Origin of the sequence: Sinorhizobium chiapasense (assembly GCF_045277575.1) — a bacterium.
Taxonomy (GTDB): Bacteria; Pseudomonadota; Alphaproteobacteria; order Rhizobiales; family Rhizobiaceae; genus Ensifer; species Ensifer chiapasense_A.
Map to the genome: position 1 here is coordinate 629111 of NZ_CP144206.1, position 56705 is coordinate 685815.

55 protein-coding genes (1 of these 55 cut by a window edge) are annotated in these 56705 nt (G+C 62.6%); 33 read left to right on the plus strand and 22 right to left on the minus strand.

What is annotated here, in order from left to right; genetic code table 11:
* The 7 genes from QM996_RS21725 to QM996_RS21755 all read left to right on the plus strand — a co-directional run.
* Positions 1-963, plus strand: partial view of an aldehyde dehydrogenase family protein gene (locus QM996_RS21725; RefSeq protein ID WP_334198122.1) — the final stretch only. It extends 1422 nt beyond the left edge of the window; only the last 963 of its 2385 coding nucleotides appear in the window; its start codon lies off the left edge, out of view; it ends in the stop codon at positions 961-963.
* A 133-nt stretch (positions 964-1096) separates the two neighbouring features.
* On the plus strand, positions 1097-1552 hold the full coding sequence (locus QM996_RS21730; protein ID WP_334198123.1) for an RbsD/FucU family protein: 456 nt from the start codon (positions 1097-1099) through the stop codon (positions 1550-1552).
* A gap of 105 nt (positions 1553-1657) precedes the next feature.
* Positions 1658-2590 carry a ribokinase gene (gene rbsK, locus QM996_RS21735; RefSeq protein WP_334198124.1) on the plus strand — a complete coding sequence of 311 codons (933 nt, stop codon included), beginning with the start codon at positions 1658-1660 and terminating at the stop codon, positions 2588-2590.
* Positions 2587-3462: a carbohydrate ABC transporter permease gene (locus tag QM996_RS21740; RefSeq protein WP_334198125.1), complete on the plus strand. Its 876-nt coding sequence runs from the start codon at positions 2587-2589 to the stop codon at positions 3460-3462. The genes rbsK and QM996_RS21740 overlap by 4 nt, the downstream gene beginning before the upstream one ends.
* Positions 3459-4487 carry a carbohydrate ABC transporter permease gene (locus QM996_RS21745; RefSeq protein WP_334198126.1) on the plus strand — a complete coding sequence of 343 codons (1029 nt, stop codon included), beginning with the start codon at positions 3459-3461 and terminating at the stop codon, positions 4485-4487. Before QM996_RS21740 ends, QM996_RS21745 begins: the two co-directional genes overlap by 4 nt.
* 39 nt (positions 4488-4526) lie before the next feature.
* Positions 4527-5981: an ABC transporter substrate-binding protein gene (locus QM996_RS21750; protein WP_334198127.1), complete on the plus strand. Its 1455-nt coding sequence runs from the start codon at positions 4527-4529 to the stop codon at positions 5979-5981.
* A gap of 84 nt (positions 5982-6065) precedes the next feature.
* The gene (locus QM996_RS21755; protein ID WP_334198128.1) at positions 6066-7157 is read left to right on the plus strand and encodes an ABC transporter ATP-binding protein; all 1092 of its coding nucleotides are present in this window, start codon (positions 6066-6068) and stop codon (positions 7155-7157) included.
* Positions 7158-7201: 44 nt separating this feature from the next.
* Here QM996_RS21755 and QM996_RS21760 read toward each other — a convergent pair whose 3' ends face one another.
* The 5 genes from QM996_RS21760 to QM996_RS21780 form a co-directional block, all read right to left on the minus strand.
* Positions 7202-7708: a GAF domain-containing protein gene (locus tag QM996_RS21760; RefSeq protein WP_334198129.1), complete on the minus strand. Its 507-nt coding sequence runs from the start codon at positions 7706-7708 to the stop codon at positions 7202-7204.
* 75 nt (positions 7709-7783) lie between these two features.
* Complete coding sequence (locus QM996_RS21765; protein ID WP_334198130.1) at positions 7784-8524, minus strand: ABC transporter ATP-binding protein; 741 nt, start codon at positions 8522-8524, stop codon at positions 7784-7786.
* A complete protein-coding gene (locus QM996_RS21770; RefSeq protein ID WP_334198131.1) occupies positions 8521-9354 on the minus strand; it encodes an ABC transporter ATP-binding protein in 834 nt (277 codons plus the stop codon). Before QM996_RS21770 ends, QM996_RS21765 begins: the two co-directional genes overlap by 4 nt.
* Positions 9354-10259, minus strand: a complete 906-nt coding sequence (locus QM996_RS21775) for an ABC transporter permease (RefSeq protein ID WP_334198132.1) — start codon at positions 10257-10259, stop codon at positions 9354-9356. The genes QM996_RS21770 and QM996_RS21775 overlap by 1 nt, the downstream gene beginning before the upstream one ends.
* A 126-nt stretch (positions 10260-10385) precedes the next feature.
* On the minus strand, positions 10386-11375 hold the full coding sequence (locus tag QM996_RS21780; RefSeq protein WP_334198756.1) for an ABC transporter permease: 990 nt from the start codon (positions 11373-11375) through the stop codon (positions 10386-10388).
* Positions 11376-11679: 304 nt separating this feature from the next.
* Between QM996_RS21780 and QM996_RS21785 the strand changes: the two genes are divergently transcribed.
* The 3 genes from QM996_RS21785 (at position 11680) to QM996_RS21795 (ending at position 14522) form a co-directional block, all read left to right on the plus strand.
* Positions 11680-12360, plus strand: coding sequence for a helix-turn-helix domain-containing protein (locus QM996_RS21785; RefSeq protein ID WP_334198133.1), 681 nt, complete (start codon positions 11680-11682; stop codon positions 12358-12360).
* 10 nt (positions 12361-12370) lie between these two features.
* Entirely contained in the window at positions 12371-13960 is a 1590-nt protein-coding gene (locus QM996_RS21790) for an ABC transporter substrate-binding protein (protein WP_334198134.1), read from the plus strand.
* A gap of 133 nt (positions 13961-14093) precedes the next feature.
* On the plus strand, positions 14094-14522 hold the full coding sequence (locus tag QM996_RS21795) for an OsmC family protein (protein WP_334198135.1): 429 nt from the start codon (positions 14094-14096) through the stop codon (positions 14520-14522).
* A gap of 69 nt (positions 14523-14591) precedes the next feature.
* Here QM996_RS21795 and QM996_RS21800 read toward each other — a convergent pair whose 3' ends face one another.
* From QM996_RS21800 to QM996_RS21815, 4 genes are all read right to left on the minus strand, one after another.
* Positions 14592-15887, minus strand: a complete 1296-nt coding sequence (locus QM996_RS21800; RefSeq protein WP_334198136.1) for an MFS transporter — start codon at positions 15885-15887, stop codon at positions 14592-14594.
* 114 nt (positions 15888-16001) lie between these two features.
* A complete protein-coding gene (locus QM996_RS21805; protein WP_334198137.1) occupies positions 16002-16397 on the minus strand; it encodes a MarR family winged helix-turn-helix transcriptional regulator in 396 nt (131 codons plus the stop codon).
* A 110-nt stretch (positions 16398-16507) separates the two neighbouring features.
* The gene (locus QM996_RS21810; protein WP_334198138.1) at positions 16508-17029 is read right to left on the minus strand and encodes a carboxymuconolactone decarboxylase family protein; all 522 of its coding nucleotides are present in this window, start codon (positions 17027-17029) and stop codon (positions 16508-16510) included.
* Positions 17030-17083: 54 nt separating this feature from the next.
* Complete coding sequence (locus QM996_RS21815; protein ID WP_043613515.1) at positions 17084-17509, minus strand: Lrp/AsnC family transcriptional regulator; 426 nt, start codon at positions 17507-17509, stop codon at positions 17084-17086.
* Between the two features lie 92 nt (positions 17510-17601).
* Between QM996_RS21815 and ocd the strand changes: the two genes are divergently transcribed.
* From ocd to QM996_RS21855, 8 genes are all read left to right on the plus strand, one after another.
* The gene (ocd, locus tag QM996_RS21820; RefSeq protein ID WP_334198757.1) at positions 17602-18684 is read left to right on the plus strand and encodes an ornithine cyclodeaminase; all 1083 of its coding nucleotides are present in this window, start codon (positions 17602-17604) and stop codon (positions 18682-18684) included.
* Position 18685: 1 nt separating this feature from the next.
* Entirely contained in the window at positions 18686-19657 is a 972-nt protein-coding gene (ctlX, locus tag QM996_RS21825; RefSeq protein WP_334198139.1) for a citrulline utilization hydrolase CtlX, read from the plus strand.
* A 31-nt stretch (positions 19658-19688) separates the two neighbouring features.
* Positions 19689-20492, plus strand: a complete 804-nt coding sequence (locus QM996_RS21830; RefSeq protein WP_173518633.1) for a dimethylarginine dimethylaminohydrolase family protein — start codon at positions 19689-19691, stop codon at positions 20490-20492.
* A 28-nt stretch (positions 20493-20520) separates the two neighbouring features.
* On the plus strand, positions 20521-21321 hold the full coding sequence (locus QM996_RS21835) for a transporter substrate-binding domain-containing protein (RefSeq protein ID WP_334198140.1): 801 nt from the start codon (positions 20521-20523) through the stop codon (positions 21319-21321).
* 271 nt (positions 21322-21592) lie between these two features.
* A complete protein-coding gene (locus QM996_RS21840; protein ID WP_334198141.1) occupies positions 21593-22306 on the plus strand; it encodes an ABC transporter permease in 714 nt (237 codons plus the stop codon).
* Positions 22306-23007, plus strand: coding sequence for an ABC transporter permease (locus tag QM996_RS21845; RefSeq protein WP_334198142.1), 702 nt, complete (start codon positions 22306-22308; stop codon positions 23005-23007). Before QM996_RS21840 ends, QM996_RS21845 begins: the two co-directional genes overlap by 1 nt.
* A 36-nt stretch (positions 23008-23043) precedes the next feature.
* A complete protein-coding gene (locus tag QM996_RS21850) occupies positions 23044-23808 on the plus strand; it encodes an ABC transporter ATP-binding protein (RefSeq protein WP_334198143.1) in 765 nt (254 codons plus the stop codon).
* A 10-nt stretch (positions 23809-23818) separates the two neighbouring features.
* Positions 23819-24970 carry a M20 aminoacylase family protein gene (locus QM996_RS21855; protein ID WP_334198144.1) on the plus strand — a complete coding sequence of 384 codons (1152 nt, stop codon included), beginning with the start codon at positions 23819-23821 and terminating at the stop codon, positions 24968-24970.
* A 20-nt stretch (positions 24971-24990) separates the two neighbouring features.
* Here the strand turns inward: QM996_RS21855 and QM996_RS21860 are convergent, their stop codons facing one another.
* Together QM996_RS21860 and QM996_RS21865 are read right to left on the minus strand one after the other, a co-directional pair.
* Positions 24991-26367, minus strand: a complete 1377-nt coding sequence (locus QM996_RS21860; protein WP_334198145.1) for an FAD-containing oxidoreductase — start codon at positions 26365-26367, stop codon at positions 24991-24993.
* A complete protein-coding gene (locus QM996_RS21865) occupies positions 26364-26831 on the minus strand; it encodes a DUF4126 domain-containing protein (protein ID WP_334198146.1) in 468 nt (155 codons plus the stop codon). Before QM996_RS21865 ends, QM996_RS21860 begins: the two co-directional genes overlap by 4 nt.
* 328 nt (positions 26832-27159) lie before the next feature.
* Between QM996_RS21865 and osmF the strand changes: the two genes are divergently transcribed.
* The 9 genes from osmF (at position 27160) to QM996_RS21910 (ending at position 36719) form a co-directional block, all read left to right on the plus strand.
* Positions 27160-28071, plus strand: a complete 912-nt coding sequence (gene osmF / locus QM996_RS21870; RefSeq protein ID WP_173518625.1) for a glycine betaine ABC transporter substrate-binding protein OsmF — start codon at positions 27160-27162, stop codon at positions 28069-28071.
* A 97-nt stretch (positions 28072-28168) separates the two neighbouring features.
* The gene (locus QM996_RS21875) at positions 28169-29338 is read left to right on the plus strand and encodes an ABC transporter permease (RefSeq protein WP_334198147.1); all 1170 of its coding nucleotides are present in this window, start codon (positions 28169-28171) and stop codon (positions 29336-29338) included.
* Positions 29335-30273 carry an ABC transporter ATP-binding protein gene (locus tag QM996_RS21880; protein ID WP_334198148.1) on the plus strand — a complete coding sequence of 313 codons (939 nt, stop codon included), beginning with the start codon at positions 29335-29337 and terminating at the stop codon, positions 30271-30273. The genes QM996_RS21875 and QM996_RS21880 overlap by 4 nt, the downstream gene beginning before the upstream one ends.
* On the plus strand, positions 30273-31010 hold the full coding sequence (locus tag QM996_RS21885) for an ABC transporter permease (RefSeq protein ID WP_334198149.1): 738 nt from the start codon (positions 30273-30275) through the stop codon (positions 31008-31010). The genes QM996_RS21880 and QM996_RS21885 overlap by 1 nt, the downstream gene beginning before the upstream one ends.
* A 297-nt stretch (positions 31011-31307) precedes the next feature.
* The gene (locus QM996_RS21890; RefSeq protein WP_334198150.1) at positions 31308-32465 is read left to right on the plus strand and encodes a Gfo/Idh/MocA family protein; all 1158 of its coding nucleotides are present in this window, start codon (positions 31308-31310) and stop codon (positions 32463-32465) included.
* A 13-nt stretch (positions 32466-32478) separates the two neighbouring features.
* Positions 32479-33363, plus strand: coding sequence for a carbohydrate ABC transporter permease (locus tag QM996_RS21895; RefSeq protein ID WP_334198151.1), 885 nt, complete (start codon positions 32479-32481; stop codon positions 33361-33363).
* Positions 33360-34217, plus strand: a complete 858-nt coding sequence (locus QM996_RS21900) for a carbohydrate ABC transporter permease (protein ID WP_334198152.1) — start codon at positions 33360-33362, stop codon at positions 34215-34217. Before QM996_RS21895 ends, QM996_RS21900 begins: the two co-directional genes overlap by 4 nt.
* 37 nt (positions 34218-34254) lie before the next feature.
* Complete coding sequence (locus tag QM996_RS21905) at positions 34255-35484, plus strand: ABC transporter substrate-binding protein (protein ID WP_334198153.1); 1230 nt, start codon at positions 34255-34257, stop codon at positions 35482-35484.
* A gap of 101 nt (positions 35485-35585) precedes the next feature.
* The gene (locus QM996_RS21910) at positions 35586-36719 is read left to right on the plus strand and encodes an ABC transporter ATP-binding protein (protein WP_334198154.1); all 1134 of its coding nucleotides are present in this window, start codon (positions 35586-35588) and stop codon (positions 36717-36719) included.
* Between the two features lie 124 nt (positions 36720-36843).
* On the opposite strand, the gene QM996_RS21915 is transcribed toward QM996_RS21910, so the two are convergent.
* Complete coding sequence (locus QM996_RS21915; protein ID WP_334198155.1) at positions 36844-38319, minus strand: M81 family metallopeptidase; 1476 nt, start codon at positions 38317-38319, stop codon at positions 36844-36846.
* 29 nt (positions 38320-38348) lie between these two features.
* The gene (locus QM996_RS21920; protein WP_334198156.1) at positions 38349-38840 is read right to left on the minus strand and encodes a hypothetical protein; all 492 of its coding nucleotides are present in this window, start codon (positions 38838-38840) and stop codon (positions 38349-38351) included.
* A 114-nt stretch (positions 38841-38954) separates the two neighbouring features.
* Here QM996_RS21920 and QM996_RS21925 point away from each other — a divergent pair, with 114 nt between their 5' ends.
* The 6 genes from QM996_RS21925 (at position 38955) to QM996_RS21950 (ending at position 45886) form a co-directional block, all read left to right on the plus strand.
* The gene (locus QM996_RS21925; protein ID WP_334198758.1) at positions 38955-39344 is read left to right on the plus strand and encodes a RidA family protein; all 390 of its coding nucleotides are present in this window, start codon (positions 38955-38957) and stop codon (positions 39342-39344) included.
* An 87-nt stretch (positions 39345-39431) separates the two neighbouring features.
* Positions 39432-40295, plus strand: coding sequence for a MurR/RpiR family transcriptional regulator (locus QM996_RS21930; RefSeq protein WP_334198157.1), 864 nt, complete (start codon positions 39432-39434; stop codon positions 40293-40295).
* A 21-nt stretch (positions 40296-40316) separates the two neighbouring features.
* Positions 40317-41093 (plus strand): SDR family oxidoreductase, encoded by a 777-nt coding sequence (locus QM996_RS21935; protein WP_334198158.1) that lies wholly within the window; start codon positions 40317-40319, stop codon positions 41091-41093.
* Between the two features lie 22 nt (positions 41094-41115).
* On the plus strand, positions 41116-43035 hold the full coding sequence (locus QM996_RS21940) for a beta-N-acetylhexosaminidase (protein WP_334198159.1): 1920 nt from the start codon (positions 41116-41118) through the stop codon (positions 43033-43035).
* 11 nt (positions 43036-43046) lie between these two features.
* A complete protein-coding gene (locus tag QM996_RS21945) occupies positions 43047-44489 on the plus strand; it encodes a M81 family metallopeptidase (RefSeq protein WP_334198160.1) in 1443 nt (480 codons plus the stop codon).
* Between the two features lie 185 nt (positions 44490-44674).
* Positions 44675-45886 (plus strand): MFS transporter, encoded by a 1212-nt coding sequence (locus QM996_RS21950; protein ID WP_334198161.1) that lies wholly within the window; start codon positions 44675-44677, stop codon positions 45884-45886.
* An 85-nt stretch (positions 45887-45971) separates the two neighbouring features.
* Here the strand turns inward: QM996_RS21950 and hutU are convergent, their stop codons facing one another.
* From hutU to phnE (QM996_RS21995), 9 genes are all read right to left on the minus strand, one after another.
* Positions 45972-47645 (minus strand): urocanate hydratase, encoded by a 1674-nt coding sequence (hutU, locus tag QM996_RS21955; RefSeq protein ID WP_334198759.1) that lies wholly within the window; start codon positions 47643-47645, stop codon positions 45972-45974.
* A 2-nt stretch (positions 47646-47647) separates the two neighbouring features.
* Positions 47648-48466: an N-formylglutamate deformylase gene (gene hutG / locus QM996_RS21960; protein ID WP_334198162.1), complete on the minus strand. Its 819-nt coding sequence runs from the start codon at positions 48464-48466 to the stop codon at positions 47648-47650.
* Position 48467: 1 nt separating this feature from the next.
* Positions 48468-50003: a histidine ammonia-lyase gene (gene hutH, locus QM996_RS21965; RefSeq protein WP_334198163.1), complete on the minus strand. Its 1536-nt coding sequence runs from the start codon at positions 50001-50003 to the stop codon at positions 48468-48470.
* A complete protein-coding gene (gene hutI, locus QM996_RS21970) occupies positions 50000-51244 on the minus strand; it encodes an imidazolonepropionase (protein ID WP_334198164.1) in 1245 nt (414 codons plus the stop codon). The genes hutH and hutI overlap by 4 nt, the downstream gene beginning before the upstream one ends.
* 296 nt (positions 51245-51540) lie before the next feature.
* Entirely contained in the window at positions 51541-52125 is a 585-nt protein-coding gene (gene phnN, locus QM996_RS21975) for a phosphonate metabolism protein/1,5-bisphosphokinase (PRPP-forming) PhnN (protein ID WP_334198165.1), read from the minus strand.
* Entirely contained in the window at positions 52122-53261 is a 1140-nt protein-coding gene (locus QM996_RS21980; protein ID WP_334198166.1) for an alpha-D-ribose 1-methylphosphonate 5-triphosphate diphosphatase, read from the minus strand. Before QM996_RS21980 ends, phnN begins: the two co-directional genes overlap by 4 nt.
* 1 nt (position 53262) lies before the next feature.
* The gene (locus QM996_RS21985; RefSeq protein ID WP_334198167.1) at positions 53263-53970 is read right to left on the minus strand and encodes a DUF1045 domain-containing protein; all 708 of its coding nucleotides are present in this window, start codon (positions 53968-53970) and stop codon (positions 53263-53265) included.
* A 127-nt stretch (positions 53971-54097) separates the two neighbouring features.
* Positions 54098-55615 carry a phosphonate ABC transporter, permease protein PhnE gene (phnE, locus tag QM996_RS21990; RefSeq protein WP_334198168.1) on the minus strand — a complete coding sequence of 506 codons (1518 nt, stop codon included), beginning with the start codon at positions 55613-55615 and terminating at the stop codon, positions 54098-54100.
* A gap of 9 nt (positions 55616-55624) precedes the next feature.
* Complete coding sequence (gene phnE / locus QM996_RS21995; RefSeq protein ID WP_334198169.1) at positions 55625-56587, minus strand: phosphonate ABC transporter, permease protein PhnE; 963 nt, start codon at positions 56585-56587, stop codon at positions 55625-55627.
* Positions 56588-56705: the final 118 nt, after the last annotated feature.

Below are 56705 nucleotides of genomic sequence, written 5' to 3' on the forward strand. Positions count from 1 at the left end.
GGTGGTCGCGAAGGTTGTTACGAATATCTGAAGCCGAAGGCATGGCTTGGCCGCAAGCTCAGGGCGGCCGTCGCCGAACCCGCGCTGAAACCCGTCGTTGGCGATTTCGCCCTGCCGACGGTCGATCGCACCGCCAAGCTCTTCATCGGCGGAAAGCAGGCGCGGCCGGATGGAAATTATAACCGCAACGTACTCTCGCCCAAGGGCAAGGTGCTCGGCGAAGTCGGCGAGGGTAATCGCAAGGATATCCGCAACGCCGTCGTCGCGGCGCAAGCCGCCTCCGCCTGGTCTTCGGCAACCACGCATAACCGCGCACAGATCCTCTATTACATCGCCGAAAACCTCAGCGGTCGCGCCGATGAGTTCGCCGATCGCATCGCGGCCATGACCGGTGCGTCGATCGCCAATGCCAAGGCGGAGGTCGAGGCCTCGATCGCGCGCCTCTTCACCTACGGTGCCTGGGCGGACAAGTACGAAGGCGCTGTGCACCAGCCGCCGCTTCGCGGCGTCGCGCTCGCTATGCCCGAGGCGATTGGTGTCGTTGGCGTCATCTGCCCGCCCGAAGCGCCGCTTCTCGGCATGATCAGCCTGGTCGCGCCGCTGATTGCCACTGGCAACCGCGTCGTCGTGGTGCCGAGCGAGCCGCATCCGCTGGCGGCAACCGATTTCTACACGGTGCTCGAAACGTCCGACGTTCCGGCCGGCGTCGTCAACATCGTCACAGGTTCGGCGATCGAGCTGGCAAAGACTCTTGCAAGCCACAACGATGTGGATGCGCTGTGGGCCTTTGGCTCGCCCGAGCTCTCGACGCTGGTCGAGAAGCTCTCGGTCGGCAACCTGAAGCGCACTTTCGTCGACTACGGCAAGGCGATGAACTGGCTCGATCGCGACGCGGCGGAGGGCGCGGCCTATCTTCGCCGTGCGACCGACGTCAAGAACATCTGGATCCCCTACGGCGAGTAGGGGTCAGCTATTGCGCGGGCGGGGGGAACCGGTCAGCGCATGGAGGAAATGAACAATTGGGGAGACGCGTTCGCCCGCGAAGAGTAGCGCATAGAGCGCGACGGCACTGGTCGCGCGCAGGAGGAGGACTGTAATGCTGAAGAATATCGATCCGGCGCTGAACGCCGACGTGCTGCACGCGCTGCGGTCCATGGGACACGGCGACACGCTGGTCATTTCCGACACCAATTTTCCGTCCGACGCCATCGCCCGAAAGACGACACTCGGCACGCTCTTGCACATCGACAATGTCTCGGCGGCGCGCGCCGTCGAGGCGGTTCTTTCGGTGCTGCCGCTCGATACGCCGTTGCAGCCTTCCGCCGGCCGCATGGAGGTCATGGGCGCGCCCGATGAAGTCCTGCCGGTGCAGCAGGAAGTCCAGGCTGTGATCGACCGCGCCGAGGGAAAGCCGGCGCCGATGTACGGCATCGAGCGCTTCGCCTTTTATGAGGAAGCAAAGAAGGCCTATTGCGTGATCACTACGGGCGAGACGCGGTTTTACGGCTGCTTCCTGTTCACCAAGGGCGTTATCCCGCCCAAGACCGCCTGATCGACCGCCTGCGCGCTCGCCGCGCAGCGCCTGATTACAGATGAAATCGCGAGAGATTGCCTGGGCACACCGTTTGCTGCGGTGCGGTCGCAGGGGGAGGCTTGAATGAAGGTTGGTGTTTCGATCCTTGGTATCTTCGTGGCCGACACGGCCTATCTGGCGCCGCGCATGCCGGTTGTCGGTGAAACGATTACCGGCAGCGGGTTCTCGGTCGGTCCCGGGGGCAAGGGCTCCAACCAGGCGGTCGCGGCAGCACGTGCCGGCAGTCCGGTCTCCTTCATCTCCAAGCTCGGTCGCGATACCTTCGGGGAGATGGCATTGCGCACCTATGCGGAAGCGGGCGTGACGTCGAAGATCGTACAGATGGACGACCTGCCGACGGGCGCGGCCTTTATCTACGTCAACGATCAGAACGGTGAGAATGCGATTATCGTCTATCCGGGTGCAGCCGGTTCGATCGGTGTCGATGACGTTGAGGCCGCCCGCGAGACCATCGAGAGCTCGCGCATCTTCGTTACCCAATTGGAGCAGCCGGTCGCGGCCGCGCAGCGCGCGCTCGCGATCGCCCGTGCGGCCGGCGTCACTACGGTTTTCAATCCGGCGCCCGCCGAAGCCTTTCCGGATGCGATCTATCCGCTCTGTGACTACCTCGTTCCGAACGAGACGGAAGCTGCGGCAATCGTCGGCTTTGCGCTTTCCTCCGAGGACGAGATCAGGCGCGCCGGCGACGTACTGTTGAACAAGGGCGCCAAGGCGGCGCTGATCACGCTCGGGGAACGCGGCGTGCTCTATCACAACCACGAGCAGTCGGTGCTGGTGCCCGCGATTGCGAGCGGTCCGGTGATCGATACTACCGGGGCAGGCGACGCCTTCGTCGGCGGCTTCTCTGCGGCGTTGGCGCGCGGACACGCTCCGATCGAAGCCGTTCGCTTCGGTTGCGCGACCGCTGGCGTCGCCGTTACCCGCCGCGGCACCGCGCCGGCCATGCCGACGCTTGCGGAAATCGAGGCCTTGCTTGCAAGAGGGACGGCCGCATGACGCGCAACGACCCGATCAAGCATTTCTTCATCTGGCCCGCCCTGATCATCGTCCTGCTGATCTCGATCTTTCCGCTCGTCTATTCGCTGACGACGAGTTTCATGAGCATGCGGCTCGTGCCGCCGACGCCCTCCCGCTTCGTCGGTCTCGGCAACTATCTCGACCTTCTCCAAAACCCGCGTTTCTGGCACGTCGCCGGGACGACGACCCTGATCGCCTTCATCTCCGTCGGGCTGCAATATGTGATCGGTCTCTCGGTGGCTTTGGCGCTGAACTCGCGGGTGCCGGGTGAAGGCATCTTTCGGGTCAGCTTCCTGCTGCCGATGCTGGTCGCGCCGGTCGCCGTCGCGCTGATCGCCCGGCAGGTGCTCAATCCGACGATGGGACCGCTCAATGAACTGATGACGGTGCTTGGTTTCCCCAATCTGCCGTTCCTCACCCAGACGAGCTGGGCGCTCGGCTCGATCATAGCGGTCGAGGTCTGGCAGTGGACGCCGTTCGTCATCCTCATGCTGCTCGCCGGTCTTCAGACCCTGCCGGACGACGTCTATGAGGCGGCGGCCCTCGAAAACGCCACGCCCTGGCAGCAGTTCCGTGACATTACCTTTCCGATGCTCCTGCCGATCTCGGTCGCTGTGGTCTTCATCCGCCTGATCGAAAGCTACAAGATCATCGATACCGTCTTCGTCATGACCGGCGGCGGTCCGGGGGTCTCGACCGAGACGCTGACGCTCTTTGCCTACCAGGAAGGGTTCAAGAAGTTCAATCTCGGCTACACCTCCGCGCTTTCCTTCCTGTTCCTGATCGTCATCACCGTAATCGGCCTCGTCTATCTCGCGGTCCTCAAGCCCTATCTGGAGAAGCACAAATGAGCGTGCGTAATCTCAAGGGGAAACGGCGCTGGCTGGCGCTCGGCGGCTGCCTCATCTGGCTCGCCATTACCTTCTTTCCGCTCTACTGGGTGCTGATCACCTCGTTCAAGACGCCGATCGCCGTGGTCGGAGGGCCGACTTATCTGCCTTTCGTCGACTTCGAACCGAGCCTGACGGCCTGGAGCGAGCTACTGTCGGGCCAGCGCGGCCAGTTCTTCAACACGTTCTGGGCGTCGACGATCATTGGCCTTTCGGCATCGGTCGCCGCGACCTTCATCGGCGCAATGGCGGCCTATGCACTGGTGCGCTTCACCTTCCGCTTCCGGTTGCTCTCTGCGCTGATCTTCGTGGTGGTCGCCTTCGGTGGCTTTATTATCGGGCGCAACGTGCTTGGCTACGGCCAGGGCATCTCGCTGGTCTATGCCGTTGTCGCAGCGCTTGCGCTGGCTGTCATTTCCAGTCGTTTCCGTCTGCCCGGACCGGAACTCGGCAACAACGACATCGTATTCTGGTTCGTCAGCCAGCGCATGTTTCCGCCGATCGTCGCCGCCTTTGCGCTCTACCTGATGTACACGGAGATGGGCAAACTCGGCTTCAAGCTGGTCGACAGCTACATGGGCCTCACGTTCGCCTATATCGCCTTCTCGCTGCCGATCGTCATCTGGCTGATGCGCGACTTCTTCGAGGCGTTGCCGGTCGAGGTCGAGGAAGCGGCCATGGTCGACAACGTGCCGTCCTGGCGGATCTTCTTCGGCATCGTGCTGCCGATGTCGAAGCCGGGTCTGATTGCCACCTTCATGATCACGCTCGCCTTCGTCTGGAACGAGTTTCTGTTCGCGCTCTTCCTGACCAATTCCAAGTGGCAGACGCTACCGATCCTCGTTGCCGGCCAGAACAGCCAGCGCGGCGATGAATGGTGGGCGATTTCCGCTGCCGCTCTCGTTGCCATCATCCCGATGATGGTCATGGCGGGGCTTTTAAGCCGGCTCATGCGCTCCGGCCTTCTTCTCGGAGCGATCAAGTAACCACCCGTTTTGGCATGCATTCATTCATAGGAGGATAGAATGAGGAAATTGCTACTGGCATCTGGATCTCTCGCAGCTCTCGCGATGGGGGGCGCGGGAACGGCGCTTGCCTGCGATCCGGATTACACCGGCGTCGAATTGACGGCGACGACACAGACCGGTCCCTACATCGCCTCGGCGCTGCAGCTTGCGGCCAAGGGCTGGGAAGAGAAGACCTGCGGCAAGGTCAAGGTCGTCGAGTTCCCGTGGTCTGAACTTTATCCAAAGATCGTGACGTCGCTGACCTCGGGCGAAGACGCTTTCGATGTCATCGCCTTCGCCCCGGCCTGGGCGCCCGACTTCACTGACTTCCTGTCGGAAATGCCCGCCGACATGCGCAAGGGCGCCGATTGGGAAGACATCGCGCCTGTCTACCGCGAACAGCTTATGGTCTGGAACGGCAAGGTCCTGTCGCAGACGATGGATGGTGACGCCCACACCTACAGCTACCGCATCGATCTCTTCGAAAACGCCGACAACCAGAAGGCTTTCAAGGCGAAGTACGGCTACGACCTGGCTCCGCCGAAGACTTGGAAGCAGTATCTGGACATCGCCGAATACTTTAACCAGCCGGCCAACAACCTCTGGGGCACAGCAGAAGCCTTCCGTCGCGGTGGACAGCAGTTTTGGTTCCTGTTCAGCCATGTCGCCGGCTACACCAGCCATCCGGACAATCCCGGCGCCATGTTCTTCAACCCCGAGACGATGGACGCACAGGTCAACAATCCCGGCTGGGTTCGTGGCCTTGAGGAATACATCCGCGCGTCCAAGCTCGCGCCGCCAAACGCGCTGAACTTCTCCTTCGGCGAAGTCAACGCTGCCTTTGCTGGCGGCCAGGTGGCGGAATCGATCGGCTGGGGCGATACCGGCGTCATCGGCGCCGACCCGAAACAATCGAAGGTCGCCGGCAATGTCGGCTCGGCGCCACTGCCGGGATCCGATGAGATCTGGAACTATAAGACCAAGAAGTGGGACAAGTTCGACCACATCGTCCAGACCTCCTTCATGGCTTTCGGCGGCTGGCAGGCGGCGGTCCCGGCTACCTCGACGAAGCAGGAAGCAGCCTGGAACTATATCCAGTACCTGACGAGCCCGGCCGTCTCGGGCCAGGCGGCGATCACCGGCGGCACCGGAGTCAACCCCTATCGTATCTCGCACACGACCAATCTCGATCTCTGGTCGAAGATCTTCTCCGAGCGGGAGGCAAAGGAATATCTCGGCGCCCAGAAGGAGGCGGTCACCGCCAAGAACATCGCGCTCGACATGCGCCTGCCGGGCTACTTCTCCTATACGGAAGTCCTGGAGATCGAACTCTCCAAGGCGCTCGCCGGCGAGGTGACGCCACAGCAGGCGCTCGATAGCGTCGCCGAGCAGTGGAACAAGCTGACCGACGAATTTGGCCGCGACAAGCAGCTTGCCGCCTATCGCGCATCGATGGGCCTTCCCCAGGAATAATGAGACCACGCCCGTCCCGATCGCGTCGGGGCGGGCCCTCACATCCCGGCCACACCGGGCGTCGTCAGCAGCAGAGGCTACAGCATGTCACAGGTCCGATTGCAGCAGATCACCAAGTCCTTCGGGAACGTCACCGTCATTCCGCCGCTCGACCTTGACATTGCCGACCGTGAATTCGTCGTGCTCGTCGGGCCGTCCGGTTGCGGCAAGACGACGACGCTGCGGATGATCGCCGGTCTCGAAACCGCGTCATCGGGATCGATCCGGATCGGCGAGCGCGACGTAACCGACCTGCGGCCAGGCTCGCGCAATTGCTCGATGGTCTTTCAGAACTACGCGCTCTACCCGCATATGACGGTCGCCGAAAACATCGGCTACGGCATGAAGGTGCGCGGCACGCCGAAAGCGGAGATCGACAAGGCGGTCGCGGATGCCGCCCGCATCCTCAATCTCGGCGCCTACCTTGCCCGCAAGCCGAGCGCGCTTTCCGGCGGCCAGCGCCAGCGCGTGGCGATCGGCCGTGCAATCGTGCGCCAGCCGGATGTCTTTCTTTTCGACGAGCCTCTCTCGAACCTCGACGCCAAGCTTCGCATCGAAATGCGTACCGAAATCAAGCTGTTGCACCGCCGTCTCCAGACGACCGCGGTCTACGTCACCCATGACCAGGTTGAGGCGATGACCATGGCCGATCGCGTCGTCGTCATGAATCAGGGCCGCATCGAGCAGGCGGCCGATCCGATCACGCTCTACGAAGCGCCGGCCAACCTCTTCGTCGCCGCCTTCATCGGCGCGCCCAGCATGAACTTCGTCGAGGGGCAGCTCGAGCGTGGTGACGGCGGGCTGCAGTTCAGGGCCGATGGCGGGGTGGCGATCAAAATTCCGGAAAGCCGCACCGAGAAGCTCGGCGCCTTTGTCGGTCAGACCGTCGTGCTCGGTATTCGGCCGGAACATACAATGGCGGCGGATGCAAGTGCGCCGACGGTCAGGTTGACGGTGCGTGACATCGAACCGCTCGGCCCCCATACGCTCGCGCTCGGCAGAATCGGGCCGGCGGCTTTCACGGCGCAGGTTCACGCCGCCTCGCGCATCGGCCCGGATCACCAGATCGAGGTGCCGCTCGAGTCTGAGAAGATGCACTTTTTCCTGAAGGAAACCGGCGTGGCTATCGGCCGCTGACCGGCGGGCGCGGCCGAAGGCGATGACGCCTCCGGCCCGCCGTTTTACTTCTTTTCGGCGCGCGCAGCGGCGAGGAAGGCGAGCTTCGCCGGCATTTCCAGGTGCTTGGAGAGCGCCACGCGCTCTGGCGTATAGTGGTGCTCGACGTCGAGACAGTTGACCGTGCCGAGCAACTCGCCGCCGACGACTACCGGGATGTTGGCGACGGAACCGCAGCCGAGCGACCAGATGGTTTCGTGGTCGCCGAAGACCTTGGAAATGTCGACGATGGTGTTGGCGACGAAGGTCTGGTGCGCCTTGTGCACGATGTCGAACCAACTGTCGTAGCGGATCGGCTTGGTGCCGGAGGTCGGGTATTCTTGCGGGTGCGAGGTGTAGGCGCGGCGGGCGACTTCGTTGACCATGTCGACGGTCATGACGGTGAAGAGCTTGGCGCCGATCACCTGGCGGCAAAGCGTCTGCAGCGCGGTCCATACCGCCTCAGCATCGGTGGTCTTGGCAATGGCCGCGTCGAATTCCGCCAGCGCGGCAGCGATCTGTTCACTGTTCATGCTATGTCCTTGGGGTTACTCGATATTTAGAGCGGGACGCGGACGGAGAACCGCACGCGCTTTCCTTGCCCCGCCCTAGTTGGCATGCGCGGCGCTGATCTGCATCAGTTCACGCGAATAGGGATCCTTGAGGTCGCCGCGCTTGAGATCGGCGACGTCGGCCACTTCGACGATGCGGCCCTGGCGCATGACGGCGAGGCGATCGCAGAGGAACGAGACGACGGCCAGGTTGTGGGTGACCATCAGGAAGGTGAGGTTCTGCTCGCGCCTGAGCCGCTTCAGCAGGTTGAGGATTTCCGCCTGGACCGAAACGTCGAGCGCCGAGGTCGGCTCGTCGAGCAACAGCACCTTCGGTTTGAGCATCAGTGCGCGGGCGATCGCCACGCGCTGGCGCTGGCCGCCCGAAAGCTGGTGCGGAAAGCGGAAACGGAACTTGCGATCGAGACCGACCGAAGTCATGACTTCCTCGATCCGCGCGTTGCGGTCGCCAATGCCATGGATCGTCAGCGCTTCGCCGAGGGTGGCGTCCACCGTCTTGCGCGGATGCAGCGAGCCGTAGGGATCCTGGAACACCATCTGGCACTGGCGCGAGAAGGCGCGGTCGATGCCGTGGCCGCGCGGCGAGCCGAGCACGGTGATCTCGCCTGTCCATTCCGGTGCGAGACCGGCGATCGCCTTCAGCACCGTCGATTTTCCCGAGCCGCTTTCGCCGACGAGCGCAAAGCTCTCGCCGTCGGCGATGTCGAGATTGACGTCGTGGGTGATCTGCACGTCGCCATAGGAGATATCGAGATTTTTCAGAGAGAGCGCGGTCATGCCTTGGCCCATGCGCTGCGGTCGAGCACCGGCAGCTCGTCCCGTGTTTCATCAAGGCGCGGGATCGAGGCGATCAGCCCGCGCGTATAGGGGTGCTTTGCCGCCATCAGCTCACCGGCCTTGCATTCCTCGACCACTTCGCCGGTGTTCATCACGAGGATGCGGTCGCAATAGCTGGAGACGAGGTTCAGGTCGTGGCTGATGAAGATCAGCCCCATGCCCTTGCGCTTCACCAGTTCGTCGATGATGTCGAGCACCTGCGCCTGGACCGAGACGTCGAGCGCCGAGGTCGGCTCGTCCGCGATCAAAAGGTCCGGCTCCGGGATCAGCATCATCGCGATCATCACGCGCTGGCCCATGCCGCCGGAGACTTCGTGCGGATAGAGGCGCGCGACACGCTCCGGATCGGCGATGCGCACCGATTCCAGCATCGCGAGCATGCGGCTGTTGACCTCGCGGCGCGGCAGCTTCTGGTGTGTCAGCAGCGCCTCGGCGATCTGTTCGCCGATGGTCATGACCGGGTTCAGCGAGAACTTCGGGTCCTGCATCACCATGGAGATACGAGCGCCGCGGATGGCGCGCATCTGTCGCTCGGACTGCTTCAGCAGGTCGATGCCGTCGAAAGTGAGCTTGTCGGCGGTGACCCGGCCGGGAGCCCGGATGAGCTGCAGGATCGAGCGGCCGGTCATCGATTTGCCGGAACCGCTCTCACCGACGATACCGAGGCGTTCGCGGCCGAGGGAGAAGGAGATGCCGCGCACCACCTCGAGGTCGCCGCGGGGCGTCGGGAAGGTGACGCGCAGGTTTTCGATTTCGAGAAGCTTTTTCATCAGCGCTGCTCCCCGCTCTTCGGATCCAGCACATCGCGCAGACCATCACCCAGGAAGCAGAAACCGAGGCTGACGAGAATGATGGCAAAGCCGGGCATGGTCGCAACCCACCACTGATCAAGAATGAAGGAACGGCCACGCGAGATCATCGCGCCCCATTCGGGCAGCGGCGGCTGGGCGCCGAGGCCGATGAAGCCGAGGCCGGCGGCCGTCAGGATGATGCCGGCCATGTCGAGCGTGACGCGGATAATCATCGACGAAGTGCAGAGCGGCAGCACGTGGCCGAGATTGACACGCAGGCTTGACGCGCCGAGCAGGCGGACCGCCGAGATGAACTCGGAGTTCTTGAAGGTGAGCGTTTCGGCGCGGGCGACGCGGGCATAGCCCGGCCAGGAGGTGATCGCGATGGCGATGATCGCGTTTTCGATCCCCGGACCCAATGCGGCGACGAAGGCGAGCGCCAGGATGAGCTTCGGCAGCGACAGGAAAATATCGGTAATGCCCATCAGGATACGGTCGACCCAGCCGCCGAAGTAACCGGCGGCAACGCCGATCACGAGGCCGGCGGGGGCTGCGAGCACGGCAACCAGCGTAACGATGGCGAGCGTGATCCGTGCGCCGTAGACGACTCGGGACCAGATGTCGCGGCCGAGTTCGTCGGTTCCCATCCAATGAGCAGCGCTCGGCGGCAGCAGGCGCTCGCCGAGCGACTGACGCAGCGGGTCATGCGTCGCCAGCCAGGGGGCGAAGAGGGCCGTCAGCACCAATGCCGCGATGATGATCGCGCCGACGACTGCCAGCGGATTGCGCATCAGCGCGCCAAAGATGCGGTAGAAACGGCCGAGGCGCGCCTGCATCGGCGAGGCGGGGCTGTCGTCAATCAGCCAGTCGCGAAGTGTGGTCATGTCCGCCTCCTCTCTAGATCACGATGATTTTGGGTCGGATCGACCCAAAATCATAAACGTGATCGATTCTAATAAGTTGGAGCGGGATGGGGCCGGAAAACCGCATACACTTTTCCTCATCCCGCTCTAGCGTGCACGCGGATCGAGCACGCGGTAGAGCACGTCCGAAATCTTGTTGATGCCGATGAAGACCGCGCCGATGACCAGGGTCGAGCCGAGCACGGCCGACATGTCGGCGTTGAGCAGGGCGACGGTCAGGTAGTTGCCGATGCCGGGCCAGGAGAAGATGGTCTCGATCATGACCGAGCCTTCGAGCAGGCCGGCATAGGAGAGGCCGATGACGGTGATCAGCGGCACGCGGATCGGCCGGAAGGCATGACGCCAGATGACGAGGCGCTCCGGCACGCCCTTGACCCGTGCGGTGGTGACATATTCCTGGCTCAACTGGTCGAGCATGAAGGAGCGCGTCATGCGGGCGATATAGGCGAGCGAGAAGAAGCCGAGGCAGGACGCCGGAAGGATCAGGTGCCAGACGGCATTGCGGAAGATCTCCCATTCGCCGGCGATGATGCTGTCGACGAGGATCAGGCCGGTCACCGGGGTGACCATGCCGTCATAGAAGATATCGACACGGCCCGGACCGCCGACCCATTTCAGCCGTGCATAGAACACGGCAAGGCCGACAAGGCCGAGCCAGAAGGCGGGCACGGAGTAGCCGAGCAGGCCGACGACGCGAATGCCCTGGTCAAGCCACGAGCCACGGCGGGCGGCGGCGAAAACGCCGAGCGGCACGCCGATCAGAACGCCGAGAATGATGCCGAGCGTCGCCATTTCGAGCGTCGCCGGGAAGACGCGGGCGAGATCCTCGATGACCAGCTTGCCGGTCGAAACCGAGGTGCCGAAATTGCCTGACAGCACGTCGCCGACATAGCTGACGAACTGGACGGTCAACGGCTGGTCGAGTCCCATTTCCTGGCGGACACGTTCATAGACGGCGACCGGTGCGCGGTCGCCAACGACGGCGAGAACCGGGTCGATCGGCACGATCCGACCGATGAAGAAGGTGATCGCGAGCAGGCCGAGGAAGGTTACCGCGAGCGTGATCAGGAAGCCCATCAACGAGAATAGGCGCTGCCGTGCCCGGCTTGGCCGGGCGGCGCGGCGTACAGGCGCTGCTGGTGTTGTGCTGTCGTTTGCCACGTGGCGATTCCATCCCTCTTCGCTTGCGGTCTCATTTGTCGATAGCGCAAAAAATCGCTTGGAGTATATAAATAAGTTTGCTTAAATCAAAAAAATTTTACTGCGGTGGCATGAGGAAAAGTGTGTGCGGTTTTCCGCCCGCGTGCCGCTCCAGCGCATAAGAGGCGAGCGTGTTTATGACTGGTCGATCCGGCCCAGTCATCGCAACAGGGAGGGAAACGTGAGCGGTCCGTCGGATGACGAAGCCACGTCCGGGAAAAGTGCCGGGGCAGGGCAGCCGAAGATCGGCGCGCTGGTGCGCGCGCGTCGGCGGCAGATGCATATGACGCTGCAGGAACTGAGCGATGCGGCGGGCGTTTCCGTCGGCTATCTCAGCCAGATCGAACGCGACCTCGCCATGCCCTCGCTCGGCACGCTCGCGCAGATCGCGCAAGGGCTCGGCGCTGAACTCAACCACTTCATCCTTGCGCCGGCGATCGATACCGGGCTCTCGCGCGCCGAGGGGCGCATGGTGTTTTCCGTCGGCGGTTCGCCGGTCTCCTATGAGCGGATCGGCGCGGACTTCGCCGGAAACCAGCTTTCGAGCTTCGTCATCACGATACCGCCCGGGCACCGCTCCGAGGTCTTCAGCCATGAGGGCGAGGAGCTCGTCTACATCCTCGAAGGGGAAATCCTATTCGGGCTCGATGGCGACGAGACGACGCTTTCCGTCGGCGACGGCCTGCATTTCCGCGGCATCCAGCCTCACTACTGGTGGAACAGGACCGACACGCCCGTGCGGCTGATCTGGACCGGCACCTTGCCGCTCTTCCGCTTGCGCGCATCCCAATCCAACGAGACCGGCGCGCCGCAATCGGCGCTGAAGCCGGCAATGACAAAAACCAAGCCTCATCGAAAATAGGAGAATGATGATGAGAATGTTCAAGGCCGCGGTCTTCGCGGCGTCCCTGATGCTGAGCGTGGCGCCGGCGGCGCTCGCCGAAACGCCGGCGGAAGTGCTGGTCGTTGCCCAGAATATCGACGACATCGTCAGCATCGACCCGGCCGAGGCCTATGAGTTTTCCTCGGGCGAATACGTGACGCAGACCTATGACCGCCTGGTGCAGTACGATGCACCCGACGTGAAGAAGCTGGCGCCGGGCCTTGCATCGGAATGGACCGCCGACGATGCCGCCAAGACGATCACCTTCACGCTGCGCGATGGCGTTACCTTCTCCTCCGGCAATCCGCTGCGCGGCGAAGACGTCGTCTATTCCTTCAAGCGCGTCGTCGTTCTCAACAAGGCCCCGGCCTTCATCCTGACGCAGCTCGGCTGGACGCCTGACAATATCGACAAGATGGTGACCACCGACGGCAACAAGGTCACGATCAAGTACGAAGGTGACTTCTCCTCGGCCTTCGTTCTCAACGTGCTCGCCGCCCGCCCGGCCTCGGTCGTCGATGCGGAAACCGTCAAGGCCAACGAAGCCAATGGCGACTTCGGCAATGCTTGGCTGAAGGCCAATTCGGCCGGTACCGGTCCGTTCGTGCTGAAGGCGTTTCGCGCAGGCGAACTCCTGAACCTCCAGGCCAACCCGAGCTATTTCGGCGGCGCTCCGGCAATCAAGGGCGTCATCATCCGCCACGTGGCCGAAGCAGCTACCCAGCAGCTTCTGCTTGAGACCGGCGACGTCGACATGGCGAAGAACCTGACGCCGGACCAGGTGTCGGGCCTTCAGGGCAAGGGCGGCATGAAGGTCGAATCCTATCCGCAGGCGGCCGTTCACTTCCTGTCGTTCAACCAGAAGAACACGGCACTGCAGCCGGAAGCCGTCTGGGAGGCCGCGCGCTACCTCGTTGACTACAAGGGCATGACTGACAGCTTCCTCAAAGGCCAGATGGAAGTGCACCAGGCCTTCTGGCCGAAGGGCTTCCCCGGCTCGCTCGACGAGACGCCCTACAGCTACGACGTTGAAAAGGCGAAGAAGATCCTCGCCGATGCCGGTATCAAGACGCCGATCAAGGTGACGCTCGACGTCATCAACTCGACGCCGTTTACCGACATGGCGCAGTCGTTGCAGGCGTCCTTCGCCGAAGCCGGCATCAACTTCGAAATCATTCCGGGCACCGGCAGCCAGGTCATCACCAAGTACCGTGCGCGCACCCACGAAGCCATGCTGCTCTACTGGGGCCCGGATTTCATGGACCCGCATTCGAACGCCAAGGCCTTCGCCTATAACGAGGACAACGCCGACGACAAGTATCAATCGACGACCACCTGGCGCAACGGTTGGGCCGTGCCGGCGGAACTCAACGAAGCGACCAAGGCAGCGCTCAAGGAAGCCGATCCGGCCAAGCGTGATGCGCTTTATGTCGACCTGCAGCATAAGGTGCAGGAAAAGTCGCCGATCGTGATCATGTTCCAGGCCGCGACCCAGGTCGCGATGAAGGACAAGGTCGAAGGCTACGTCAACGGCGCCACGTCGGACTTCGTCTTCTACCGCCTGGTGAAGAAGAACTGAGCCGACGCCGCTCTTGCGCCGATCTTCAAAGGCGCACATATCAACGCCCTGGACCGGAAACGGCCCGGGGCGACATGTTTTTCGGCGCCGGTAAGCGCCGGTCGAATAGGAAGCAGAGGGAAGGTCATTAGCGATGGCGGATGTGAAGGTGAGAACGCGTGAAACCGGTGCGACGGCCGTCGTCGGCAGGACCGGCTTTCCGCATGTGACCTCGGTGACAGGGGGTGAGTTCGATATCGTTACAGGCCCGTCGCAGCCCGGCTACGGCCCGCTCGATCTGCTCTACGCGTCGCTTGCGAGCTGCCTGGTGCTCAGCGCCCGCATCGCCGCCAGCCGCTACGGCGTGCTCGACCGGTTGACGGAAGTGAGCGCCAAGGTGACCGGCGAAAAGGCGCATGACGAGCCTTCGCGTGTCGCAACATTCAACATCGTCTTCGACATCAAGGGCGATTTCGACGATGCGGTCCGCCATGCGATCGCGGAGGCGGCCGAAAACGAGATCTGCACTGTCAGCAATACGATCCGCGGCAATCCGGAATTCGTGACGCGCTTCAGTTCTTGAGGCGAGCTATTCGGGCCTACGGCCGGCTGCCATCGAAAGCCGGCCGCAGGTAAGTGGCTTAAGTGCGGCCTAAGCAGGCTGCGGCGCCAGTGCTTCCACCTGGCGTCGGCCGATGGTCAGCACCAGCAGGGCCGCGACGACGCAGAGCATCCCGGCGGCAAGCAAGGCCGGCGTATAGGTTTCGAGCGACGTCCGGCTTGCCCCGGCGAGGAAGGCGGCACTTGCGGCACCAAGCTGGTGGCCGGCGAAGATCCAGCCGAAGACCAGCGCCGCCCGTTCCGGGCCGAAGCGTTCAGCCGCGAGTTTCACGGTCGGTGGGACCGTTGCGACCCAGTCCAACCCATAGAAGATCGCGAAGATCGACAATGTGTAGATGTTGAAGCCGCTGAACGGCAGGAACATCAGCGACAGGCCGCGCAGGCCGTAGAACCAGAACAAGAGCCAGCGATTGTCGTAGCGGTCGGAAAGCCAGCCGGAGCCGACGGTGCCGATGAGATCGAACACGCCAATCAGCGCCAGGAAGCCGGCAGCACCCACGGCGGCAATGCCGACGTCGCCGCAGATTGAAACCCAATGGGTCTGGATCAGGCCGTTGGTGCTGAAACCACAGACGAAAAAGGTGGCGAACAGTACCCAGAAGGTGTTGGTCTTCGCGGCATCGGCGAGCGCCCTGATCGGGGCCATGAGCAGGGCGCCGAAGCTTTTTGCCTTGGGCGGTGCCGGAACGACCTGCTTGGCGCCGAAGGGCGCAAGACCAAGGTCGCTTGGCCGGTCCTGCATGAACAAAAGCACCAGGGTGAAAGCACTGGCGAGAACGGCGATGACGAGCGTCAATGCCGACCGCCAGCCGAGCGTTTCGGTCAGCGATGCGAGCAGGGGCAGGAACACCAACTGACCGGTGGCATTGCTAGCGGTCATCAGCCCGACGACGAGGCCGCGTCGCTTGTCGAACCAGCGTGTCGCGACCGTGGCGCCGAGAACCAGGGCCGTCATGCCGGTGCCAATGCCCAGAACCACGCCCCAGAGCGCGACGAGATGCCAGAGTTCGGTCATGTAGAAGGAGGCGGCAATGCCCGAGAGGATGAGGACCAGTGCCGCGGAGACGACCTGGCGGACGCCGAAGTGATTCATGAACGAGGCGGCGAAGGGGCCAAGCAGGCCGAAGAGGCAGAGACGGATCGCCAGCGCCATCGAAATCTGCGCGTTGGACCAGCCGAATTCGGTCTCAAGCGGTTTGATCAGCACACCCGCCGAGCCCATGGCGCCTGCGGTCGACAGCATGACGAGGAAGGTGACGGCGGCCATCGCCCAGCCGTAGTGGATGTTGCGTTTGGCAAGGTAACGCGCAAGCGCTGGACCGAGCATCGTCGATTTCCTTTCGTCCGTTTTTTCCGGGTGTGCGAAAGTGGCGCGCGGGCCTACGGTTTCGCATTTTGGGTTTGTCGTCAGTCTGTCGCCGTGCCTGGCGGACGGCGTCGCTTAAAGCGTTTGCAGCAGTTCCTTCAGTTGCGCGGCGGCGTCCGCCCCAAGTTGCGCCTCGATCCGGTCCTGCGCGCCCTGCCAAAGCGGCGCACCGTCTTCGAGGATCCGTCGGCCATTTTCGGTGAGTTCGACGACGGCCTCCCTCTGATCCTTGCCGCTCCCGGTTTCGACCAGCCCCATTCCCTCCAGCACCTTGACGTTGCGGCTGACCGTCGAGCGCTCGAGTTCGATCTTGCGGCCAAGTTCGGTCATCGAGATCGGTTCATCGCGCTCAATGTGCCGAAGCAAACTGAACTGGGCGACGTTGATGCCGATCGGCTGAAGTGCATCGTCATAGAGCGATGTCACTCTCCGGGTGGCTTTGCGTAAGAGGGCACAGTAGCAACGAGACATAGTGTGTGTATATACACGCAATTCGATGGAGTCAAGCGCGTGGGGGCGAGGAGCGCGCGATTGCGTGGCAGGCAATGAAGGGATGGCGGAACCCGTTCAGGCCGCGTCGCTCAATCGACGAAGGGCTCGAGTTCCTTGTCGAACTCCACCTCGACCACATTGTTGAAGAGCGCAGTTGCCACCATGATGCCAGAGAAGGCGACGAGATCGACCAGCGCCTTGGCATCGTAGCGCGCCTTGAGCCCGGCCCAGATCTCCTTCGGGACGGCATTGGAATCGGCAACGATCGCGCGTCCGAAGGCGATCAACCGCTGCTCGTCTTCCGTGGGTATAACGGTGTGGAAGTCGATGCCGGCATTGGCGAAGGCGCGGCGGAAGAAGCCCATCGCGATCGGTGAGCGCATGGCCTCAGAAATCGCGTGCGAGAGAAACCAGATCGCCCGATCGTCAAGCGCTGGACGCAGTTCCTCGCGCAAAGTGAACCATTCCGCATAGATCCGGTGCGCAACCGGCGAATGCAGCAGCGTGCGTTTCATATTGGTCATGCGTCCGCGCACGCGCACCTCTTCGTCATGGGCCGCGCGGATCTCGTCAGAGGCGGTTTCGTAGTCGATCTGGGGGATATGGCTCACGGGCTTGCCTGTCATTGAAGGGCGCATTCTTGGTGCGCTTGTGATGGTGGGGAATCAGACGGTGCTGAGCAGAATGCTCGTTTCGCTGTTCGACACGCCGTCGACGTCGCGCACTTCGCGCAGGATGCGGTCGAAATCGCTGAGGCTGTTGGCGCGGATTTCGGCGACCAGATCCCAGCCGCCATTGGTCGTATGGAGTGCGTAAAGCTCGGGCAGGCCGCGCAGGTACTTGATGACCTTGGTGGTGTTGCGGCCGCTGACCTCGATCATCATGATCGCACGGATGGCGCGATCGTCGTAATCCTGCCGCACGCGCAGCGTGAAGCCGAGCACGGCACCGCTTTCGAGCAGACGGTCGATCCGCGTCTGCACCGTCGCCCTGGAGATGCCGAGCACCGCCGCGATCTTGGAGTAGGGCGCGCGGCCATCTTCTCGCAACAGCGAGATGAGCTGGTGATCGAGGTCGTCGAAGATATGCATGAATATTGCATATTACGATTGTGCAAATTGCTCAATATGCTCTTCGATTTTGAGCAAGTTTAAAATTTCAACTCACTTCTTGCCTGCCTAGGCTGACTTCATCGAATTTCTCCGATGGAGTTGGTAACGTGGTTCAGTATGTCGGTGTCGGCAACGTAATCGAGCTGGTCAAATCGATCGGCATCGAGACGTTCCTTGTGGGTCTTGCGGAATATATCGAAGATGATTTCCGCCGGTGGAACGCATTTGAGAAAACCCCGCGGCTCGCAAGCCATTCCAAGACCGGCGTCATCGAATTGATGCCGACCTCGGACGGCCAGCACTACGGCTTCAAATATGTCAACGGTCACCCGAAGAACCCGAATGTCGGCCTGCAGACGGTGACCGCCTTCGGCGTTCTCTCCGACGTCAGCACCGGCTACCCTTGCCTGGTCTCCGAAATGACGATCATGACGGGCCTGAGGACCGCCGCGACCTCCGCGCTTGCCGCAAAATATCTCGCTCGCCCCGACGCCCGCTCGATGGCGATCATCGGTCTCGGCGCCCAGTCCGAGTTCCAGGCGTTGGCCTTCCGTGCTTTGCTCGGCGTCAAGCGCCTGCAGGTCTTCGACATCGATGCCGAAGCGGCGAACAAGTTCTGCAACAACCTCTCGGATATGGATTTCGACATCGTCGTCGCGGCGACGGCGGAGGAGGCGGTTGCCGGCGCCGACATCATCACGACGGTGACGGCCGACAAGCGCAACGCCACAATCCTTTCCGACAACATGGTCGGCGCCGGCGTGCATATCAACGCCGTCGGCGGCGACTGCCCCGGCAAGACGGAACTGCAGGGCGACATCCTGCGCCGTGCCGACGTCTTCGTCGAATATCCGGAGCAGACCCGCATCGAGGGCGAGATCCAGCAGATGGCGCCGGATTTCCCGGTCACCGAACTCTGGCAGGTCATCGCCGGCGAGGCCGAAGGTCGCCGCAACAACGGCCAGATCACCATCTTCGATTCCGTCGGTTTTGCGACGGAAGACTTTTCGGCACTGCGCTTCCTGCGCGACAAGATCCAGGGCACCGCGTTCTACACCGAACTCGACCTGACGACACAGCCGGAGCATCCGCGTGATCTCTACGGCCTGTTCAAGCAGCAACCGGCCGCTTTTGCCGAGCGGAGCGTTGCCTGAAATGAAGAGACCGTCCGTACAGGCGCCGAAGGCCGTCGTGATGATCCGTCCGCACCATTTCGGCCCGAACCCGATGACGGCGGAGGATAACGCCTTCCAGGCAACCGACGCCGCACGCCAGCCTTCGGCGATCGCCAAGGCAGCTTACGACGAAGTCAGCCGCATGGCTGATGGGCTCGCCGGTGCCGGCGTCGCAGTGCACCTCTTCGAGGATGAGACGACGACGCGGCCCGACTCCGTCTTTCCGAACAACTGGTTCTCCACCCATTCCGGCGGTCATGTCGCGATCTATCCGATGTATTCGGAAAGCCGTCAGAGCGAACGCCGCTCCGACATCATCGAGATGCTGAAGAACGAGTATCGCGTTCAGGATGTGATCGATTACTCCGGTCTCGAAAAGGACGGCGTCTATCTCGAAGGGACCGGCGCAATGGTGCTCGACCACATCGGTCGAGTTGCCTACGCCGCCCGCTCCAACCGCACCAATGAAGTGGCGCTGGAACGCTTCTGCACCCACTTCAACTTCGAGCCGATGATCTTCGGTGCGGTCGACCGCCACGGCAATTCGATCTACCACACCAACGTCTTGATGTGCATCGGGACGGAATTTGCACTGATCGGCACGGGCATGATCCCGGATGTCGCCCGCCGCCAGGAAATCTGTGCCCGTCTCGAGGAAACCGGGCGCCAGGTCATCGATCTCACGATCGACCAGATCGAGAATTTCGCCGGCAATGCCATCGAACTCGACGGCGCGGACGGCCGCGTCGTCGTCATGTCGGCCCGTGCGCTCGCCTCTCTCCGCACCGATCAGATCAAGGCGCTCGAAGCATCCGCCCGTGTTCTCGCCTTCGACGTGCCGACCATCGAGCTTGCCGGCGGATCCGTCCGTTGCATGCTTGCAGGGGTTCACTTGTCCCGTCGGGAAAACGTGAACAAGCAACCGCTTTACGCCGCCATGTCCGATCGATAGAAGCACCTCATCCAAGCCAAAGGTACTACAAATGTCGCAATCCCGCCCCGTCTACCAGTTCAACAACATCATCGTCCGCACTCCGTCGAAGTCGGTCGTCAACGGCCTGCGCGCCGATGATCGCGGCAACCCCACCTTCGAAGGTGTGAAGGCCGAGCACGATGCCTATATCGCGGCGATGAAGGACGCGGGCGTGAAGGTGACGGTTCTACCGGCGCTCGAGGCCTTTCCGGATTCGATCTTCGTCGAAGATCCGGCGCTGGTCTTTACCGAAGGCGCAATCCTCCTGCGCCCGGGTGCTGTAACGCGCGTCAAGGAAACGCCGGAGATCGAACCGACGCTGCGTGCAATGTTCGAAACGGTGCTCGACCTGCCGGGTGACGGCTTTGCCGACGGCGGCGACGTGCTGACGACCCGTGAAAGCGTGATGATCGGCCTTTCGGCCCGCACCAACAAGGTTGGCGCCGAGGCCCTCCAGGCTTGCCTTGCAAAGCTCGGCCGCAAGAGCGAGATCGTCGCGACGCCGGAAGGCGTGCTGCACTTCAAGACCGATTGTTCGCTGCTCGACGACGAGACCGTGCTTTCGACCGCGCGTCTCGCCAAGTCCGGCGTCTTCGAGCGCTTCAAGCAGGTGATCATTCCGGAAGGCGAAGAGCCTGCTGCCAACGCGCTGCGCGTCAACGACGTCGTCATGGTCGGCTCCGATTTTCCGCGCACGATCGAGATGCTCGACAAGCTTGGCTACAAGGTCGTGCCCATGAAGACGACGGAGATCGGCAAGATCGATGCAGGTCTCTCCTGCATGTCGCTGCGCTGGTTCAGCAACACGCTCTGATCCGACGCAATCCCCGAGGAGGAACATTATGAAGACGTTGAAGACCGCCCTGTTCGCAGGGATCGCCCTTTCCATGGCTGCCGGCGGCGCATTTGCCGAGGATTCGCTGCGGCTCGGAATGACGCCGGAGCCCTACATGCCCTTCACCCAGGTCAATGCCGGCGGCGAATGGGAGGGCCTGGAAGCCGACCTTTCCCGTGCGCTGTGCGAGAAGATGGCGGTGAAGTGCGACATCAACCAGATGGCCTGGGACGGACTGATCCCGTCGCTGAAGGAAAACAAGGTCGACTTCATCATCGGCGCGTTCTCGATCACCGACGAGCGTCGTCAGGTCGTCGACTTCTCGGCGCCCTATTACACCGAAGGCACGTCCTTCGTCGGCGCCAAGGCTGACACGAGCGAGATCAAGACGGTCGACGCAGCAGACGGTTCCGGCAAGATCATCGATCCGGCTGATGTCGAGGGCAAGATCATCGGCGTGCAGACCTCGAGCGTGCAGGCGGCTTACGTTGCCAAGTACCTGACAGGTGCCGAAGCCAAGAGCTACGACACGGCTGACAACTCGGTTGCCGACCTCATCGCCGGCCGCGTCGACTACGTGCTGATCCCTGACCTCTACATCCAGACCTTCCTGAAGACTCCGGAAGGCGCCGACTACGAGGTCAAGGTCGAGGTGCCGAAGAACGTCACGCTCGGCGAAGGCGTCGCCTATGCCGTGCGCAAGGGTGACGCTGCGACCCTCGACAAGGTCAATGCCGCCCTTGCTGTTCTCGAAAAGGACGGCACGACGCAGAAGCTCGTGGACAAGTGGATCTTCGGCAAGAAGTAAACACACGTTCTTGAGGGCGGCGCCCCGGCTTCGGCCCGCCGCCCTTACTCGCCAAACCGGCCGCAGCGCCGGGGCACTCTTGCAGCCACCGCGACGACGACCTTTGCCCGCCGTGACTGGACGGGCGGCGTTCTACAGCGCCGCGCGTCTTATGAGACGCGCAAAGGTCGCTGTAGCACTTTGATTTGCTGCATGTCTTCGTCCTTAAATCGAGGTCGATTTAAGGAGACATGCAGTAGGGCTGACGAAAATCGGGAACAGGTAACGACGGATGGACTATTACTGGCAATTGCTTGCCTGGGGCGGCGAGGGCTGGGGCGACGATTTCGCCTGGGGCCTGCTGATGACCGTGCAGGTTTCCGTGGTCGCCTATGCGGTTGCGGTTCTCTTCGGCTTCCTGGGGGCTGCCGGCAAATTGTCGAAGCACCGCGTCCCGCGCGTCCTTGCCGAGATCTACACGACCGTCGTCCGCTCTCTTCCCGAACTGCTGGTCATCCTGCTTCTCTATTTCTCGGTTGCCAGCGGCGCCGAGCGGCTGTTGAAACACTTCGGCCTCGTCGCCGAGACCTTCCAGTTCAGTTCCTTCTGGGCGGCGATCATCGCGCTTGCCTTCGTCTCCGGCGCCTTCATGACCGAGGTTCTGCGCTCCGCCTTTCTTTCGGTGCCACCGGGGCAGATCGAGGCAGCGGTCTCGATCGGCATGCCGAGACGCAAGGTTTTCACCCGCATCATTTTCCCGCAAATGATGCGCCACGCCGTGCCCGGCATGGGCAATCTCTGGCTGTCGATCACCAAGGAAAGCGCCATCATCAGCGTGCTCGGCTCGTTCAGCGAACTGCTTTACACCGGGTACCGAGCGGCGGCCGGCACCAAGCGATACATCTTCTTCTACGGGCTGACGGCCACCCTGTTTCTGGCGATCACGCTCGTTTCCGTCCTGGCGATAGCCGAGATCGAGCGCCGCCTCAACCGGGGGCAGCACTGATGGAAACGATCTCCAACGTCGTCGGTTTCCTGCCGGCGCTGATCAAGGCAACCCCGCTGACGCTGCTTTTGACTGCGGTCGCCGGCGTCTTCGGTCTGGTCATCGGTACGCTCGTGGCGCTTGCCCGGCTTTCCGGTCGTCGCGTGCTTTCGGTTCCGGCCTATGTCTTCACCTTCGCCTTCCGCGGCACGCCGCTCTTGGTGCAGATCTACCTGATCTATTACGGCCTGGGGCAGGTGCTGCCCGGCACCTGGGTGCGCCACAGCTTCCTCTGGCCCTATTTGCGTGATGGCCTGTGGTACGCGATCTTCGCGCTCAGCCTCAACCAGGCTTCCTACAATGCCGAGGTCATCCGCGGCGCGATCAAGGCGGTCCCGCGCGGCCAGATCGAAGCGGCAAAATCGATCGGCATGCGCTCGTCGATGATCCTGACCCGCATCACCCTGCCGCAGGCGTTCCGCTCCTGCCTACCGGTACTGACGGGCGATCTGATCATCCTGTTGAAGACGACGTCGCTCGCCTCGACGATCACGATCCTCGAGGTGATGGGTACAGCCCGCATGCTGCAGCGCCAGTCGCTGTTGATCTTCGAACCGCTGATCGCCGCGGGCATCATCTATTTCACCGTCGTCTTCATCCTGACGCGCGTCATGGGCGTGGTCGAGAAGCGGCTCACCCGCTACCGCACGGCGAAGGCATAACGAGGAGGCGCGCCGCGGCGCGCAAGAGGAACGAACATGGTCGCAACAGCGCTTTCGGTGAAGAACATTCACAAGAGCTTCGGGTCCGTCGAGGTGCTCAAGGGCGTCTCCTTCGAGGCCAAGTCCGGCGACGTCATCTCGCTGATCGGCAGCAGCGGTTCGGGCAAGAGCACGTTGCTGCGCTGCATCAACTATCTGGAGACGCCCGACGAGGGCGAGGTCTCGGTGTCTGGCGAGGTGATCCGCACCGTCAAGGGCAAGGACGGCAAGTTCCATGCCGCCGACAAGCGGCAGCTCGAACATATCCGCACCCGCCTTGGCATGGTGTTCCAGAGCTTCAATCTCTGGTCCCATAAGACCATCCTCGAAAACATCATCGAGGGGCCGATCCATGTGCTCGGCATGGCCCGCAAGGATGCGATCGGCGAGGCCGAACTGCTGATGGAAAAGGTCGGCATCACCCCGAAGCGCGATCATTACCCGAACCAGCTCTCGGGCGGTCAGCAGCAGCGCGCAGCGATCGCCCGGGCGCTGGCGATGAAGCCGGAGGTTATGCTCTTCGACGAGCCGACCTCTGCGCTCGACCCGGAACTCGTCAACGAAGTGCTGCTCGTGATCAAAAAGCTCGCGGAGGAGGGCCGCACCATGGTCATGGTCACCCACGAAATGTCGCTCGCCCGCGATATTTCCAGCGAGGTGATCTTCCTGCACAAGGGGTTGGTCGAAGAGCGCGGCGCACCATCAAAGGTGATGCGCGATCCGCAATCCGCGCGGCTGCGCCAGTTTCTGCAAATGGCTTGAGGAGGTCGAGATGCGCGACGCCAATTTTTCCGAGTTCCTGCCCGAGCTCGTCGAGATCCGTCACAGGCTGCACGAGATGCCCGAGATCGGACTTTCCGAGGTGAAGACGTCAGAATTTGTCGCCGGACTGCTGCAGTCCTGGGGCTTCGAAGTGACGCGCGGCCTGGCGACGACCGGCATCGTCGCCACGCTGAAGCGCGGCAACAGCAACCGCGCCATCGGCTTCCGCGCCGACATGGATGCGCTGCCGATGCAGGAAGAAACCGGCTTTGTCTATCAGAGTAAGCACCCGGGTGCGATGCATGCCTGCGGCCACGATGGGCACACCAGCATGTTGCTCGGTGCGGCCTGGGCGCTGGCGAGGGACGAGAGTTTCAATGGCACGGTCCATCTGATCTTCCAACCGGCCGAGGAAAACTTTGGCGGCGGCAAGCTGATGATCGAGGACGGTCTGTTCGAGCGCTTCCCCTGCGAACGGGTCTATGCGCTGCACAACTGGCCGGGCCTGCCGGTCGGCCAGTTCTCCAGCCGCGCCGGTGCGATGGCGGCATCGATCGACGTGCTGACGCTGACAATCCGGGGCAAGGGCGGCCACGGCGCCCAGCCGGAACTGACGGTTGACCCCGTCGTCGTCGGCTCAAGCGTGGTGATGGCGCTGCAGACGCTGGTCTCACGCAACGTCTCGCCGCATCAGCCGTCTGTGGTAACGGTCGGTTCGTTCCAGTCGGGCTCCGCTTCGAACATCATTCCCGATACGGCGGTGCTGGAGATCAGCATGCGCTCAACCGATCCTGTCGTTCGCAAGCAGTTGCAGGAGCGCGTGGAACAGATCGCCCGCTTCCAGGCGCAGAGCTTCAATGCGGAGGCGACCTTCGATTGGCAGGTCGGCTATCCCGCGACGATCAATGATGCGGAGGCGGTCGAAGACGCACGCGCCGTGATCGCCGAGACCTTCGGCGCCGATGCCTATGTCGACCTCCCCGAGCCGCTGATGGGCAGCGAGGACTTTTCCTTCCTGCTGGAAAAGGTCCCGGGCGCCTATGTGCTGATCGGCAACGGTCAAAGCAGTGGTCTGCACACCACCCGCTACGATTTCAACGACGAAATCCTCGAGCGTGGGGCGATGTATTTCTACCATCTCGCCCGCGCAGCGCTCGTCTGAACCGCGGTGGCGCTGACCGTTCAGGCGTTTGAGTGCAAGTCGCCGAAGACGGTCGGGATCAGTTCCGAGACGGTCGGATGGATGTGCACCGCGTGGGTGATCGTCGTGTAGGGCTTGGCTGCGTACATCACGTCGAGGATGCTCTGCACCGCCTCGTCACCACCGGTGCCGAGGATCGAGGCGCCGAGGATTTCCTTGGTGTCGGCATCGACGATCACTTTCATGAAACCCTCGGTCTCGCCTTTCTCGACAGCGCGGCCGACGCGGCTCATCAGTCTGGTGCCGATATGCAATTTGCGCCCCGACTTGCGCGCCTCGGATTCCGTCATGCCGGCGCGGCCGAGCGGCGGATCGATGAAGAGAGCATAGGTCGAGATCCGGTCGCTGACTTTTCGCGCCTCGCCATCGAGCAGGTTTGCCGCGACGATTTCGAAGTCGTTGTAGGCGGTGTGGGTGAAGGCGCCGCGGCCGTTGCAGTCGCCCATGGCGAAGATATGCGGCACGTTGGTCCTGAGGCGCTCGTCGACTTCGACGTAACCACGGGCGTCGGTCTTGACGCCGGCGCGATCCAGGTCGAGATCGTCGGTGTTCGGCCGACGTCCGGCCGCCAGCAAGAGATGGGAGCCAGCGATCTCAGGCGCGCCTGCCGTGCAATCGACTCCGGCGACGACCTCGTCGCCCCGCTTGCCGAAGCGGATGCACTCGGCATTCAGCCGGAACTCGATACCTTCCTTTCCCAGGATCGCGAGAATGGCATCGGAAACATCCGCGTCCTCGCGGCCGATCAGCCGCGGCCCCTTCTCGATGACCGTCACCTCGGAGCCGAAGCGGCGGAACATCTGGGCGAATTCGAGCCCGATATAGCTGCCGCCGACGATGATCAGATGGCGGGGCAGGGTGTCGAGATCCATGATCGAGACGTTGGTGAGATAGGGCACCTCCTCGACGCCAGGGAAATCCGGTGTCGCGGCGCGCCCACCGACATTCAGGAAGATCTGATCGGCCGAAAGCAGATCTTCGCCGACGCGGATCTCATGCGGGCCTTCGAAGCGGGCATGGCCTTCGAAGACGGTGCAGTTCTTCATGCCCTTCAGCGAGCTTTCAACGTTCTTGCGCGACGTGAACCGCACCGTGTCCTTGCGTGCCATGACGCGGGCGAAATCGATGGAGATGGGGCCTGTGCTGACTCCGTAATCCGCACCTCGCCGCGCCAGATGGGCCGCATAGGCGCTTGCAACCATCGCCTTGGTCGGCATGCAGCCGGTATTGACGCAGGTGCCGCCGAAGAACTTGCGCTCGATGATGGCGACGGTCTTTCCCGCAGCTGTCAGACGGCCGGCGAGCGAAGGGCCGGCCTGGCCGGCTCCGATGATGATTGCGTCGAAGTGTTTTGTCATGAGACTAAGGACACCACCCAGAGTGCGAGGAGAACGGCGACAGCGTCCTCGACAACGGCGATCGGCAGATCCTTGCCGCCGATGGCCGCAACGAGGCGCTTGCGAGCTTCGTAGCCGCCAAGCGTTCCGATGACTGCACCGATGACGCCGGCGACCAACCCGCCCAACATAGCACCTCCGGCGGTCCCAAGCACGGCACCGCAGAAGCCACCGCTGACGATGCGGGCGCCGAACTGCTGCGGAACCTTTCGGCTCGGCGTGCTCGGCAATTGATCGGTGACGAATTCCATGAGGGCCAGCAGGCCGAAGATGTAGGGCGTGAACCGAAAGCCCATGAAGGCGGCCCAGGTGCCGTCAAGCGGCAACCAACCGGCCGCAGCGCCGATGCTCAGGGCCGCCGGGGCGGTCATGGTTCGCAGGCCGGCAACCACGCCGATAAGCAGCGCGAGAAGATGAATCGACATGAAATCCCCGAACGTTCGCCCGGCGAACCCTCCGTCAGCCCCGAGCGGTTGGGTCGAGCGGCATCGCAACCAAGAGTGAACGCAGATGTTCTGGCGGGCCTTGATCAAGGTGGCCGACAATGCCGTCGATTGCAACGACTATTCGGTCGCGCCGAATGCGGTAATCCAGGCTTTCGATCGTGTTAGTAGATGACGAAATTTTTCGTCCGCCACAGTCTCAGCGTGCAACCCTATTTTTTGCCGGGGGCTGCCATATATGGAATGGCTTACCCCGACGCGGCGGACTTTCCGTGATCAAACTTGGGGATCGAAATCCGAGGAGAATCCCATGCGCCTGACCAGACTGCTTATCGGAACTGCCTTTGCCTTCACGTTGACCGCCGCCGCGGCCAGCGCCGACGTGGTCGTCTCCTCGAAGATCGACACGGAAGGCGGTGTGCTCGGCAACATCATCCTTGCCGTGCTTAACGCGAACAACATCAAGACGGTAGACCGCGTTCAGCTCGGTGCGACGCCGGTCGTGCGCAAGGCGATCACCGCAGGCGAGATCGACATCTACCCGGAATACACCGGCAATGCCGCCTTCTTCTTCGAAAAGGCTGACGATCCGGTGTGGAAGGACGCCGCCAAGGGTTACGAGACCGCCAAGAAGCTCGACTATGATGCGAACAAGATCGTCTGGCTGACGCCGTCTCCGGCCAACAACACCTGGGCGATCGGTCTTCGCAAGGAAGTGGCGGATGAGAACAAGCTGAAGACGCTGAGCGATTTCGGCAAATATGTTTCGGGCGGCGGCAAGGTCGTGCTCGCCGCATCGTCCGAGTTCGTGAATTCGGCCGCTGCCCTGCCGGCTTTCCAGACGACCTATGGCTTCACCCTGAAGCAGGATCAACTCATCACCCTCTCCGGCGGTGATACGGCGGCAACGATTGCGGCCGCGGCAAACCAGACGAATGGCGCCAACGCGGCCATGGTCTACGGAACCGACGGTGGCATCGCGCCTTCCGGCCTCGTCGTTCTCGAAGATGACAAGGCGGTGCAGCCCGTCTATCAGCCGACGCCGATCATCCGCGAAGCGGTGCTCAAGGAAAATCCGCAGATCGAGGAACTGCTGAAGCCGGTGTTCGAGAAACTCGATCTCCAGACGCTCCAGGACCTGAACGGCCGCGTGCAGGTTGGCGGCGAGCCTGCCAAGACCGTTGCCGAAGACTTCCTGAAGAAGAACGGCTTTCTGAAATAAGTTGACCGATAGCCGGGACGCTGGTCCGATGGCCGGCGTTCCGGGGCGTGCCTGCAGGTGCCGAAGTCGCGCCGGCACAGGCGGGGAGGGATGTGGTTTGAGAGAACTCCGCTTTGACAAGCTCGGAGCGATCATCGCGGCTTTGGCGCTTGGCGGCGCCTTGATCGCGCCCTTCGCAACGTTTCGCGCCAATCGCATCGTCGCTGGTGAGGCGAAGACGATCGTCGAGTCCCTGCCGCAGCCCTGGAGCGTGGCAGTGCTGTTGGTGATCCTTGCGGGCGTGCTCGCAGCGACCATGCGCTCGCCCGCCATTCTGCGACTTGTGGCAGCTTTCGCAGCGCTGGGTGTGCTGGCCCTCGGCATCGGTGTCGCCGCCAGCCACCTGGCGCCGGAAGGCAACAGCTACGCCCGCGTTTCGCCTGCCTCCGGCTTCTGGATCATGCTCTTCGCCTTCGGGCTGCTGGCCGCCGATGCCCTGACGCGATTGCGCCCGGCGCCTTTCGTGCGCATCATCGTGCTTGTCGCCGTGCTCGCCTTTATCGGGATGCTGTTGCTTTCCGGTACCTGGGACGGTCTCTCGATCCTCAAGGAATATGCAAGCCGAGTCGATACTTTCTGGGCGGAAGCCCGCAAGCATGTGACCTTGGCGCTCGGCTCACTTGCGGCCGCAACCATCGCCGGCATACCACTCGGTATCCTCTGCCATCGCGTCACGCGGCTGCGCGACGGCTTGCTCGGAGTCCTGAATGCGATCCAGACGATCCCGTCGATCGCACTCTTCGGCATTCTCATTGCGCCGCTTGGCTGGATCGCCGCCAACGTGCCGGGCGCCGCCACGATCGGCATTCGCGGCATCGGCGTTGCGCCGGCCTTCGTCGCACTGTTTCTCTATTCGCTCTTGCCGGTCGTCGCCAATACCGTCGTTGGGCTGGCCGGTGTTCCGAGGGACGCGAATGACGCCGCCCGCGGCATCGGCATGACCGATTGGCAGCGGCTTGTCGGCATCGAATTTCCGCTGGCCTTTCCGGTGATTCTCACCGGCATCCGCATCGTGCTCGTGCAGAATATCGGCCTGGCAACCATTGCGGCGCTGATCGGCGGCGGCGGTTTCGGCGTCTTCGTCTTCCAGGGTGTCGGGCAGACAGCGATGGATCTCGTGCTGCTCGGGGCCGTTCCGACCGTCGTGATGGCGTTTGCCGCGGCGATCGTTCTCGACGCGATGATCGAGATGGCCACACCAACCAACAGACAGGCAGAGGCCGCATGATCGAGATCGAGAACATCACCAAGCGCTATGGCGAGACCGCCGTCGTCGACGACGTCAGCCTTACGATCGCGCCACGCACGGTCACCGTCGTGGTCGGCACCTCCGGTTCCGGCAAGACGACGCTTCTGCGCATGATCAACCGGCTGGTGGAGCCGACTGCCGGGACGATCCGCCTCGATGGTGAGGACAACCGTTCGCTGCCAGGCTATGAACTGCGCCGGCGCATCGGTTACGCGATCCAGGGGCACGGCCTGTTCCCGCATCGAACCGTCGCGCAGAACATTGCCACTGTGCCGACCCTGCTCGGCTGGGAACGCTCACGCATCGATGCCAAGGTGGAGGAGCTTCTCGAACTGTTCCAGCTCGATCCGGCCGCCTTCGGTCCACGCTTTCCGCACGAGCTTTCCGGCGGTCAGCAACAGCGCGTCGGCGTCGCGCGGGCGTTGGCTGCCGAACCGAAAGTCCTGCTGATGGACGAGCCCTTCGGCGCACTCGACCCGATCATTCGCGCCAAGGCGCAGGATGATCTGCTCGCCATTCAGAAGCACTTCGAGACGACGGTCATTCTCGTCACTCATGACATGGAGGAGGCCTTCCAGCTTGCCGACCACATTGCCGTCATGGACAAGGGCAAGGTGGTGCAATATGCGACGCCCGCCGAAATGTTGATCAAGCCCGCGACCCCGTTTGTCGAAAGCCTGATCGGAGTCAGCGAGCGGCCTTATCGGTTGCTCGCGATCGAGCAGGTTTCGAGCGCCGTCGAACCAGGTTCGGCAGATGGCGCTGCCATATCGAGCGCGCTCACCCAAAGGGAGGCACTTGCCGAACTCCTCTGGTCCGGACGGAGCGCCCTGCCGGTGGCGGATCCCGCAGGTGCAATCATCGGCAAGGTCAGTCTCGAAGGGCTGGCAAAACGAGCAGCTGGGCCTGCCTGATGCCGAACCTATCCACGCTTTTCCGCGCGGCAGCGTTCCTGGTGCTGGTCGCCTTCCTGCTGCAACCGCAATGGTTCGAACCCTTGCTGCGGCCGCTGGTTCAGGAGAATGCGCCCGTGATCTACAATCAGGGCAGCCTGCTGCAACTGACGCTGCTGCATCTGCGCACCGTCGCCATCGCCGTGGCCGCTGCGGCACTGATTGCGCTTTCCCTGGCAATATTGGTGACGCGCGAATCCGGGTCCGAGTTCCTGCCGCTGTCCCGCAGCCTGGTGAATATCGGCCAAACCTTTCCGCCGGTGGCCGTTCTGGCGCTCGCCGTTCCCATCTTCGGCTTCGGTGAGAAGCCGACGTTCATTGCGCTCTTTCTCTACGGCCTGCTGCCGATCTTCGAAAACGCGCTGACGGGGCTGACGACCTTACCGCCCTCCGTCATGGAGGCCGCGCGCGGTGCCGGCATGACAGGCGGCCAGCGGCTGATGAAAGTCGAGCTGCCGCTGGCGATGCCCGTGATCCTTGCCGGCATCCGGCTTTCGGTGGTCATCAGCCTGGCAACGGCCACGATCGGCTCGACGGTCGCGGCGAAAACCCTCGGCGAAGTGATCATTGCCGGCCTGCAATCGAACAATCTCGCCTTCGTCGTCCAGGGCGGCCTGATCGTCGCGACGCTTGCGGTCTTGTTGCACGACGGATTGCAGGCGGCCGAAAGAAAACTCGCCGCTAGAATGGGCCGCTAAAAGGCACCCGCCTGCCCGCCGCCCAGGGTGCTGCGGCGGCCGCCTCGACCAAAATCGAATTATGCATGACCGCCACGCAACGTGCAGTGGTCTGGACCGCTTTCTTCCTGCCGTAGAGTTGCGGATCGCGCACCCTTTTTAGTTGTCCGTGAAATGCCTGCTTTCTCGGCATGTGCCTCCAATATGAAAATGAATTTCACAATTTTACAAAAAATGCGGATTTGGGTTGACGCCCCGAAAAAACTGTCCCAGTCTGCGAAAATAAATTACGCCAAAAGGCAGGGGAACAGGACGAGCATGAAAGTCGGCATCATCGGACTCGGATTCCGTTTGGGTTATCTCGGCTATGTCTTCAAGGCCATGGACGAGAACTTCGAGATCGCCGGCTACGTCGATCCGAACCCGGCTGGTTTGTCCACACTCACCGAAAAAGGCATCTCGGCCGGCAAGGCCTATGCGACGCCTGAAGAGCTGATCGCCAACGAGAAACTCGATCTGTTGATGATCGGCTCACCCAACCACATGCATCTCGACCATATCCGGATTGGGCTTGAAGCGGGTCTCAAGGTTTTCAGCGAAAAACCAATTGTGACGACGATCCAGGAGAGCCTGGAACTCGCCGCGCTGATGGCGAAATTCGGTCATGAGCGATTGATGGTTGGTCTCGTTCTGCGCTACGCGCCGATGTATCGCGACCTGCGGGCGGCGCTTGCCGAAGGCAAGCTCGGCCAAGTCGTCTCGATTGAGGCGGCCGAACATATCGAGCCCTATCACGGCGCCTTCTTCATGCGCGACTGGCGTCGCTACGAGCGCTACTCCGGCAGTTTCATGCTGGAGAAGTGCTGCCACGACCTCGACCTCTACAACGGCGTTGTCGGCGCTCGGCCGGAACGGGTGGCGAGTTTCGGCGGCCGCAAGAGCTTCATTCCCGCCAACGATCCGGCGCGCGAAGGCATCAATGATCTCGAACTCTTTCACCGCAAACCGAGCGGCTGGATGGGCTCCGACAAGGTTTTCGACAGCGACGGCGACATCATCGACTACCAGGTAGCGATCGTCGAATATGCCAATGGCGTCGGCATGAACTTCCACACCAATCTCAACGTGCCGGATCAGTTCCGCCGGTTCTGCATCATGGGATCGCGCGGCATGGCCGAGGGCGATTTCATCCGCGGCTATTTCGACGTCCACGAGATGCTGACCGGCAAGAAGGTCATCGAGAACAAATATGCCGCCACGGAACTGTCGCAGCACTATGGTGCCGACGAGCAGATGGCGACCGATATCATCGGCCACGTCCGGGACGGCCGACCGCTGCCGGTTTCGACGCTCGACGCACTTGAAGCCGGCATCCTGGCCCTTTCGATGGACGAGGCGCGGCGCAAGAAGAGCGTCATCGACCTCCGGCCCATATGGGACCGTTTCGACGAAGCCCTGCATTCCCGCGCGGCGTAAGGGGAGGCGAGGGATGAGTGTTCAACGCAGCACGGTCATCTTCGCCTGGATCCTGCTTCTTCCCGCTGTTCTCTACGTCACGGTGATTGTCGCCTATCCGTTGGTCGATACCTTCATCCTGTCGTTCACGGACGCGTCGCTGAAGAAGACGACCAACTGGGTCGGCTGGACCAACTACGACAAGATCTTCAATGAGACCTTCGCCGAGGTCATCTTCCGCACCTTCGTCTGGACCTTCTTCTCGGTCTCGATCAAGATGATCATCGGTGTCTTCGGTGCGACGATGTTGAACGCCGCCGTGCCGGGACGTGCGCTCTTCCGCCTGCTCACCATGCCGCCATGGATCGTGCCAATGGCGATCGGCATCTTCATGTGGGGCTGGATGTACAACGGCCAGTTCGGCATGATCTCCGGCGTCCTGCAGAACTGGGGCTTGAGCAACGGGCCGATTGCCTTCCTCGCGCACGGGTCGACCGCCTTCTGGGCGACGATCATCACCGACGTATGGATCGGCGTGCCGCTGGTGACGCTCTACATGCTGGCGGCGATGCAGGCGATCCCGCAGGATCTCTATGAGGCTGCATGGACCGACGGGGCAGGGCGCTTCTACCGCTTCCGCCGCATTACCCTGCCGCTCCTCGTCCCGTCGCTCATCACTATGTCGATGCTGTCGCTGATCGCGACCTTCAATTCCTTCGACATCATCTGGATCCTCACCCAGGGCGGTCCCAACGGTGAAACGACGACGATGATCATCGATACCTACCGCACCGCCATCGGATCGAAGAAGTACGGGGAAGGGGCGGCGCGCGCGGTGCTGATCTGCATCTTCCTGTCGATCTTCTGCTTCGCCTATTTCCGGGTCACCAGCCGTCTTGCCGCGGGGGAACAGAAATGAGTCAGCCCGCCATGATCAACCGCTACCGCTGGTACGAACTCGTTGGCATCTACGCCGGCATCTTCGTCTTCCTTTGCTTCATCCTGGCGCCGTTCTTCGAAGGGTTTCTGGTATCTTTGAAGCCGCTCGGGCTGCTGTTCTCGTCGCCCTATCGCTTCTGGCCGGAAAATGGCTCGTTTGCCGCCTACGTCACCATGTGGGAGAGCGTGCCGGGCTTTGCCCGCTATATCTTCAATTCCTTCTTCATCTCCACCATCGTGACGGCGATCGTGCTGGTACTGGTGATCCCGGCGGCCTATGCCTTCGCCCGCTTCAGTTTCCGCGGCAGTGGGCTGCTGCTGGGTGCGTTCCTCGCGGTCAATATGTTTTCCGGCGCCGTGCTGCTCATTCCGCTGTTCCGGCTGATGCGCACCTTCGGCGTGCTCAACACCTATCTGGCGATGATCGTGCCGGGCGTCGCCTTCCTGATCCCGTCGGCGATCTGGCTTCTGCGCACCTATATGATGCGCATCCCGCGCGAACTGGACGAGGCTGCCTTCGTCGATGGCGCCAGCCACTTCTATACGCTGCGGCGGGTGATCCTGCCGATTGCGATGCCCGGCATCACCGTCGTGGCGATCACCACCTTCATCGGCGCCTATGCCCAGCAATTCATCTATGCGCTGACCTTCAACTCCAAGTCCGAATACATGCCGCTGCCCGTCGGGCTCTTTGCCTATTTCGGTCGTCAGGAGGTGGTCTGGAACGAGCTCATGGCTGCGAGCTTCGTCGGCATCGCGCCGGCTGTGGTCGTGATCTTCCTCTTACAACGGTATCTCGTCAGCGGCCTGACCGCGGGCGCGGTGAAACAATAAGACTTAAGTCAACCACCAGAGAACGGGAGCATAAAACGTGTCTATTCAATTTAAGACAGGGGTACTCGCCCTGGCACTGCTCGGTTCGACCGCGCTTGGCGCCGTCACCGCCCAGGCGGCCGACCAGGAGATCAGCTGGATCTACTGCGGCGACACCATGGATGCGGTTCACGCCAAATACATCAAGCAGTGGGAAGAGAAGAACCCGGGCTGGAAGGTCACGCCGGAAGTGGTCGGCTGGGCTCAGTGCCAGGACAAGGCCACGACGTTGGCCGCTGCCGGCACGCCGGTCGCCATGGCCTATGTCGGCTCGCGTACGCTGAAGGAGTTCGCGCAGAACGACCTCATCGTTCCCGTTCCGATGACGGACGAAGAGAAGAAGACCTACTACCCCAACATCGTCGACACCGTCACCTTCGACAACAACCAGTGGGGCGTTCCGATCGCATTCTCGACCAAGGCGCTCTATTGGAACAAGGACCTGTTCAAGCAGGCCGGTCTCGATCCGGAAAAGCCGCCGAAGACCTGGGCTGAAGAGATCGAATACGCCAAGGCGATCAAGGAAAAAACCGGCATCGCCGGCTACGGTCTTCCGGCCAAGACTTTCGACAACACGATGCACCAGTTCATGCACTGGGTGTATACGAACAACGGCAAGGTGATCGACGGCGACAAGATCGTCATCGACAGCCCGGAAGTCCTCGCAGCGCTTCAGGCCTACAAGGACATCACGCCCTATTCGGTTGAGGGTGCCACCGCCTACGAACAGAACGAAATCCGCGCCATCTTCCTCGATGGCAAGGTCGGCATGATCCAGGCGGGTTCGGGTGCGGCGACGCGCCTGAAGGAAACCAAGGTCAACTGGGGTGTCGCACCGCTGCCGCTCGGCCCTTCAGCCAAGGGCGAAGGCACGCTGCTGATCACCGACAGCCTGGCGATCTTCAAAGGTTCGGGCGTCGAAGAAAAGGCGATCGAGTTCGCCAAGTTCATCACCTCTCCCGGTCCGCAGGGTGAATACGAGCTACAGGGCGGCGCCGGCCTGACGCCGCTGCGTCCGTCGCCGATGGTCGATGAATTCGTCAAGAAGGATCCCTATTGGAAGCCGTTCATCGACGGCATCACCTATGGTGGTCCCGAGCCGCTCTTCACCGACTACAAGGGCTTCCAGAACGTCATCATCGAGATGGTCCAGTCGGTCGTGACCGGCAAGGCTGAACCGGCCGACGCGCTCAAGAAGGCCGCCGGCGACCTCGAAGAGTTCAAGTAGGGCAGCGGGCCGCGGGCTCTGCTGCATATTGCAGGGTTCGCGGCCCTTACTTTCTTTTGCTATAAATGAGCCGCTTCTCGCCGGTGGCCGGAGACAGTTTCTTGGGACAGCTCAATCTCAATCGGATTCAGAAATTCTACGGGACTTTCGAGGTGCTGAAAGGCATCGATCTCGAAGTCAAGAACGGTGAGTTCGTCGTTTTCGTCGGACCTTCCGGCTGCGGCAAGTCGACCTTGCTCAGGATGATAGCTGGTCTCGACGAGACCAGCTCAGGGGACATCCTGATCGAGGGCAAGCGCGTCAATGATCTGCCGCCGGTCAAGCGCGGAATCGCCATGGTCTTCCAGTCCTACGCGCTCTATCCGCACATGACCGTCTTCGAGAACATCGCCTTTCCGCTTCGCGTGGAAAAAATGGCCGAAGAGAAGCTGAAGGCGAAGGTGGAGCACGCCGCGCGCATCCTGCACCTCGACCAGCGCCTGCAGCAGAAGCCCGGCATGTTGTCCGGCGGGCAGCGCCAGCGTGTCGCGATCGGACGGGCGATCGTGCGCGAGCCGAAGATCTTCCTCTTCGACGAGCCGTTGTCGAACCTCGACGCGGCCCTTAGGGCGGACATGCGCATCGAATTGGCGAAACTGCACCGGCAATTGCAGGCAACGATGATCTACGTCACGCACGACCAGGTCGAGGCGATGACGATGGCGGACCGGATCGTCGTTCTCAATGCCGGGCAGATCGCCCAGACGGGCGCGCCGCTCGAACTCTATCACAAGCCTGCCAATACCTTCGTTGCCGGCTTCATTGGCAATCCGAAGATGAACTTCCTTCCCGTTAGCTGCAAAGGCGTCAGCGATGCCGGCGTCGAGGTCGACTACAAGGGGCAGACGGCGGTCATTCCCGTCGCCCCCCAAGGCGGCCTCGTCGGCCGAACGCTGACGCTCGGGGTTCGCCCGGAACACATCACGCTCGGCCCCGGAGATCTGACCCTCAAGGTTACGCCGACGGTGATCGAGCGCCTTGGCGCCCATACGGTCGCCTATGCGGCGATTGGCGGCGAAGGCGAAAACTTCTGCGCCATGTTGCCGGGCACGGCGGCGATCCGGCCGGAGGAGACGATCCAGACCGGTATCCAGGTTGCCGATTGCCATCTTTTCGACGAAAGGGGCATCGCACTCGAACGCCGCGTCGAACTGACCGACATCGACATGGGCGTGCTCGATCCGGCGGCTGCTTGATCGCAACGTTCAGGACCAAGAAAGGGACCGCCGGCTTTCGCAAGCCGGCGGTCCCTTTTTCCATGTGCTGAACGCGTCCGAGAAGTACCGGTGCGGGGTGAGACTGCGGCGCGTGTAGAGCAGTTCAGGCCGCACCCTTTTCCGCTGCGTGCGGATTGTCGACCTTCGGCCAGATATCCTTGCGGGCGCGCTTGTAGTCGGTCCGCGCCGGGTTGTTCGGATAGGGAGTGCCCGCCGAACAATAAAGGATCTCGGACGCGATCTTCGAGAACGAGGCGTAGAAGTGGTTGGTCGACTTGATGACCAGGATCTTCTTCGTGGTCGGATCGATGCCCATCACCGAGAAGAGGCTTGGATCGAAACTCTGTGCCCGGGTCGAGTTGAGGATGATGTCAATGCCGCTGAAATGGATGTGAGCCGCGTCGCCGAACGGCGCGAAACTCTCGCCGAAGCGCATCTCGGCGTCCCGCACCAATTTGACCACCTTGACCGTGCCGTCGACCGGATTGCCGGTTCCGGGGGCTGACTTGGCGCCAAAACGCAACGGGATCTCGGCGCCTTCGCCAGCCGCCATGCAGATCTGTACGGCCATCGGATCCCAGATCGTTCCGACCGCAACGTCGGAAGCGCCACGCCTCAGGAGTTCTTCAAGCAACACCGTCGCGTCACCAGCCGTACCGCCGCCCGGATTGTCCCAGACATCCGCGATCACCACTGGCCCCGCGGCCGCGGCAAGCGCCTCACTGACGGCCTGCTTCTCGTCGATCTGCGGCATGATAAAGGTGCCGCGCTTCGAGAAGAGCTCGAGCCCCAGCTCCCGCGCGATGCTTGCGCCCTTTTCCGCCTTGCCGTTGGTGACGGCGATCAGCTTGGTGCCCATCTCGGGAACGTCGCCCGCCATGAAGCCATGGACGACCGAGAGCGAGAGCACATCCGCGTCTTCTCTTTCGATCCGCATCAGCTTGTCGACGAAGGACCGCATCGGCTCGCGCGACGTCGGGTAGACGTCGATCATCCGGCAGTCGAACACCGACATGACAGGCGTGACGCGGCCTTCGAGCGTATCGACCACGATGCGCCAAAGGTCCTCGGCGCGGTCGACGAAGTCGGTGTGCGGAAACTCCTTGAAGAACACGAAGAAGTCCGAGGCAGCGACGCGCTTGGCCGTCAGGTGGCTGTGAGGATCGAGCTCGGCACAGACGAGAATATCGGGTCCGACGATTTCGCGGACGCGCGCCAGCAGGTCGCCCTCGGTGTCCTCGTAGCCGGCAGCGACCATCGCGCCGTGCAGGCCGAGCACAACGGCGTCGACCGGCATGGCGGCCCGCAGTTGGTCGAGGATCTCGTCGCGCAGGCTCTCATAGGTCTCGCGGTTGACGAGGCCTGCCGGATCCGCCCAGGTGGCGGTGCCTTCGATCAGTAACCAGCCCTTTTCCGCGGCGACGCGACGGCCAACCGTGATGGGCGCGGTGCAAAGCGTCGGGGTCTCCGGGTGCTCACCGGGTGGTGCATAGAGCGAGGCTTCGAAGGCCCGGCGGTCGATGCAGATCGGGGAGAAGGTGTTGGTCTCGGTCGCAAGCGCCGCTGTGAAGATCCGCAATGCCTTTGCCTTTTCTGTCGCGTCGCTCTTTAGGCCGGACCCATCGGGTTCGGCAGGTAGCCGGTGAAGCCGGCGATCTTCCAGCGTCCCTGATGCAGGCGGCAGTAGTAGACGGTCTGCCATTTCAGGATGTCGACGCTGCCATCCGTCTTCTTCAGACTGCCATCGAACTTCTTGCGTGCCAGCGCCTGGTCGCCGTTGATCTCGATGTCTTCGAGCGTCGTCGTCGTGAAAATGGCCGTGCGCGGATCCTCGGCAAAACTCTGGCCGGCGAAGTCTTCCGCCTGGCGCAGCCATTCATCACGATAGGCGGCGAGCGAGGGGAAGGTCAGCCGCCAATTGTCGGGATTGGTCTCCCGGCGACCGTCGATGCCGATGAAGCTTTCCTCGACGAAATCGTCCGCGACCATCGACCAGTCGGCCGCGAGAAAGGCGTCGATATCGCGAGAGACGAGCATCTCCCAGATCGAATGGCGTGCAGTGTCGGAGGAGGGGAATGGATTGAGGAAAGCATCCCGCATATTCGCGCCCAAAATTGAAATTCTTTTCATGAATGGTGTTTTTCACTAGCCAAATTCAGCTTTCTATGGTCACTTGTCAACGATCAAAGAAAATAATTTGCAAGAAGGCTCATGATGACGATCAAGCGCTATGGTGTGGAACAGGTCGGCGCTGGCGGTAAACCCTTGCCCTTCGCACGCGCGGTGGAAGCGGACGGCTGGCTTTATGTTTCCGGCCAGGTTGCGATGGAAAACGGCGAAATCATCGAGGGTGGGATTATCCCGCAAACCCACAAGACGATCGCGAACGTGCTGGCCATCCTGAGCGAAGCCGGCTACGGTCCGGAACATGTGGTTCGTTGCGGTGTCTGGCTCGACGACCCGCGTGATTTCTGGACTTTCAACAAGATCTACCAGGAGTATTTCGGTGCTCATCCGCCGGCACGGGCCTGCGTCCAGTCGTCGATGATGGTCGATTGCAAGGTCGAGATCGACTGCGTCGCCTATAAGCCGAAGGAAGGCTGATCTTAGAGCGGGATGAGGAGAAGTGTATGCGGTTTTCCGCCCGCATCCCGCTCTCATTCGTGAACCGAAGCAAGGCGTAAGCGGGCGATGGACATCTTCGCGACACTGCAGGAAGAAAAAGGGCGGCTCTCCCAGTCGGAAAACCGCATTGCCGACATTCTCCTGAATGACTTCGAGTTTGCTGTGAACGCCTCCATCATCGAATTGGCGAGCAAGGCGGACGTCTCTCCGCCGACCGTCACCCGCTTCTGTCGCCGGCTCGGCTGCGACAGCTTTTCAGACTTCAAGGTCCAGCTCGCCCGCACAGCCTATATCGGCATGCGCTATCTGAAACCGGAGCCGAAGAGCCGCGAGACCGGCGATGTCGCCCAGGACATCATCACCAAGGCGCAGAATGCGCTGTTTCTGCTGCATCGCTCACTCGACCTCGCGGCGATCGAACGGGCGGTCGAGCGGATCGCCGCGGCCGAAATGATCTATGCCTTCGGTTCGGGCGGCAACTCCTCGATGATTGCCGGCGAACTGCAAAACCGGCTCTTCCGTTACGGCCTGCGCGTCACCGCCAGTTCCGACCACAGCATGCAACTGATGATGACGGCGGCCGCCCGGCCGACCGACGTGCTGATCGGCTCGTCCTTCTCCGGCCGCAATGCCGAGCTGGTGCGCGCCTTCACGCTCGCCCGCGAACTGAAAGTGCCGACCATCGCGCTGACACAGAGCGGTAGCCCAGTCGCGGCCGCCGCCAGCATCACGGTCCCGGTCGATCTGCCCGAGGGCAACAACATTTACCGTCCCACCTCCACCCGCATCGCCTATCTGGCGCTGCTCGATATCCTCTCCAGCCTCGTTGCCTATCGGGTGCAGCCCCAGGCGACGACCACACTTCGGCGCATCAAGCAGCAGCTCGTGACGCACCGCGACGGTGACGATCGCCAGCTTCTCGGAGACTGACGTGCCGCGAAAGGTCAGCGCATGACACAATCCCTCGCGATCGTAACCGGCGCGGCCGGCGATATCGGCCGTGCTATCGCGCGCAAGCTTTCCGATGATCACGACGTGATCCTGCTCGTCGATATCGATGCGGGCGCTGCCGAACGAGCGGCGCGTGCGCTCGGCGATGACAAACGCTTCGTGGCCGTGGCTTGCGACGTCACCGACACGACGAGCGTTGCGGCGATGGCGGCGACAGCAGCGGAGAGGGGAGCCGTTCGCACGCTCGTCAACAATGCGGGTGCTGCCCGCGCCGTCAGCCTGCATGATACGACGCCGGAGATCTGGCGCATGGACAACGCGCTGAACCTCGAAGCTGCGTTCCTGTGCTTTCGCGCCGTCGAGGACATGTTGAAAAAGACCGGCGGATCGGTGGTCAACATCGCCTCGGTCAACGGCATGAACGTCTTCGGCCACCCTGCCTACAGCGCCGCAAAAGCCGGCCTCCTGCATCTGACGCGGCTCATCGCGGTGGAATACGGCAAGTTTGGCATCCGCTCGAACGCTGTTGCCCCCGGCACGGTGCGCACCCAGGCCTGGGAGGCGAGGGCAGCGGCAAACCCTGATGTCTTCGAGGAGGCACGTCGCTGGTATCCGCTGCAGCGCATCGTCAACCCCGACGACGTCGCCAACGCCGTGCATTTCCTGGCGGGACCACTTGCTGCGGCCATTACGGGCGTCTGCCTGCCAGTCGATTGCGGCCTTACCGCCGGTCAGGCGGAGCTGGCGCGCACGTTTTCGCAATCAAGCCATTACTGACATTGCATTGGGGAGGAAGAAGATGCACCCGGTTTCCTATCGTCTCGAGGCGTCCTGGCAGCCGGATGGCGGGCCGTTCGGCCGATTCACTTTCACGCTGTTCAATGTCTCTGGTGCGCCACTTTCCGACTTCAGGATCGTCTATACGTCGTTGACGCGCGTCATCGATCCCGAGGCCTGCGGCAATGCCGTCTTCCTGCGCCGCAACGCCAATTTTCACGAGTTTGCGCCGCCGGAGGGGCTGACGATCGACAATGGCGAAAGCTGGACCTTCACCGTCAGCGGCCTGCATCGCAATGCGCGCCATTGCACCGATGGCGCCAAGTCCGCCTATCTGACGCTTGCCGACGGCCGACATGTTCCGGTCGCGGTATCGGACTTGCTTCTTGAAAACGCCGTCAGTGAGCCGCCGCCGGTTCGGCTGCCGGAAGGCAAACTCGATCAACCCTATGCGCTCCAGCCCTGGCCGGCGACGCTCGAGCTTCGTGCCGGAACAGGTTTTCCGGTCGTTCTCTATCCGGCCACAGGCGCCGGGCAAGACGACATTGCTGCGCTCGATACCGTCTTGTCGATGTTTCATCGACTGTTTCCCGAGGGCCACGCACCCTTCAGCCTCGCGGCATCGAAGCAAGGGCGGCCGGTCGTCTTCATCGCGGATGCCGATATGGCGGCAGAGGCCTATCGTCTTGATTTCTCCGAAGCCGACATTCGCCTGAGCTACGGCGGCAGCGCCGGCCGCCAATACGGCCTGACGAGCCTGGCCCAGCTTCTGGACGGCGCACGCAACCATCCCGACAAGTTCCGCTTCCCGGCGAGTGGTACGATCTCGGATGCGCCGCGCTACGGCTGGCGCGGCTGCCATCTCGATGTCTCTCGACAATTCTACCCGACCGCCGACGTGGCGCGGCTGATCGACATCCTCGCCTGGTTCAAGCTCAACATCTTCCACTGGCATCTGACGGACGACGAGGCGTGGCGCTTGGAGATCAAGGCGTTTCCGGAGCTGACGACGCTCGGCGTTCTGCGTGGCCCCGATGAACCGCTCTTGCCGCAGCTCGGCAATGGTGCAGAGCCCGTGGGCGGTTTCTACAGCCAGGCGGACGTCAAGGCGATCGTCGCGCAGGCGATGTCGCTCCACATCGATGTCGTCCCGGAGATCGACATTCCCGGACACAGCACGGCGACGCTCGTTGCGCTGCCGGATCTGACCGATGGCCAGGAGGCGCCGGAGAGCTACCACTCGGTTCAGGGCTATCCGAACAATGCGCTCAATCCGGCCGTCGCCTTCACCTACGAATTCCTCGAGAAGGTCTTCGACGAGATGGTCGAGCTCTTCCCGAGCCAGTACATCCATATCGGCGGTGACGAAGTGGCGAACGGCTCGTGGCTTGCTTCGCCGCTTGCCAAGAAGCTGATGGAGCAGGAAGGCATTTCCGGTACCTTCGCGCTGCAATCCTATTTCCTGAAGCGGGTGAAGCAGATGCTGACGGCGCGTGGCCGCAAGCTTGCCGGCTGGAACGAGGTGGCGCATGGCGGCGGTGTCTCGACCGAAGATACGCTGCTGATGGCCTGGGAGCGGCCGGAGGTCGGCATCGAGCTCGCACGCGAGGGCTATGACGTGGTGATGACGCCCGGACAGGCCTATTATCTCGACATGGCGCAGGCCGATGCGTGGCAGGAGCCCGGTGCGAGCTGGGCTGGTACGGCAACGCCCGCCCATACCTATGGTTATGAGGCCGAGGGTGAATTCCCCGAGGAGCTGAAGCCGCGCCTCAAGGGCGTCCAGGCCTGCATCTGGTGCGAGCACTTCCTCTCGCGCGGTTACTTCAACCGTTTGGTCTTCCCGCGGCTTCCGGCGATCGCCGAAGCGGCCTGGACACCCAAGGCGGCGAAGGATTGGCTGCGTTTCGCGGCGATTGCGCCGCTCAGCCCGAACCTCTGAGAGGAAAACCTATGCGCATCGCCGTTGGTGGCATCCACACTGAGTGCAGCACCTATTCACCGGTTCTGATGGCGGAGGAGGATTTCCGCGTCCTGCGCGGGCAGGCGTTGCTCGACGCGGACTATTTCAGCTTTATGAAGGCCGAAGGCGTCGAGCACTTGCCGCTCTTGCATGCGCGCGCCGTGCCCGGCGGACCCGTATCGCGCCCGACCTACGAGGCGTTCAAGGCGGAGTTCCTCGAAAGGCTCAGCGAAGCCCTGCCAATCGACGGCCTCTATCTCGCCATGCATGGCGCGATCAAGGTTGACGGCATGGACGATGCGGAGGGCGACTGGATCTCGGCCGCCCGTGCTGTCGTCGGCGCCGATTGCCCGATCGCGGCGAGCTATGACCTGCACGGCAATGTCAGCCAGAAGATCATCGATCAGCTCGACATATTTGCCGCCTACCGCACCGCGCCGCACATCGATACGCCGGAAACCATGACCCGTGCCTGGTCGATGCTCATCTCGGCGCTCAAAGACGGGACGCGCCCGGGTATCGCTTGGGCGCGGGTTCCGGTGTTGCTGCCCGGCGAATGCACCTCGACCGAGGACGAGCCGGCGAAGTCGCTTTATGCGCAGTTGCCAGAGATCGACAAGCGGCGGGGGATCCTCGACGCGAACCTGATGGTTGGTTACGTCTGGGCCGATGAGCCGCGGGCTACCGCCTGCGCGGTCGTCACCGCGACGGATAGGACCGCGGCCAAGCAAGCGGTCGAAGAGATCGCCGCTGGCTACTGGGCGGAGCGGAACAACTTCCGCTTCGGTCCGGTGACGGGACCGCTCGACGAGATGCTCGACATCGCCGAACGGGCGACGACAACGCCGGTTATCCTCGCCGACTCCGGCGACAACCCGACCGGCGGCGGCGTCGGCGACCGCGCCGATGTGCTGAAGGCGCTGCTGGCACGCAAGTGGCGCGGCGCTCTGATTGCCGGCATCACCGACCGGCCCGCTGTCGAGGCCTGTTTCGACGCGGGTGTTGGCGAAATGCTGATGCTCAAGATCGGCGGAAGCCTCGACCCGGCAAGCCCAAGGGCCGAGATGCTGGTGGAGGTCGTCAGGCTCGACGATCCAGGCGCTCAGAGGGAGCGGCAGGCGGTGGTGCGCGTCGGCGAGATCGATATCGTCATTGCCGCGCGCCGCAGGCCCTATCACGATATCGAGGACTTCCGTCGGCTGGGGCTCGATCCTCAGGCCGTGCGGTTGCTGGTCGTCAAGTCGGGTTACCTGTCGCCGGAACTGGCGCCGATCGCCAACCCCAATCTGATGGCCTTGACCGAGGGCGTCGTTAATCAGGGCATCGCCGGCCTGGCAAGCCTCCGCCGCCAGCGGCCGGCTTACCCCTTCGATCAGGACTTTGCCTTCGAGCCGGCTGCACGGTTCTCGGCCCGCTGGTCGAGCGACGACTGAGGTCACGCTATCCGCATATTTCCTACCCGAATCTTGGGTAGGCTTTCTGCTGCAGCGCCGCGCGTCTTTTGAGGACGCGCCAAGGTCGCAGCGATACTTCAAGTTGCTGCATGATTGTCCTTGAATCGATGCCGATTCAAGGAATTTTGCAGCGCCCTCCACCCGCTTCGCGGACACGTTCTGTCATGACTTCCACCATTCTCAGCGCCATGCGCAACCCGGCCATGCGGATCAGCATGCTGGCTATCTTCCTGTTCGGCTTTGCGGGGGCAGCAACCTCGCCCTACCAGTCGGTCGTCGGCATCAACGAACTGGGGCTCAGCGACGCCGTCTATTCGTTGCTGATCCTCTTTGCCTCGACGGTCAATGTCATCGTCAGCGTTTCCATTGGCATTCTCGCCGATCGCGTTGGCAACTACCGGGTGCTGATGTCGACGGCGATCCTCTTCGGCGTCATCGGCTACGGCATCGTCTATGCGCTGCCGCACCAGATGAGTTTCGTCATCAGCGTCCTTTTGCTGCTGCCGATCTACGGCTCACTCTATACGCTTGTCTTCGCCAATGTGCGCAGCATTGCACGGCGGATGAGCGGGCATGATGCGGCATCACTGACGACGGGCGCACGTGCGGCCATCTCGCTTGCCTGGGTGCTGGTGCCGGGACTGGTGGGCTTTGCGCTGGCGGGCGGAGAGAGCATGTTGCCTGCTTATCTTCTTGCCTCTCTTGGCTGCACCGTCAATCTGCTGATCGTCTTCTTCTCGCTCCCCAACGAAGGCGGGGTCGATCCGTCGCTCGGCAAGCGGCTGTCCTACTGGACGTCGTTCCGGGAAATCCTGACGCCGCGCATCTTCTTGCGGGTGATAGCCGTTGCGACGATCACCTCGGCGCTGCATGTCAATGCAGCGGTGCTGCCTCTGATCATGATCGACGAAATCGGCGGAAGCGTCACTGATATCGGCATCATCGTCGGCATCGTCGCTTTCCTGGAAGTCGTCTTCATCTTCGTCTGGGCGCGCATTCAGTTGAGCCTCGTCCCCTTCAAGGCGCTGGCGCTGGGGACGGCCATCTATATCGGCTACATGCTGCTGCTCGGCATTTCCAGCGCCACCTGGCAGATCTACGCGCTCACGCTCATCAGCGCCTTCGGTGCCGCGGCGCTGATCACCATTCCGATCAGCTACCTTCAGGACCTGATTGCCGACCGGCCAGGACTGGGAAGCTCGCTGATCGCCGTGAACCTTTTCTTAAGTGGCGGGCTTTGTGCTGGGCTTTTCGCGCTCGGCACCCGGATCAGCAACTATTCCGGAACGGCGCTGCTCGGTGGCGTCGGGGGATTTGCCGGGCTCGTGCTGCTGCTGGTGCTTGACGGCAAGCGGGAAAAGACGGCAGCAAGTTAAAGCGCAGAGATTGAAATGGGATAAGCCGACAAGCTCATCCCATCCAAGAACATTCGGGGCGCCATGAGGCGCCCCGAAGACGATATCAGTTGCCGAGGATGCCCGGCAGGCGCAGGCCCTTGTCCTTGGCGCAATCAAGGGCAATGTCGTAGCCCGCATCGGCGTGGCGCATGACGCCGGTTGCCGGATCGTTCCAGAGGACGCGCTCCAGGCGCTTGGCCGCGTCATCGGTACCGTCAGCGCAGATGACGACGCCCGAATGCTGCGAGAAGCCCATGCCGACGCCGCCGCCATGATGCAGCGACACCCAGGTGGCGCCCGATGCGGTGTTGAGCAGCGCGTTGAGCAGCGGCCAGTCGGAGACGGCGTCCGAGCCGTCCTTCATCGCTTCGGTCTCGCGGTTCGGCGAGGCGACCGAGCCTGAGTCGAGATGGTCGCGGCCGATGACGACGGGAGCCTTCAATTCGCCGTTCTTGACCATTTCGTTGAAGGCGAGGCCGAGGCGGTGGCGATCGCCGAGACCGACCCAGCAGATGCGCGCCGGCAGGCCCTGGAAGGAGATGCGCTCGCGCGCCATGTCCAGCCAGTTGTGTAGATGCTTGTTGTCGGGCAGCAGTTCCTTGACCTTGGCGTCGGTCTTGTAGATGTCCTCCGGATCGCCGGACAGAGCCGCCCAGCGGAACGGACCGATGCCGCGGCAGAAGAGCGGACGGATATAGGCGGGAACGAAGCCCGGGAAGGCGAAGGCGTTTTCGAGGCCTTCTTCCTTGGCCATCTGGCGGATGTTGTTGCCGTAGTCGAAGGTCGGGATACCCATGTCCTTAAAGGCGATCATCGCTTCGACGTGATCGCGCATCGAGGCGCGTGCCGCCTTTTCGACAGCCTTCGGATCGCTGACGCGCTTTTCCTTCCACTGGCCCATCGTCCAGCCCTTCGGCAGGTAGCCGTTGACCGGGTCGTGCGCCGAGGTCTGGTCGGTGACCATGTCGGGACGGATGCCGCGGCGGACCATTTCCGGCAGGATTTCGGCGGTGTTGCCGAGCAGACCGACGGATTTCGCTTCGCCGTTCTTCGTCCAGCGGGCGATCATCTCCATCGCCTCGTCCAGTGTTTCGGCCTTCTCGTCGAGGTAGCGGGTGCGCAGGCGGAAATCGATCGAGTCCGGATTGCATTCGACGGCGAGGCACGAGGCGCCGGCCATGACGGCCGCGAGCGGCTGGGCACCACCCATGCCGCCGAGGCCGCCGGTCAGTACCCACTTGCCCTTAAGATTGTCGCCATAGTGCTGGCGGCCGGCCTCCACGAAGGTCTCGTAGGTGCCCTGAACGATGCCCTGTGTGCCGATATAGATCCAGGAGCCGGCGGTCATCTGGCCGTACATGGCGAGACCCTTCTTATCCAGCTCGTTGAAGTGATCCCAGGTCGCCCAATGCGGCACGAGGTTGGAGTTGGCGATCAGCACGCGCGGGGCGTCCTTGTGGGTGCGGAAGACACCGACCGGCTTGCCGGACTGCACCATCAGCGTCTCATCGTCGTTGAGGTCCTTGAGCGTCTCGACGATCTTGTCGAAATCGGCCCAGGTGCGCGCCGCCCGTCCGATGCCGCCATAGACGACCAGTTCGTGCGGGTTTTCCGCAACGTTCGGGTCGAGGTTGTTCATCAGCATGCGCAGCGGCGCTTCGGTGAGCCAGCTCTTGGCATTGAGCGTCGTGCCCTGGGGGGCGCGCACGTCGCGAATGTTGTGGCGCGGATTGTTCATGGTCATGCCTCGCTCCCTGTCTGTGTTTTGAGGTCAAATGCGATGGTTTCGATGCGGTTCAGGATGGCTTTCAACGGCTCGCGCAGCCGCGCGCTACGGGCGGCGTCGAGCGCGAAGGGCGGCTCTTCTGCGGTGAGATGGGTCGATTGCGCGAGCTCCATCTGGATCGCATGCACGCCCGTTTCCGGCCGGCCATAGTGGCGGGTGGTCCATCCACCCTTGAAGCGGCCATTGAGAATACTGGTGTAACCCTCTGCCGCAGCAGCGATATCGGCCGTCGCCTTCTCAATCTCGGGCGCGCAGGTCTTGCCCATGTCGGTGCCGATGTTGAGATCCGGCAGCTTTCCTTCGAAGAGGAACGGGATATACGAGCGGATCGAGTGGCAGTCATAGAGCACGACGACGCCGTGGATTGCCTTGATACGTTCGATCTCGGCGGCGAGTGCCGCGTGATAGGGCGCGTGGAACGTCCGCAGACGTTCGGCGATATCGGCTTCGGTTGGCGCCTCGCCATCCTTCCAGATCGGCTTGCCGTCGAAATCCGTTTCCGGGATAAGTCCGGTCGTGTTCTGGCCGGGGTAGAGGCTGACGCCGGCGGGATCGCGGTTGGCGTCGATCACGTAGCGGTGGAAGGTGGCGCGAACGACGGTCACCTCCGGCAGCAGGCCATCATAGAGCTGGTGGATGTGCCAATCGGTATCGGCCAATATCCGACCGTTGTCGTTGAGCCGATCCCAGATCGCACCCGGCACGTCCGTGCCCGTGTGCGGAAATCCGAGAATGACCGGGGAGTCTCCCCTTTTGACTTCGAAGACCGCCATCTCAGGCCTCCAGGCTGGGAAGGATGCCGGCGGAAACCGCGGCGTTCAGGCGACCGGAAGCGATGAGGTCGCCGGCAGCCTTGAGGTCGTTGGCCATGTAGCGGTCTTCTTCGATCGTCGGCGAGACGGCGCGAAGTGCGGCGGCGGCCTTCTGAAGCTCCGGGCTCGTCGCGAGCGGCGCGCGAAATTCAACGCCCTGGACGGCGGTGAGTGCTTCGATGCCGACGATCGAGAAGAGGTTCTCGGTCATCAGCAGCAGGCGGCGAGCACCATGGCAGGCCATGGAAACGTGGTCTTCCTGGTTGGCCGACGTTGGTGTCGAGTCGACCGAGGCCGGGTGAGAGAGCTGCTTGTTCTCCGACATCAGCGCGGCGGAGGTGACCTCGGCGATCATCAGACCGGAGTTGAGGCCCGGTTTCTTGGCGAGGAAGGCCGGCAGGCCATAGGAGAGGGCAGGATCGACGAGCAGCGCGATACGGCGCTGCGAGATCGCGCCGATCTCACAGACAGCGAGCGCGATCTGGTCGGCAGCGAAGGCGACCGGTTCGGCGTGGAAGTTGCCGCCGGAGACGACGGAATTGTCCGACAGCACCAGCGGATTGTCGGTGACGGCGTTGGCTTCGGTCTCGAGCGTGCGCGCAACGGAGCGCAAGAGATCAAGGCAAGCGCCATCGACCTGCGGCTGGCAACGAATGCAATAGGGATCCTGCACGCGCTCGTCGCCTTCGATATGGCTTTCGCGGATGGCCGAGCCGGCAAGAAGTGCACGCAGAGCTGCGGCCGTGTCGATCTGGCCACGATGGCCGCGCAGAGTGTGAATGTCGGGATGGAAGGGCGCGGAGGAACCCATGGCCGCATCGGTCGACAGGGCACCGGTGATCAGCGCGGCCTGCGCAGCGCGGTGCGCGCGGAAGAGGCCGGCAAGCGCGAGTGCTGTCGAGGTCTGGGTGCCGTTGATCAGCGCCAGGCCTTCCTTGGCCGCAAGCACGACGGGCGTCAGTCCCGCAGCGGAAAGCGCTTCGGCGCCCGACATGCGGCGTCCTTCGAAGAAGGCTTCGCCATGGCCCATCATGACCGCCGCCATATGGGCGAGCGGCGCGAGGTCGCCGGAGGCACCGACCGACCCTTTTTCGGGAATGACGGGGATCACGCCCTTTTCGAGCATGGCTTCGATCAGCCGCACGAGTTCGAGGCGAACGCCGGAGGCGCCGCGACCGAGTGAGACGAGTTTCAGCGACAGGATGAGGCGCACGACGTTTTCGGCGAGCGGCTCGCCGACGCCGCAGCAATGCGACAGGATCAGGTTGCGCTGCAGCGTCGCGACGTCGGCGCTGTCGATCTTGATCGAGGCCAGCTTGCCGAAGCCCGTGTTGATGCCGTAGACCGGTGCGTTGCCGGCGACGATGTCGGCGATGCGGCGTGCGGCCTTCTCAATGCCGGCGTCAAAGGACGGGTCGAGACGGGCGGGTTCACCGGTCCAGTAGATGGTTTCGAGGTCACGAAGGGGCACGGAGCCCGGATGTAGAATAATGGTCATTGACCAGTCCTTTGCCCTCTGAAGATGCATTCATGAAGCGGGTTGAAGCCGATGCGATAGACGAGCTCGGCGGGATCCTCGATGTTCCAAATCGCGAGATCGGCTGACTTGCCGACCTCGATCGTTCCGGTCTCAGTGAGCAGGCCGAGGGCGCGTGCGGCTTCGCGCGTCGCACCGGCAAGGCTCTCGGCAACCGTCAGCCGGAAGAAGGTCGCCGACATGTTCATGGTGAGGAGCAGCGAGGTCAGCGGCGAGGTGCCGGGGTTGCAGTCGGTTGCGATCGCGATGCGCGCGCCGGCGTCGCGCAGCGCCTGCACCGGCGGCAAGCGTTCTTCGCGCAGTGCATAGAAAGCGCCAGGCAGAAGCACCGCGACGGTGCCCGCCTTGGCAAGAGCCGCGGCACCCTCGGCGTCGAGATATTCCAGATGGTCGGCCGAAAGCGCGCCGTAGGAGGCTGCAAGCTTGGCGCCGCCGAGATTGGAGAGCTGCTCTGCATGGAGCTTCACCGGCAGGCCGAGCGCCCTGGCGCGGTCGAAGACCTCGGCGATTTCCGCGGTCGAAAAGGCAATGCCCTCGCAGAAGCCGTCGACTGCGTCGACCAGCCCTTCGGCGTGTGCCGCGTCAAGCCCGGGCAGGACCACGTCGGAGATATAGTCGCCGTTGCGGCCCTTGTAGTCGGCCGGTGTCGCGTGCGCAGCGAGGTAGCTGGTGACGATACGCACCGGACGGAGGGTTTCGAGTTTGCGGGCCGCGCGCAGCATGTTGAGCTCGGCAGCCACGTTAAGCCCGTAACCGGACTTGATTTCGACGGTCGAGACACCTTCGGAAAGAAGCGTGTCGAGGCGCGGCAGGGCGCTGTCGACCAGTTGATCCACCGTCAGCGCATTGGTCGCCTTCACCGAGGAAACGATACCGCCGCCGGCACGTGCGATCTCCTCATAGGTCGCGCCTTCGAGCCGCATCTGGAATTCGCGGGCGCGGTTGCCGCCATGCACGAGATGGGTGTGGCAATCGATGAGGGCGGGCGTCATGACGCGCCCCTTGCAGTCGGTGGCCTCAAGGCCGCGCGCGAAGTCTGAAGGAAGATCACGCTCCGCACCGGCGTAGACGATACGGCCATCGACGACCGCAACGGCGGCGTCCTCGATGACATCAAGTCCGTCGACGCTTTCGCGGAGCGCCACGAGACGCACATTGCGCCAGATGCCGGATGCCTGCTTGCTGGTCGAGAGTTGGTTCATGAGGTCGCCTCCACTGGATATAATGTATATACATATTAATTCGCTCCACAAGAGGAAAATTGGCAGATTGGAGGAAAAGGAAAGGGCGATCGGGTCGCCGAAAAGCGATGAGACATCTGAGCAGATTGCTTTAGAAATTTGATTTCGTGAGAATTTTTGCCCGGCGTCGGGTTTTATGAGCGCAAAAAGAAAGGCCCCGAAACCTGAGGTTTGGGACCGCCGTTTATGTCTATAGGAAAGGATAAGCGCGATGGTCTTCGCGAGTCGAAGCCCTGTCAGGGCAAAAATGGATCACGCTAAGCCGCGTGATCCGCCTTGATGCGCAGCCGCTCCACGACCTCGACGAAGCGGTTGCCGGCGACCTCGAGCCTGCCGCTGTTGTCGATGACGCTGACATCGGACCCCGACGTAACGTCGGGGACCTGGCGGCTGAGCCGCCGCAGCACCTCTTCCTCGCTCTCGCGGCCGCGTTCGGCAAGGCGCTTCGCGAGCACCGGCGTTTCCGCCGTGACGACCACGACGGCGATCTCTCCGAAGGCTTCCCGGAACGCAGGCAAGGCGCCGCGGCTGCCGTTGACGATCGCCGTCATGCCGTTCCTGACATTCTGGAGTACCGTGGAGGGGATGCCGTATTTCAGCCCATGCGCGTCCCAGGACACGGCGAAGGCACCGTCCTTTTGCATTCCGACGAATTCGTCTTCCGAGACGCTTTCATGCACCTCGCTGCCGGCATCCGATGGCCGCGTGATGACGCGGCGGACGAAGTGCACGTCGTGACAGTCGGCGAAATGCCGGGCGGCAAAGCCCATGACGCTGTCCTTGCCGGCGCCGCTCGGTCCGACGACGACGACGAGCGCGCCACCCTGTTCGCTCGCGCTCATGCGACACGCCGTCCTTCGCGCCAGACGGAGCGCACAACCGGAATGCCTTCCTTGCGGTGGACGCGGGCGATATCGGCACGCAGGCCGACCGCGATGCGGCCGCGGTCGTTAAGACCGACGGTGCGTGCTGGCGTCGAGGTCACCATCGCGATCGCCTTCGGCAGGTCAATTGCCTCGATTTCGTCGGAAAGGACGAAGGGGGCGTGAATCAGGCTGAAAGGCACATAGTCCGACGACAGCACGTCGAGGACACCACGCTCGGCCAGGTCGCGGGCGGCGATATTGCCGGAGTGCGACTTGCCGCGCACGATGTTCGGGGCGCCCATGAGCACGCTCAAGCCCGCGCGGTGAGAGGCTTCCGCGGCTTCGAAGCTCGTCGGGAATTCGGCCAGCTTGATGCCGAAGCCGATCGATTCCTCGACATGGCTGACGGTCGCATCGTCATGGCTGGCAATGGTGATACCGCGGGCGGCACAGGCCTGGGCAAGCGCGGTCCGGTGCGGGCCGGCATATTTTGCCGAAAGCGCCTGCTGACGCTCGACAAACCGGGCGAATTCTTCGTCCGAAAGGCCACGCTTGGATTTGTAGTAGAGCGTGTACTGGTCCATCGTCTGGAACTGGCGCTGGCCGGGCGCATGGTCCATCAGCGAGACGAGCTTGACCTGCGGGTCGTTCTGGAAGTCCTCGTAATGGTCGAGCACGTCGGAGGTCGACACTTCGCAGCGCAGATGGATCAGGTGGTCGGCGCGCAACCGGCCTTCTTCCTTGGCCTGCGCCAGAGCATCGGCCATGCCGCGCATCTCGCCCTTCTGGAAGCCGCCGTCTTCGTCTGAGCCGAGACGCAGGCAGTCGAACACCGTAGTGATACCGGAGGTGACGACCTGCGCGTCATGTGCCTGGATCGCCGCGATCTTCAGCCAGCGTACGCCCGGGCGCGGCGAATAATGCGCTTCGAGGTGATCGGTGTGCAGTTCAATGAGGCCGGGGATCAGATAGTCGCCTTCGAAGTCCTCGCCGCCGGCAGCCGTTCCCTCGGAAATATCGGCAATCCTGCCATCACGGATCAGCACCGAACCGTCGAGGACTCTGTCCTCCAGAACGATGCGGGCATTGGCTAGAACCTGTTCTTTGCTCATCTCATGCAATCTTTCGTTGGGTGTCGCTGCCGAGCGGCAGCAGCGAGCGGACAGTAAAGGGGGCGCCGCGTTCCGGTTCGACGAAGAGCGCGACTGACGTCACGTGAAGCGGCTTTCCGATGTGCTCGGCAAAGGTGGATTCGAGGACAGAGCGCATGACGCCGCTCGCCTCGGCGGGCACGGGGCCGGTCAAGGTCAGATGGAACTGAAATTCTTCAAATACATAGGGATAGCCCCATTCCCTCAGGTAACGCCTTTGGCGCTCCGGGAGGCTCTCCGGCTTGCGCCGGGCAAGATCCGCCTCCGAAAGGGGGGCACGGAACGGGTCGAAGCGGTGAACGGCATCTTCGGCCAGATCCTGCAGTTCGGCAGAGGGTGCAGACGGCACCAGCGCAAAGAACGGACCGAGCTGGTGCAGGGCGATTTCAGGGATTTCGAAGGGATCGAGATCGGCTGCGAAGCATTCGAAGATGTTGAGCAGTTCTTCCTCGTCGCGGCCTTCCGCAAGCTCGAACGGAGCCTTCAGCGTGCCGTGGAAACCGTAGCGCCGCGGGTCGGCTGTCAGTGCGCGCTGCGTGTCCTTGTCGAGGCCAGCGACCGGCGGGGTATCGAGGTCCTGGCCGGTAAAGGCATCACGGCCGAGCCAACGGGACGCGACCTGCGACAGCCGGTCGTCTGCCGGTGGCGCGAAGTAGATTGCATAACGCACGGTCTTCACTTTCTTGTAGCGACCGGCCCGCCAGGGCGGCGGGTCGATAGTTTGCGGGATGCGATGCGCAGCTAACCGATTTCCATGACAACATCATGATGGCGGGCGCGCAAATGCTTGGCTGTCGTCAATGTGCCTTGCGCCCCATCAGGCGCGAACGGCACGCGTTCGAGATGCTGTCGAAAATAAAGACAACCAGCAAGATCAGAAGCACCATGTAGGCGACATTTTCCCAATCGGAATTGGTGCGCATCGCTTCCCAGAGCTTGAGACCGATACCGCCCGCGCCGACAGCGCCGATGATCGTCGCTGACCGGGTGTTCGATTCCCAGAAATAGAGCGCCTGACTGGCAAAGACCGGCAACACCTGCGGCAGCACGCCGAAGCGCTGTACGGCAAGCGGCGCGGCACCCACCGACTTGACGCCCTCGCGCTGCTTGTCGTCGATGTTCTCCAGCGCCTCGGAATAAAGCTTGCCCAGCGTGCCGGTGTCGGTGAAGAAAATCGCCGAGATACCGGCAAGCGGTCCGGGGCCGAAGGCGCGGGTGAAGAACAGCGCCCAGATGAACATGTCGACCGACCGCAGGAAGTCGAAGAAGCGCTTGGCCAACTGATTGGCCATGAAGTTCGGCGTGATGTTGCGGGCGGCCAGGAAGCAGAGCGGGAAGGCGATCAGCGACGCAAAGAGCGTGCCGACGAAGGCCATGACGACCGTCTGCAAGAGCTTCGTCCACACATCCAGATGCTGCCATTCGGCATTGTAGAGAATGTTGCTCCAGGCAAGCGAAAGGTTCGAGCGGGCCGGATCGATGCGCTCGCCGGAGGCGATCAGCGAGGCGACCTCGCCATAGCTTTTGCCGAAGAAGGGTGAGTTGGTGTCGAAGAGGAAATTCGCCCAACCGAAGAACCGATTGCGCACCGAGACCTCGTCGCCTTCGACTTCGGCCCAGCCGGTGGCGCCAAAAGCCAGAACGATCTTCTCGCCGGGACGCTTCTGCGTCGCCCAGGACGGCAAAGCGCCTTGCGGTGTCACCGTGTCCGTGCCATCGACGGCCATCGTCAGCGTCGCGCCGCCATGGGTCGCCTTCACCAGACCGTCGGCGATCTCGATCTTGGTCGAGCGGTCGTAGGTCACGACGACCCGCGTCAGCACCTCTTCCGTACGGGTTTCGACACGGTTCTGCGCCTCGGCTGTCGAGCCGCTGCCAAGGGCCGAACTCGGCGCCATGAAGCTGAAGGACGAGCTTGCTTTCGGCTTGGCCACCTGCGTCGTCGACGCCGGGATTTCAACGCGCCGCGTCACCGTCTCCTTGTCGAGCTCCACCCAGTCCGGCTTGGGATTGGGGCCAAGCGGCGAGTTGCGCTGATAGTTGAGGCTCATCGTCCGGTCGGAAGCGATGTGGATTTGCGGACGCACTTCGTAAGAAACCCAGTCGGCGAGATAGGTGCCGGCGATGCCCCAATTGGCATTGCCGAGCACCTGGCCGATCGAGAAGAACCACCAGCTGAAGACGAGATAAACGATGACGCCGCCGGCGATCGCTGCCGTGCGTACCCGCTTGGAGGCGGAGGATTTCAGGAGCTCGGGATGGCGGGTCGCAATCGCGTCCATCTCCATCGGGCTCAGTCGTGTGGTCGTGGTCATGGCGCGCACCTATTGGGCAAGCTGGAATGCCTGCTCGCCGACGAGGCGGCGGCGAAGCCAAGCGGAAAACTGGTCGACGGCGAAAATGGTCGCGAACAGCAGGATGACGATCGCCAGCGTCTTGGCCTGATGGCCCTGGCCGATCGAAAGGCGCAAAAGCTCACCGATGCCGCCGCCACCAACGGCGCCGATGATGGTCGAGGCGCGCACATTGATTTCGAGCCGCAGCAGGAAGTAGCTGGTGAAGTTGGGCAGCACCTGCGGCACCATGCCGAACCAGACGCGCTCGATCCAGTTGCCGCCGGCAGCACGGAGGCCTTCGTCCGGTTTCATGTCGGCGTTTTCGACCACTTCGTAAAAAAGCTTGCCGAGCGCGCCAATCGTGTGGATCGAGACCGCGGCGATCGCGGGAATGGGCCCGAGCGAGAGGATCGCCAGGAAGAAGCCGGCAATCACCACTTCCGGAAAGGCGCGCAGAATCTCCATGAAACGGCGAACGGCGCCGCGTATCCACGGATTGGGCATCAGGTTGCGCGCAGCAAGGAAGCAGAGCATGAAGCCGAAAGCCGTGCCGATGACTGTCGAGAAGATCGCGATGTTCACGGTCTCCAGCATCTTGTGCACATATTCGGGGATGTAGAAACTGTCGGTCAGGTACAGCCGGCCTTCGGGGTAGTTGTACTTGAAGCTGCCGTCGTCATAGGGCGAGGGCAGGTCGAACATGGCGCGGAATATTTCCAGGCCGTCACGCGGTGCGAGATCGCCGACGAAGTCGAACAAATGCGGCAGGCGATCGAAGAACTTGCCGGCGTTGGAATCGTTGGCGAACCAGAGCGAACCCGAGAGCGTCAGGAAGAGAAGGGCGAAGCCGAGCCAGGAATAGAGACGGCGGCGGGAACTGAGTTCCTGCCAATGGCGCTCGATGACGGCGCCGTTGTCGCTCAGATGCCGTGGGAGCAGGGAAGTTGCCATGATCTTTCCGGCTTACACCGGCCTCTTTGGCATTTCCTGGAAAGTGCGAAGCGGCTTTCCGTCGGGAAATGCGTGAATAAGCGATAGACATACTCAGCAGCGCGGCGCTGAGACATGC

Bases quoted from the DNA above. Each gene is read 5' to 3' on its own strand.
- QM996_RS21730 (WP_334198123.1), top strand. From the start codon at position 1,097: ATGCTGAAGAATATCGATCCGGCGCTGAACGCCGACGTGCTGCACGCG.
- rbsK (WP_334198124.1), top strand. From the start codon at position 1,658: ATGAAGGTTGGTGTTTCGATCCTTGGTATCTTCGTGGCCGACACGGCC.
- QM996_RS21740 (WP_334198125.1), top strand. From the start codon at position 2,587: ATGACGCGCAACGACCCGATCAAGCATTTCTTCATCTGGCCCGCCCTG.
- QM996_RS21745 (WP_334198126.1), top strand. From the start codon at position 3,459: ATGAGCGTGCGTAATCTCAAGGGGAAACGGCGCTGGCTGGCGCTCGGC.
- QM996_RS21750 (WP_334198127.1), top strand. From the start codon at position 4,527: ATGAGGAAATTGCTACTGGCATCTGGATCTCTCGCAGCTCTCGCGATG.
- QM996_RS21755 (WP_334198128.1), top strand. From the start codon at position 6,066: ATGTCACAGGTCCGATTGCAGCAGATCACCAAGTCCTTCGGGAACGTC.
- QM996_RS21760 (WP_334198129.1), bottom strand. From the start codon at position 7,708: ATGAACAGTGAACAGATCGCTGCCGCGCTGGCGGAATTCGACGCGGCC.
- QM996_RS21765 (WP_334198130.1), bottom strand. From the start codon at position 8,524: ATGACCGCGCTCTCTCTGAAAAATCTCGATATCTCCTATGGCGACGTG.
- QM996_RS21770 (WP_334198131.1), bottom strand. From the start codon at position 9,354: ATGAAAAAGCTTCTCGAAATCGAAAACCTGCGCGTCACCTTCCCGACG.
- QM996_RS21775 (WP_334198132.1), bottom strand. From the start codon at position 10,259: ATGACCACACTTCGCGACTGGCTGATTGACGACAGCCCCGCCTCGCCG.
- QM996_RS21780 (WP_334198756.1), bottom strand. From the start codon at position 11,375: ATGGGCTTCCTGATCACGCTCGCGGTAACCTTCCTCGGCCTGCTCGCG.
- QM996_RS21790 (WP_334198134.1), top strand. From the start codon at position 12,371: ATGAGAATGTTCAAGGCCGCGGTCTTCGCGGCGTCCCTGATGCTGAGC.
- QM996_RS21795 (WP_334198135.1), top strand. From the start codon at position 14,094: ATGGCGGATGTGAAGGTGAGAACGCGTGAAACCGGTGCGACGGCCGTC.
- QM996_RS21800 (WP_334198136.1), bottom strand. From the start codon at position 15,887: ATGCTCGGTCCAGCGCTTGCGCGTTACCTTGCCAAACGCAACATCCAC.
- QM996_RS21805 (WP_334198137.1), bottom strand. From the start codon at position 16,397: ATGTCTCGTTGCTACTGTGCCCTCTTACGCAAAGCCACCCGGAGAGTG.
- QM996_RS21815 (WP_043613515.1), bottom strand. From the start codon at position 17,509: ATGCATATCTTCGACGACCTCGATCACCAGCTCATCTCGCTGTTGCGA.
- ctlX (WP_334198139.1), top strand. From the start codon at position 18,686: ATGAAGAGACCGTCCGTACAGGCGCCGAAGGCCGTCGTGATGATCCGT.
- QM996_RS21830 (WP_173518633.1), top strand. From the start codon at position 19,689: ATGTCGCAATCCCGCCCCGTCTACCAGTTCAACAACATCATCGTCCGC.
- QM996_RS21835 (WP_334198140.1), top strand. From the start codon at position 20,521: ATGAAGACGTTGAAGACCGCCCTGTTCGCAGGGATCGCCCTTTCCATG.
- QM996_RS21840 (WP_334198141.1), top strand. From the start codon at position 21,593: ATGGACTATTACTGGCAATTGCTTGCCTGGGGCGGCGAGGGCTGGGGC.
- QM996_RS21845 (WP_334198142.1), top strand. From the start codon at position 22,306: ATGGAAACGATCTCCAACGTCGTCGGTTTCCTGCCGGCGCTGATCAAG.
- QM996_RS21850 (WP_334198143.1), top strand. From the start codon at position 23,044: ATGGTCGCAACAGCGCTTTCGGTGAAGAACATTCACAAGAGCTTCGGG.
- QM996_RS21855 (WP_334198144.1), top strand. From the start codon at position 23,819: ATGCGCGACGCCAATTTTTCCGAGTTCCTGCCCGAGCTCGTCGAGATC.
- QM996_RS21860 (WP_334198145.1), bottom strand. From the start codon at position 26,367: ATGACAAAACACTTCGACGCAATCATCATCGGAGCCGGCCAGGCCGGC.
- QM996_RS21865 (WP_334198146.1), bottom strand. From the start codon at position 26,831: ATGTCGATTCATCTTCTCGCGCTGCTTATCGGCGTGGTTGCCGGCCTG.
- osmF (WP_173518625.1), top strand. From the start codon at position 27,160: ATGCGCCTGACCAGACTGCTTATCGGAACTGCCTTTGCCTTCACGTTG.
- QM996_RS21880 (WP_334198148.1), top strand. From the start codon at position 29,335: ATGATCGAGATCGAGAACATCACCAAGCGCTATGGCGAGACCGCCGTC.
- QM996_RS21885 (WP_334198149.1), top strand. From the start codon at position 30,273: ATGCCGAACCTATCCACGCTTTTCCGCGCGGCAGCGTTCCTGGTGCTG.
- QM996_RS21890 (WP_334198150.1), top strand. From the start codon at position 31,308: ATGAAAGTCGGCATCATCGGACTCGGATTCCGTTTGGGTTATCTCGGC.
- QM996_RS21895 (WP_334198151.1), top strand. From the start codon at position 32,479: ATGAGTGTTCAACGCAGCACGGTCATCTTCGCCTGGATCCTGCTTCTT.
- QM996_RS21900 (WP_334198152.1), top strand. From the start codon at position 33,360: ATGAGTCAGCCCGCCATGATCAACCGCTACCGCTGGTACGAACTCGTT.
- QM996_RS21920 (WP_334198156.1), bottom strand. From the start codon at position 38,840: ATGCGGGATGCTTTCCTCAATCCATTCCCCTCCTCCGACACTGCACGC.
- QM996_RS21925 (WP_334198758.1), top strand. From the start codon at position 38,955: ATGACGATCAAGCGCTATGGTGTGGAACAGGTCGGCGCTGGCGGTAAA.
- QM996_RS21930 (WP_334198157.1), top strand. From the start codon at position 39,432: ATGGACATCTTCGCGACACTGCAGGAAGAAAAAGGGCGGCTCTCCCAG.
- QM996_RS21935 (WP_334198158.1), top strand. From the start codon at position 40,317: ATGACACAATCCCTCGCGATCGTAACCGGCGCGGCCGGCGATATCGGC.
- QM996_RS21940 (WP_334198159.1), top strand. From the start codon at position 41,116: ATGCACCCGGTTTCCTATCGTCTCGAGGCGTCCTGGCAGCCGGATGGC.
- QM996_RS21945 (WP_334198160.1), top strand. From the start codon at position 43,047: ATGCGCATCGCCGTTGGTGGCATCCACACTGAGTGCAGCACCTATTCA.
- QM996_RS21950 (WP_334198161.1), top strand. From the start codon at position 44,675: ATGACTTCCACCATTCTCAGCGCCATGCGCAACCCGGCCATGCGGATC.
- hutU (WP_334198759.1), bottom strand. From the start codon at position 47,645: ATGAACAATCCGCGCCACAACATTCGCGACGTGCGCGCCCCCCAGGGC.
- hutG (WP_334198162.1), bottom strand. From the start codon at position 48,466: ATGGCGGTCTTCGAAGTCAAAAGGGGAGACTCCCCGGTCATTCTCGGA.
- hutH (WP_334198163.1), bottom strand. From the start codon at position 50,003: ATGACCATTATTCTACATCCGGGCTCCGTGCCCCTTCGTGACCTCGAA.
- hutI (WP_334198164.1), bottom strand. From the start codon at position 51,244: ATGAACCAACTCTCGACCAGCAAGCAGGCATCCGGCATCTGGCGCAAT.
- phnN (WP_334198165.1), bottom strand. From the start codon at position 52,125: ATGAGCGCGAGCGAACAGGGTGGCGCGCTCGTCGTCGTCGTCGGACCG.
- QM996_RS21980 (WP_334198166.1), bottom strand. From the start codon at position 53,261: ATGAGCAAAGAACAGGTTCTAGCCAATGCCCGCATCGTTCTGGAGGAC.
- phnE (WP_334198168.1), bottom strand. From the start codon at position 55,615: ATGACCACGACCACACGACTGAGCCCGATGGAGATGGACGCGATTGCG.
- phnE (WP_334198169.1), bottom strand. From the start codon at position 56,587: ATGGCAACTTCCCTGCTCCCACGGCATCTGAGCGACAACGGCGCCGTC.